We start from the raw sequence: 57,671 nt of genomic DNA on the forward strand, positions 1-57,671 counted from the left end.
CGCTGGCCGGCCAGGTGCCGGCCCAGGGCGCGCAGCAGCAGCAACAGCGCCAGCAGCTGGTGGTCGCGGCCTTCCCGCTGCTGGACCAGGTCATCAAGCAGGCCCTGCCCGCCTGGAGCCAGGCGCATGGCGGCGTGCAGGTCGAGGTGATCAGCCGCCAGTACGACGACCACCACACGGCCATGACCACGGCCCTGTCTTCGGCCAGCGCCAGCCATCTGCCCGATGTGATCGCGCTGGAGACCATGTACATGGGCCGCTTCTCGCTGGGCGCCGGCCTGCAGGACTTGTCCGGCCCGCCCTATCTGGCCGAAGGCCTGCGCGAACGTTTTGTGCCCTTTGCCTTCGAGCAAGCGCGCAACCGTGAAGGCGCGGTGGTGGCAATTCCCGCCGACATCGGCCCGGGCTCGATGTTCTACCGCGCCGATGTGCTGGAGCGCGCCGGCCTGGGCCTGAAGGACCTGAGCGAAAGCTGGGAGGCCTACGTGCAGGCCGGCGTGCAGATCAAGGCCCGCACCGGCGCCTACCTGCTGGCCCATGCGCGCTATCTGAAGGACATCGTGCTGTTCTCCAGCACGCCGGCCGGCCAGAGCATTTACTTCGATGCTCAGGGCCGGCCCAGCATCAGCAGCCCGCTGTTCCAGCGCGCCTTCGAGCTGGCGCAAAAAGTGCGGCGCCTGGGTCTGGACGCCATCGTCGACACCTGGCGCAATGACTGGAGCGAACACCTGCGCCGCGGCAAGCTGGCGACCGAGCTCTCGGGTGCCTGGATGGCCAGCCAGATGGCCAGATCGGTGGCGCCCAACACCCATGGCCTGTGGCGCGCAGCGCAGCTGCCCGGCGGCAGCTTCGGCGGCTGGGGCGGCAGCTACTACGCCATCCCGCGCCGCTCCGACCCTGCCCGCAAAGCCCTGGCCTGGTCGCTGATCCAGCACCTGACCCTGAGCCGCGAGCTGCAGCTCAGCGCCTTCAAGAACCAGGACGCCTTCCCCGCCCTGCTCAGCGCTCAGGACGACCCCTTCTTCGACGAACCGGTCGATTTCCTCGGCGGCCAACGGGCGCGCCAGCTCTGGCGCGAGGCGGCCCGCCGCATCCCCGCCCGCCCCCTGCACCGGCAGAACAAGTTCGCCGAGGAGGTGGTCAATGGCGAGCTCGACAACGTGCTGATCTACGGCAAGTCCATTCCCAAGGCTCTGGCCGATGCACAGGCCTTGCTGGTTCACAGAGCCACACGATGATGATGAACAAGACGAGTCCGTCATTTCGCCTGCCCCGCGCCTGGGTGCCCTATCTGCTGCTCAGCCCCTTCCTGGCGCTGTTCTCGATCTTCGGCCTGTTCCCTCTGCTGTTCTCGCTGTGGATGGCCTTCCAGAGCTGGGAACCCACGGCCGGGCTGGAGGCCATGCGCTTCACCGGCCTGGAGAACTTCATCTTTGTGCTGGGTGATGCCTGGTTCTGGAAAGCCCTGGGCAACACGCTCTGGCTGGCCGTGTTCTCGGGCCTGCCCCAGCATCTGGTGGCCCTGCCGCTGGCCGTCTTCATCAACCGCGCTTTCGGGCGCCACGGCCACAGCGTCGCGGCCGCCTACTTCCTGCCCTACATCACCTCGACGGTGGCCATCGCCATGATGTTCACCTCCCTGCTGTCCACCGACTACGGCCTGATCAACGCCATGCTCAAGTGGGCCTTTGGCATGGAGGCGATCAACTGGCTGTGGCAGCCGCAGACCCTCAAGCCGGCCGTGGCCATGGTGGTGTTCTGGCGCTATCTGGGCTTCAACCTGGTGCTCTACCTGGCCGCCCTGCAGACCATTCCGCGCGAGCTGTATCAAGCCGCCAAGCTGGACGGCGCGGGCTCCTGGTCCTGCTTCCGCTACATCACCCTGCCGGCGCTCAAGCCCATGATGCTGTTTGGAATAACCCTGAGCATCATCGGTGGCATGCAGCTGTTCGAGGAGCCCTTCATCCTCACCAACGGCCGCGGCGGCCCCGACCAGGCCGCCATGACGGTGGCCATCTACGTCTACCGCCTGGCCTTTGACTTCAGCGACTTCGGCGCCGCCAACGCCATCTCCTGGCTGCTATTCGCCCTGCTGGCCACCATGACCTGGCTGACCAACCGCGCTTTCAAGGATCGCAAGCCATGAGCCGCCTGTCGACAAAAACCCTCTCACGTGGGGCCGCCTATCTACTGGTCGGTGGCGGTGCCCTGCTGATGCTGGCGCCCTTCTATTTCATGTTCGTGTTCGCCACTCAATCGAACGCGGCCATCTTCAATGTGCCGCCGCCGCTGTGGTTCGACGGCGAACTGGCCCGCAATCTGCAGACCCTGACCACCCGCCTGCCTTTCTGGCGCAATCTGGGCTGGAGCTTGTATGTGGCGCTGATGTCCACGGTTCTCACCCTGCTGTTCTGCTCCATGGCCGGCTATGCCTTTGCCATGCTGGAGTTCCGCTTCAAGCAGCCGCTGTTCCTGCTCGTCATGGGCACCCTGCTGGTGCCGCCCTTCATGACCATGATTCCCAACTTCATGGTCATGGATGCCCTGGGTTGGCTGGACACCCACCGCGCGCTCTACATCCCCGGCGCGGCCGGCGCCTTCGGCATCTACCTGGTGCGGCAGTTCGCGGCCGCCTCGGTGCCCATGGAGCTGCTCAAGGCCGCGCGCATGGATGGCTGCAGCGAGTTCGGCATCTACTGGCGCATCGCCCTGCCCCTGCTGCGCCCGGCCCTGGGCACCCTGGGCCTGATCACCTTCATCGCCTCCTGGAACAACTTCATGGCCCCGCTGGTGGTGCTGCGCCAGGCCGAGAGCTACACCCTGCCCCTGGCCCTGCGCAGCTTGCAGGCCACCGTCAACACCGAGTGGGGCGCCATCATGGCCGGTTCGGCCATTGCGACCCTGCCCCTGATCGTCCTCTTCGTCATTTCATCCCGCCAACTGATCGCCGGTCTGACCGCTGGCGCCGTCAAATAATGTCCGCTGCAACTCACACCCCCCCTTCTTCGGCTGACTCCTCGGCTGACGTTCCCGCCAGCTTCCCGGCCGACTTCCTGTTCGGCGTGGCCACCAGCAGCTTTCAGATCGAAGGCGCGACCCATGTCGACGGCCGCGGCGAATCGATCTGGGACCGCTTCTGCCGCCAGCCCGGCGCCATCTCCGACGGCAGCAATGGCGACATCGCCTGCGAGCATTTCGATCGCCTGGAGCAGGACCTGGACCTGATCGCCTCGCTGGGCGTCAACTGCTACCGCTTCTCGCTGGCCTGGCCGCGCATCCAGCCCACGGGCCGGGGCGAGTGGAACGCTGCCGGCCTGGGCTTTTACGAGCGCCTGGTCGACGGCCTGCTGGCGCGCGGCATCAAGCCGGTGGCCACGCTCTACCACTGGGACCTGCCGCAAGCCCTGCAAGACCAGCAAGGCGGCTGGGCCGCACGCGACACGGTGCACCGCTTCGTCGACTACGCCCGCCATGTACAGAAGCATCTGGGCGACCGGCTCTACGCCCTGTCCACCCACAACGAACCCTGGTGCACCGCCACCCTGGGCCATGACACCGGCGTGCACGCGCCGGGCCTGCGCGACCGCGCGCTGGCGGCCCAGGTTTCGCACCACCTGCTGCTCAGCCACGGCCTGGCCATGCAAGCCATGCGCGCCGAGGGCGGCTGCAAGAACCTCGGCATCGTGCTGAACATGGGCCCCAGCGTGCCTGCCACTGCCCACCCAGCCGACATCGCCGCCGCCCGCCTGGCCGATGCGAAAAGCCGCCGCTGGTACAGCGACCCGCTGTTCAAGGGCGAGTACCCGGCCGAAGCCCTGGCCGACCTGGGCGCCGCTGCCCCCAAAATCGAGGCCGGCGACATGGCTGCCATGCGCGCGCCCATGGACCACCTGGGCATCAACTACTACACCCGCTACGTGGTCAATGCCGACGGCAAGCCCTGGAGCGCCCGCGAACACGGCCTGCCCGCCTCGGACATGGACTGGGAGGTCTACCCCGAGGGCCTGACCGACATCCTCTGCCGCATGCACGCCGACTACCCCGACATGCCGCCGCTCTACATCACCGAAAACGGCGGCGCTTTCCCCGACCAGACCGTGGTCGACGGCCATGTGCACGACCTGGACCGGCTCGACTACCTGCGCACCCACATCGCCGCCACCGCCGAGGCCCGCCGCCGTGGCGTGCGGGTGGACGGTTATATGGTGTGGAGCCTGATGGACAACTTCGAATGGGGCTTTGGCTACTCCAAGCGCTTCGGCATCGTCCATGTCGACTACGAAACACAGGCGCGCACGCTCAAGGCCAGCGCGCTCTGGTACCAAGACCTGCTGCGCCAGTGGCGCGCCCAGGGCTGAGCGGCGGCCGCGATGAAGCACCCTGTCCTGCACCCCACCCGGCCGCTGATGGCCGCCCTTGCCTCGCTGATGGTCGCCTGCGGCGGCGGCGGCGCGACGGCCGCGCCTTCTCCGACACCTGCTCCGGCCCCGGCCCCGGCCCCGGCTCCATCGCCAGCCCCTGCCCCTGCGCCATCCAATCGCTGGACCCTGGTCTGGTCCGATGAATTCGAAGGCGCAGCCGGCACCCTGCCCGATGCCAAGCACTGGAACTACGACCTCGGCAACAAGGAAGCCAATGGCTGGGGCAATCACGAACTGCAGTACTACACCCAGGCGGCCCGCAATGCGGCACTCGACGGCCAGGGCAACCTGCTGCTGCGAGCCGAGAAGCAAGCCAACGCCGGCCCTTGCTGGAACGACAAGCCTTGCGAGTACAGCTCGGGCCGCCTGCGCAGCGACGGCAAGGTCAGCTTCAGCTACGGCAAGCTGGAAGCGCGCATCAAGATTCCCGGCGGCCCCGGCATCTGGCCGGCCTTCTGGACCCTGGGTGAGGACAAGCTGCCCTGGCCCGCCGCCGGCGAAATCGATGTACTGGAGAACATCGGCAAGGAGCCCAACAACGTCTACGGCACCGTCCATGGTCCCGGTTACTCCGGCGCCCAGGGCATCGGCAAGAAGTACAGCGCCACCCAGCCGATATCCCAGGACTTTCATGTCTTCACCCTGATCAAGCGTCCGCAAGAGCTGATCTGGCTGGTCGACGGGGTCGAATTCCATCGCCTCACACCGGCCGGCCTGCCCGCGGGTGCGCCCTGGGTGTTCGAACGCGCCTTCTTCGTCATCCTCAATCTCGCCGTCGGCGGCGACTGGCCCGGCAACCCCGATGCCAGCACGCCCTTCCCGGCCGAGATGCGGGTCGACTGGGTGCGCATCTACAAAGAGGACTGAGCCATGCAGGTCAGCCGGCATCTCGCCCAAAACGCATCGCTCTGGCCCGACCACCGGAGTGGCGCCACAGCCTTGGGCGCGGCCGGCCCGGGCTCAGCGCCGGAGGCGCCGGCTTGCCATCTCGCCATCGACTGGGCCCGCATTTTCCCCAAGGGCATGGGTGCCCGGCCCGATGCCGACGCCCTGGGCCAAGTCTCGCGCCAGGTGGACGCCTTGCTGGCTCAGGGCCAGCAGCCCTGGGTGACGCTGCACCAGGGCGAGCTGCCCCCGGCGCTGCAGGCGCAGGGCGGCTGGATGAAGCGTTCGACCATCGGTGCCTTTGCTGACTTTGCCCGGCTGATGGGAGAGCAGCTCGGTGACCGGGTGGGGCACTGGATCACCCACGAAAACCCGGCTCTGACGACCGTGCATCCGCAAACCCTGGCGCGCGCATTGCACACCGAGCTGCAAATCGCTCACCACCGGCTGGTCAGCCATGGTGAGGCGCTGCGCGCCCTGCGCAGCGCAGCACCAGGAGCCCGAGTCGGCATCGTGCTGAGCCTGCAAGCCATACGCCCGGCCAGCCATCTCCCGGCCGACCTCGCCGCCGCCCTGCGCCAGGACGGACTGCGCAACCGCTGGTGGCTGGACCCGCTGTTCGGCCGCGGCTACCCCGGCGATGTGCTGCAAGCCCTGGGCGTGGACGCACCCACGGTGCTGCCCGGCGACCTGCGCAGCATGGCCAGCCCCTGCGACTTCCTGGCCGTGCTGCCGCAGCGCCTGGCGCAGCAAGCGTCAAGTGGCCCCGAGCCGGAGGTGGACGAGGCGCGCATCCTGGAGCTGCTGGAACGCGTGCATCGCGACTACGCCCCAGCCGCGCTGTACCGCCTGCAGCCCTTGCGCCCAGCCCCCGCGCGCCCGAGCTCACATCGCATCGCCCGCCTCATTCCCGGCGCCGCCGCACCACGCCCCCACCTTCGCATCGAAAGGGTCTCGTTTTGAGCCGCGTTTGCATCCAAGGCCTCAACATCCGCTTCGGCGGCCATGAAGTCATCCGCCATCTCGACCTGGACGTCCAGTCCGGCGAGTTCCTGGTTCTGCTGGGCCCTTCGGGCTGCGGCAAATCGACCCTGCTGCACAGCATTGCCGGCCTCAACCCCATCAGCGGCGGCCGCATCCTGATCGGCGAGCAGGACATGAGCCAGGCCGAGCCCAGCGCCCGCGGCGTGGGCATGGTGTTTCAGAGTTATGCGCTCTACCCGCATATGAGCGTGCATGACAACCTGGCCTTCCCGCTCAAAATGGCCGGCCTGCCCAAGGCCGAGATCGAAGCCCGGGTGAAGCGCGCCGCCGCCATGCTGCAACTAGAGTCGCTGCTGCAGCGCCGCCCGGCCCAGCTCTCCGGCGGCCAGCGCCAGCGCGTGGCCATCGGCCGCGCCGTGGTGCGCGAGGCCGGTGTGCTGCTGCTGGACGAGCCGCTCTCCAACCTCGACGCCAAGCTCCGCACCGAGCTGCGCCGCGAGCTCAAGCAGCTGCATGCGCGCCTGGGCAACACCATGATTTACGTGACCCACGACCAGGTGGAGGCCATGACCCTGGCCACCCGCATCGTCGTGATGCACGAGGGTGCGATCCAGCAGATCGGAACCCCGGCCGAGGTCTACGAGCGGCCGCGCACCTTGCGCGTGGCCAGCTTCGTCGGCTCGCCCACCATCAACCGCATCGCCGGGCAGCTGAACGCCAGCGGCCAGTTCCAGTCCGGTGTGCTGCAACTGGCCGGCCCGGCCTCGGCGCCCGCCGGCGCGCTGACCCTGGGCGTTCGGCCCGAGGACGTGATGCTGGGCGCGGGCCAGCCTTTCGAAGGCCGGGTCGAGCTGATCGAGCCGCTGGGCGGCCAGCACCTGGTCTGGCTGCGTTGCGGCGATCAAGCCTTGTGCGCCGTGCTGCCCGGTCAGCCCACCTTGCAGACGGGCGAGGCCCTGCATTTCGGCTTCGACGCGCGCCGCCTGCATTGGTTCGACGCCGAGGGCCTGCGGCTGGACTGAGCGCCGGGCCGGGAATCCCCGGTTCCGAGGGAGCTCGACGGGGCTGAAAACAAGCCGACAATGGCGACTTGTTTCGCTTGCGCCGCCAGGCGCACAACGGCCCCGACATGTCCCGCCTCTTGCGTTGCTTGCGCCACGCCGTCCTCCGCGCCCTGCGCTCGGCCCCGCCGGTGCTCGCTGCCCTGGGGCTGCTCCTGCTGGCCGCGCCGCTGCAGGCGCAGAGCATCGTCTTCATCAACCCCGGCCATGCCGACGAGGCCTTCTGGCGCAGCGCCAGCCAGGCCATGGAGGCCGCGGCGGGCAGCCTGGGGCTCAAGCTCGAAGTGCTGTACGCCGGACGCGACCCTGAGCGCACCCTGGCCCTGAGCCAGGAACTGGCCCAGCGCCCCGCCGGCCTGCGCCCGGACTATGTGATCCTCAGCAATGACAAGGGCGTGCTGGTGCCCTGCGCCCAGAACCTGGCGGCAGCGGGCATCAAGAGTTTTGCGGCCTTCTCGGGCCTGCTGCCGCAGGAGCAGGCCCGCTACAGCCCGCGCCGCGGCCTGCCCCTGCTGCTGGGCAGCCTGGAGCCGCGCGCCCAGGATGCCGGCTACCTGAGTGCCAAAGCCCTGCTGGAGCAAGGACTGGCCCGTCGGATGCGGGGTGCGGACGGGCGCTTGCATCTGGTCTCCATCGCCGGGGACCGCTCCACACCCAGCTCCATCCAGCGCAACCTGGGCCTGCGCCAGGCCCTGGCCGAGCATCCGCAGGTGGACCTGGCCGCGCAGACCTTTGCCGATTGGCGCCGTGATCAGGCGCGCGATCGCATGCGCGGCCTGCTGCAACGCGGGCCGACGCCGCAGCTGGTCTGGGCCGGCAGCGATCTGATGGCCTTCGGCGCCATGGACGCGGCTGAAAGCCTGGGCCTCAAGCCCGGCCGTGATCTGCTGTTCGCCGCCATCAACACCTCGGACGAGGCCATGCAGGCCCTGATCGACGGCCGCCTCTCGGCCTTGGTCGGCGGCCATTTCCTGACCGGCGCCTTCGCCCTGGTGATGCTGCACGATCTGCACCAGGGCCGCGATTTCATCGACGAAGGCCTGAGCCTGGAGCGCCCCCTGTTCATGCGCTTCGACCGCGCTGCAGCGCAGCGCTTCCTGGCCCGCCCCGACCTGCGCGAGCTGGATTTCCGCCGCTTCAGCAAGGTGCACAACCCGCGCCTGCGCCGCTACGACTTCAACCCTCAAGTCGTGCTGGACAGCGGCGCCAAGCACTGAAGCAGGCCGGCGGCGACGCCGTCACGCCGTCAATAGCGCCCGGCGGCCCCAGCCACCCGCAGGTAGACATAGGCCGCCCAGGCCACCAGCGCCCGGCTGAGCATGGCACGCAGGCCCTGGCCCTGCAGATGGCGCTGGTCCACCTGACGCGAAACCTGCACGGCCTGCTCGAACTCGGCCGCCAGCGCACGCGAAAAATCAGCGTCCCGGACGATGACATTGGCCTCCAGATTGAGCAGCAGGGACAGCGGGTCGATGTTGGAGCTGCCCACCGTGGCCCAGCTCTCATCGACCACGCAGACCTTGGCATGCAAGAAGGCCGGCGTGTACTCGAAGATCTCGACGCCGTGGCCGAGGAGCTCGGTGTACAGCGCCTGCGCGGCCATGCCGGCCAGCAGATAGTCGACCTTGCCCTGCAGCAGCAATCGCACCCGCACGCCACGCCGGGCAGCGTCGCGCAGGGCGCGGCGGAAGGCATGGCCGGGGTAGAAGTAAGGGGTGATCAGGTCCACCCGTTCGCGCGCGGCCCGGATGGCGTCGATGTAGGCCCGCTCGATGGTGCGGCGTTGGCGCAGGTTGTCGCGCAACACAAAGGCCGCGCAGACCGGCTCCAGCTCGGGCTGCAAAGCAGGTTCGCCTTCGCGCTGGCGCCGGCGCAGCCAGGTCGGCCGCGGCATGCGCAGACCCTGGACCAGGCGCCGCAAGCGCGACAGCGGCTCGGGGCTGCGCACCAGGGCGCGCAGCTCCTCGCCAAAATCGCGGCCCAGCCAGGCCCGGGTCCAGACGGCGCGCGCGGCCTGCTCCATGGGCAGCACGGCGGGGCCATGCAGGGCCACGGCAAAGTCCAGGCGCGGCTGCTCGGTGGCGCCATGGTTCAGGTCCATGCGGTCGCCGATGATGTTGATGCCACCGACAAAGCCCTGCTCGCCATCGACCACGCAGAGCTTCTGATGCAGGCGGCGCAGCTGCCCCGGCTGCAGCCAGCTGTACCAGCGATCGATGGGGCGGAACACGGCCAGGGCCACGCCGCTGCCCTCCAGCTGGGCTTGCAGCCAGGCCAGCGAAGCCTTGCTGCCAAAGCCATCCACGACCACCCGCACCCGCACCCGCCGCGCGGCCGCAGCACGCAGCGCCGCCACCAGGGCCTGGCCAGCCTCGTCGTCATGAAAGATGTAGGTGGCCAGCCAGACCTCGCGCAAGGCACCGGCGATGGCCGCCGTCTGCAGGGGGAACAGCTCGTCGCCCCCGCGCAGCAGCTGCAGCTGATTACCGCCGCTGAACTCGGGGCTGGGCTGGGCGTGCCAAGACAGCAGGGATTCTTGCTCGAGGCCTCCGGCCTCGTCGGCAGCAGGACGGCCGCTCACGCGCCCTCCAGCTCCAGCTCGGCCAGCAGAGGCAGGTGATCGGACATGCGGGCCCAGACCGGGCCTTTGGGCACCTGCATGCTCACGCAGCGCAAGCCGCGGGTGTAGATGCGATCGAGCGAGAAAAACGGCAGGCGCGATGGAAAGGTGGCGTAGCGCGATCGCCCCTGGGGTGCCACCGCACGCTGCAGGCCGTGGGCACGCATGGGTGCATCCAGGCGCTCGCCCCAGTCGTTGAAATCGCCCGCCACCAGCAGCACGGCATTGGCCGGCACATGGTGCTGGATGAACTCGGCCAGGCGCTGCACCTGGCGCACGCGGCCGCTGTGCATCAGGCCCAGATGCGCCACCACGGTGTGCACCTCGCGGCCCTGCCAGCGCACCGGCACATGGAGCAGGCCCCGCTGCTCGAAGCGGTGGTCCGACACATCATGGTGGCCGATGTCGCCGATGGGGAAGCGCGAGAGCAAGGCATTGCCATGCTCGCCATGCTTGGTCACCGCATTGGTGCGGTAGGCCACCTGGTAGCCATCGGGCGCCAGAAACTCGGCTTGGCCCTGATCAGGCCAGCCGAACCAGGTGTGATCGAACTGCTTGGCGTCACGGTGGTGGAAGTGCCGCACCTCTTGCAGAAACACCAGGTCGGCATCGAGCGCCTCGATGCCCAGGCCCAGGTTGTGGATCTCCAGGCGCTTTTGCGGCCCCATGCCGCGCACGCCTTTGTGGATGTTGTAGGTGGCCACGCGCAGGCGCGCCGCCGACGCCGAGGACGCCGCCGGGATATCGTGCTGCACCGACTGGCTGAAGGCATTGCCTTTCATGTCAGCGCGGCCACGAAGTTCGGCAACTGCAGCACCGCCTCGGCGTTGGACGGCGAGAAGCACAGATCGGCCGCCTCCTGCCAGGGCAGCCAGCGGTACTGCAGATGCTCGCGCGGGGCCAGGCGCACGGGCGTGCCGGCCGGCACGGTCAGGCCGAAGACATGCTCGGTGTTGCGGGTGACGCCGGGCGCATAACGGTGACGCCAGACGGGGTAGATCTCGTACTCATTGGCCAGGCCCCAGTCGCGCAGCAGGCCCTGGCTGGCCTCGATGCCGGTTTCTTCCTGCACCTCGCGGCGTGCGGTCTCGGCGATCGGCTCGTCCAGCGCGTCCTTGGAGCCGGTCACGCATTGCCAGAAGCCGGGGCGGTCGGCCCGCTCCAGCATCAGGACCTGGAGCTCGGGGGTGTGGATCACCACCAACACGGATTCAGGGATTTTGTAGGGGCGGTTTTGCATCGCGATGGCGCTCATGCCGGCAAGCATAGCGGAGCAAGAAGTCCTCTTGCAGGCTCACACCGTCTTGGCCTCAGACCGAGCCAGGCTGCGCGCCGCCCGCTGCATGGCCTGGGCCATGCGCTCGCGCAAGGCGGGCGGCTCCAGCACCTCGAACTCGACCTCCAGCACCAGCAGCCAATACACCAGGGCATCGAGTGCATGGGCGCCGCACTGCAGCAGGCAGCGCTGCGCATCGCCGGCCATCGCCTCCAGCCGCGCGGCGGTGGCCGGGATGCGGGCGGCCATCTGGGCCAGGGGCGCGTGCAGCACCACCCTGGCCTGCTCGGCCTGCGGCGACAGCAGCAGGGAGCGGGTGACATAGGCGCGCAGATCCCCACCCTCGGGGCCTGGGCGCGGCTTGAAATGCCCACCGACCTGGGCCGGGCCGGCGATGCGATCGAGGCGAAAAGTGCGCCAATCGCTGCGCACCCGGTCCCACGCCACCAGATACCAGCGACTGCCGGTGTGGACCACGCCCTGTGGCTCGACCGAGCGCCGGCTGGACCCGCCCTTGGCATCCACGTAGTCGAAATCGAGGCCCAGCTGATCGCGGCAAGCACCGGCCAGATCGGCCAGCAGGCTGGCATCGACACTGGGGCCCACGCCCTCCAGGGCCTGAACGGCCGAGCGCAGCGCGTCGGCGCGCCGGCGCAGCCGGGCCGGCATCAGCTGCTCGAGCTTGACCAGGGCCTGCAAGGCAGGCTCTTCGATGCCGCCCACCCGACCGGCAGCGGCTGTCCGCAAGGCGATCGCCACGGCCAGGGCCTCCTCGTCGTCGAGCTGCAGCGGCGGCAAGGTCTGCCCCGAGCGCAGGGCATAGCCGCCGGCCACCCCGCTGCTGGCCGCGACCGGATAGCCCAGCTCACGCAAGCGATCGATGTCCCGCCGCAGGGTGCGCGGGTGCACGGCCAGGCGCTCGGCCAGCTCAGGCCCGGCCCAGTGGCGACGAGCCTGGAGCAGGGACAGCAGACGCAGCAGCCGCGATGAGGCACTCAACATCGGGCCACTGTAGCGGTGATTGAGGGCCGAATCTGTCCGCAATGGTTTCTACAGTCGAGTCCGTCGTCGACAGGGTGTCGACGCCTCACAACAAGGAAGACTGACCATGTCCATCGTTCTGTACGGCTGCCCGATGAGCAGCGCCACCCCCGTCGCCTGTGCCCTGGCCGAGCTCGGCCTGCCGCACGAGCGGGTTCTGATCGACATCCGCAGCGGCGCACAGCGGCACCCGGACTATCTGGCGCTGAACCCGAACGGCAAGGTGCCCACACTGACTGTCGATGGCACGCCCATGTTCGAGGCCCTGGCCATCCAGCTCTGGCTGGGTGAGACCTACGGGGTCGAACGCGGCTTGTGGCCGGCCGCCGGCAGCGCCGAACGCCTGCAGGCCCTATCTTGGTGCACTTGGGCCTATGTGAGCTACGGCTCGGTCTTGAATCGCCTGCACCGCGCCAGCTTCGGCGACCCGGCCTTGATCAGCCCGGTGCACGCCGAGGCCGCCCGCACCGAACTGAATGGGTTGCTGGCCCTGCTCGACCAGCGTCTGGCGCTGCGCCCCTGGATGCTGGGTGCGAGCTACTCGCTGGCCGACTTGCTGGTCGGCTCGGTGATCGGCTACAGCCTGCACCTCGGCGCACCGGTCAGCGAGCACCCCCATGTGCAAGGCTGGCTGGGCCGGGTGCAGGCACGGCCCGCTATGCAGGTGGATGCGGGCTGAAAGCGCACCGGGGCCTCGCTCAGCCCTTGTTGCCGGACTTGGTCGCCACCGGCGGCGGCAGGTCCTTGGCGGCCAGCTCGCGCACCTGCACGACCAGCTTGTTGTGCGCGTCGAGGAAGGCTGCAGCAATCACCTTGCCTTCGTTGCTGTTGGCCCAACCGGCGCCGCCGGCACCGCCCAGCTTGCCCACCACCAGGCCGCCCATGCCGAGGTCGGTGACGCGCACCGAGCCGGTGGCAGCGGCGATCTGTTCGGTGGTTTCGTTGTCGGTCAGCAGCAGGGCGACCTGGGCCTCCTTGAGCTTGACCTGCTCGGCGGCAGCGACAAACTTGTTCAGCACCGGGATCTGCGCCATCAGGCCACCGACCTCGCGGCCGGCGTTCTGCTCGCTGAAGCTCAGGCTGGGGGTCAGGCTGTACTGGGCCTCATAGCCCTTGCCCTTGTGCACCGTGCTGCCCTTCTGGCGCAGGATGCCGGCGTCCTTGAGCTCCTGCTCCTTGATGGTCGCTTTCAGGCCGGCCGCGCGGTCCACCACGCGGAAGCAGCCGCTTTGCTGGGCCAGCAGGCGGATCAGGGGCACGGGCGAGCTGGGCAGGTTGTAGCTGCTGGACACGGTGTAGCCGTTGCTGTTTTCCACCAGGGCCAGCGTGGCCACGGGCGCATCGCACTTCATCAGCTCACGGTGTGCTTGGTGGGCACCGGCGGCGCCGGCCGAGCCGGTGATCTCCGAGCTGCCCTCGCCCAGGGTCGCGCCTTGCTTGCCGCAGGCCGCCAGCATCAGGGCCAGGGCGATGAGTGCGCCCGAGCGGGTCGCGCGCTGTGTGCTCGTGTTCTTCAAAGACAACATCTGCTGACACTCCCTACGTTTGGTAACAGACCAAGAAAAAGGGCAGCCGAAGCTGCCCTGTTGTGATGCCGGTGTGCTGCGCATCAAGCGCCAGCTGCACCCGAAGCCGCTGCGGCATTGCGCAGGCGGATGTGCAGCTCGCGCAGCTGCTTCTCGTCCACATTGCTCGGTGCGCCGGTCAGCAGGCACTGGGCACGCTGGGTCTTGGGGAAGGCGATCACGTCGCGGATGGACTCGGCCTTGGTCATCATGGTGACGATGCGGTCCAGACCGAAGGCCAGGCCGCCGTGCGGCGGAGCGCCGTACTGCAGCGCTTCCAGCAGGAAGCCGAACTTGACCTGCGCATCTTCCTTGCTGATCTTCAGCGCGTCGAAGACCTTGCTCTGCACTTCGGCGCGGTGGATACGGATGGAGCCACCGCCCAGTTCCCAGCCATTCAGCACCATGTCGTAGGCCTTGGCGATGCAGGCACCGGGGTCGGTGACCATCAGGTCTTCATGGCCGTCCTTGGGCGCGGTGAAGGGGTGGTGCACGGCCGCCCAGCGGTCGTTCTCTTCGTCGTGCTCGAACATCGGGAAGTCCACCACCCACAGCGGAGCCCAGCGGTCTTCGAACAGGCCACCCGCCTTGCCGAAATCGCTGTGGCCGACCTTCAGGCGCAGGGCACCGATGGCGTCGTTGACGATCTTGGCCTTGTCGGCGCCGAAGAAGATCAGGTCGCCGTCCTGCGCGCCGGTGCGCGAGAGGATGTCGGCCACGGCCTTGTCGTGCAGGTTCTTGACGATGGGCGACTGCAGGCCTTCGCGGCCCTTGGCCACTTCATTGACCTTGATCCAGGCCAGGCCCTTGGCGCCGTAGATCTTGACGAACTCGGTGTAGGCATCGATCTCGCCGCGGCTGATCGAGGCACCGCCGGGCACGCGCAGGGCGACGACGCGGCCGCCCTTGGTGGTGGCGGGGGTCGAGAAGACCTTGAAGTCCACATCGCCCATCACATCGGTCAGTTCCGTGAACTGCAGCTTGACGCGCAGATCGGGCTTGTCCGAGCCGTAGAGGTGCATGGCATCGGCGTACTTCATCACCGGGTAGGTGCCCAGGTCCACATTCAGCGCCTTCATGAAGACGTGGCGGATCATGCCTTCGAACATGTCACGGATTTCCTGTTCGCTCAGGAAGCTCGTTTCAATATCGATCTGGGTGAATTCGGGCTGGCGATCGGCACGCAGGTCTTCGTCGCGGAAGCACTTGGTGATCTGGTAGTAGCGGTCGTAGCCGGCCACCATCAGCAGCTGCTTGAACAGCTGGGGCGATTGCGGCAGCGCGAAGAACTGGCCGTCGTGCACGCGGCTGGGCACCAGGTAGTCGCGCGCGCCTTCGGGCGTGCTCTTGGTCAGCATCGGCGTTTCGATGTCGATGAAGCCATGCTCGTCCAGGAACTTGCGCGCTTCCATGGCCACGCGGTAGCGCAGCATCAGGTTGTTCTGCATGTAAGGGCGACGCAGGTCCAGCACGCGATGGGTCAGGCGCGTGGTTTCGGACAGGTTCTCGTCGTCCATCTGGAACGGGGGCGTCACGGAGGGGTTCAGCACTTCCAGCTCATGGCAGAGCACTTCGATCTTGCCGCTGGTCAGGTTGTTGTTCTCGGTGCCGGCGGGGCGCAGGCGCACCTTGCCCACGACCTTGAGGCAGAACTCGTTGCGCACCTCTTCGGCCACCTTGAACATGTCGGCGCGATCGGGGTCGCAGACGACTTGCACCAGGCCTTCGCGGTCGCGCAGGTCGATGAAGATGACGCCGCCGTGGTCGCGGCGACGGTGGGCCCAGCCCATCAGGGTGACGGTCTGGTCTTGCAGCTTCTCGCTGACTTGGCCGGCGTAACAGGTTCTCATTGCGGGTTCACTCCAAAATTTCGTCGATTCGGGCGGCGGCACCGGCGGTCGGTGCCGGCACGGCCCACAGGGTTCGGTACAGGTCTTTGATGCGGGGGGAGGCGCTGAGGGGCTGCGTCCAAAGCCCTCAGGGTTGAGCGCATGCCAAGGCGCTCAACCCGGCTGATTTCGAGCCGGGCCTTCGTCCCCGGCGCTCTCGCCTTCCGGCGCCACCACACCCATGGAGATGATGTGCTTGAGCGCGGCATCCACGCTCATCTTGAGCGGCCGCACCTGGCTGCGCGGCATCATCAGGAAAAAGCCCGAGGTCGGGTTGGGCGTGGTCGGCACGTAGAGGCTGACATGCTCGTCCCCCAGGGCCTCGGCCACCTCGCCGCCCGGCTTGCCGGTGACGAAGGCGATGGTCCAGCTGCCCTGATGCGGATATTGCACCAGCACGGCTTCGCGGAAGGCGTTGCCGCTGCTGGAAAACAGCGTGTCGGACACCTGCTTGACCGAGCTGTAGATGCTCTTGACGATGGGGATGTTGGACAGCAGGCGGTCCCACTGGCGCAGCCACCACTGGCCGAAGATATTGGCCACGAACACGCCCGTCAGCAACATGCCGCCGACCAGAATCACCAGGCCCAGACCCGGGATGTGGCGCAGGCCGTCGATGCTCTCGTGCAGCGAGGCCGGTGCCACCGCCTGCAGGGCGGTCAGCATGGAGGCGAACACCCCGTTGATGATGCCCAGCACCCACAACAGCACCCAGATGGTGATGGCCAGAGGCAGCCAGACCAGGAGGCCGGTGACGATGTACTTTTTCACAGGGGTCCTATTCGGGGGCTCGGTGGGCGTGGGCTGGAGGGTGATGTCGGGAAGCGGGTTCAAACGAGAGGCTCAATGGCAGGCACAGGAGCCGCCGCAGGCAGCCGGCGCGGCAGCGGCACTGCTGCCGCCGCTCTCTGCGCCAGAGCTGGTAGAAGCGGCAGAGCTGGCCTCGGGCGTGGACGCCACGGCGCCACCCGTGGCGGCGGCGGCGCTACCGCCACCCTTGAAATCGGTGGCATACCAGCCCGAGCCCTTGAGCTGGAAGCCGGCGGCGGTGACTTGTTTCTGGAAAGCTTCTGCGCCGCAATGCGGGCAGGTGCTCAGCGGTGCATCGGACAGCTTTTGCAGCACGTCTTTGGCGTGACCGCATTCGGCGCAGCGGTAAGCGTAGATCGGCATGGTCTAAACCGTTGATTCAAAACCGTAAATTATAGGGGGCGGGCTTCGGGCCAGCCGCAGGGCCGCTCAGGCCGACTGGTCTGGCTCCAGTCCCGCCAGCTTGTGGTGCGAGGCGTGCACATTCTTGATCGCCTGCGGACCCAACGAACCGATCAACATGCCAAGCACCGCGGCCAGCACACCGGCCAGTTGGGCCGGCATCTGCTCGCCGGCGGGTGTCGCCTCGAACAACAACCAGCTCAGCACCCCCAGGACGATGGCAAAAATCGCACCCTGGGTGGTCGCCCGCTTCCAGTACAGGCCAAACACCAGGGGCACGAACGCGCCCACCAGGGTGACCTTGTAGGCGGCCGTCACCAGCTCGAAGATGGGCGTGCCCTGCAGCATGATGGCGTAGGTGCAGACGCAGACACTGAAGACCAGGGTGGCGATGCGCATGGTGCGCAGTTCCTGCTTGTCCGAAACACGCGGAAAGAACTGGCGCCAGATGTTCTCGACAAAGGTCACCGAAGGCGCCAGCAGGGTGGCCGAAGCGGTGGACTTGAGGGCCGAGAGCAGCGCACCGAAGAACACCACCTGCATCACAAAAGGCATCTTGTCCATGACCAGGGTCGGGATGACTTTCTGCGAGTCTTCCTTGATCAGCTGCTCGGCCTGCTCCGGCATGATGATCAGGGCGCTGACCACGATGAACATGGGCACGAAGGCAAACACGATATAGCTGGCACCACCGATGATGGAGCCGCGCACGGCGGATTTCTCGTCCTTGGCCGACATCACGCGCTGGAACACGTCTTGCTGAGGGATCGAGCCCAACATCATGGTGATGGCGCTGCCGATGAAGAACAGCCAGTCGTGCAGGCTGGGCGGCGGCAGAAAGCGGAACAGGTCCTTGCTGACGGCCAGATCGACCACCTTGCCGGCGCCGCCGGCCATATCGGCCGCGAACCAGGCAATCAGGCTCAGGCCCAGCACCAGGATGATCATCTGGATGAAATCGGTCACCGCCACCGACCACATGCCGCCGAACAAGGTGTAGGCCAGGATGGAGGCGGTGCCCAGGGCCATGCCCATGGCCACGCTGATCGCGCCGCCCGACAGCAGGTTGAACACCAGCCCCAGAGCCGTGACCTGCGCCGCCACCCAGCCCAGATAGGACAGGATAATGATGAAGGAGCACACCACCTCGACCACGCGGCCGTAGCGCTCGCGGTAGTAGTCGCTGATGGTCAGCAAGGTCATCTTGTAGAGCTTGCCGGCAAAGAAGAGGCCCACCAGGATCAGGCAGAAGCCGGCGCCAAAGGGGTCTTCCACCACGCCGCCGAGCCCGCCCTCGACAAACTTGGCCGGAATGCCCAGCACCGTCTCGGCGCCGAACCAGGTGGCAAAGGTCGTGGTGATGACCATGGCCAGCGGCAGGTGGCGCCCAGCGATGGCAAAGTCCGCGGTGTTCTTGACCCGCTTGGCTGCCCACAAGCCAATGGCGATGGTGACCAGGAGATAGGCAAAGACCAGAGTCAGGAGCATGGTGTCAGGCCGTGAAGCGATGGTGGGGTGGACAAAACGCGGCGGATTATCTCTGCAATGAAGTCCCCCGCGACAGCGCGGGTTTCACCCCAGACCCTCTGTTCCTGGGGGATGGCGCGGACTTAGAGAGTTGAGCCTAGGCCTGGCGCCTGGGCCAGCCCGCCGCCGGCATCCAGGGTTCGATTCGCCGGGGCGATGCGCGGCAGCAGCAGTTCGAACTGGGCACCCTGCCCCGGCACGCTGCTGACCGTGATCTCGCCGCCCAGCATGGAGCGCACGATGGTGTAGCACAGATGCAGACCCAGACCGCTACCGCCATTGCCCAGCTTGGTGGTGAAGAAGGGATCGAAAACGCGCGAGAGGTGCTCGGGGGCAATGCCCCGGCCGTTGTCACGGAAGCGCAGGCGCACCCGCTCGGCATCGACCGCCGCCGCCTCGATTTGCATCAGGCCGTTCTGCCGGCCTTCGAAGCCGTGGATGATGGCGTTCAGCACCAGATTGCTGAGCACCTGGCCCAGGGGGCCGGGATAACTGTCCAGGCTCAGGCCCGGCTCGACCTGGATCTGCAGCTGGTGGCCGTCCTTGCGCAGGCGGTTGATCAGGCTGAGCTGCACCTCTTCACACAGCTGCTGCAGCTCGAATTGGCGGCGTCGCTCCGAGGTCTGGTCCACCGCCAGCTGCTTGAAACTGGACACCAGGCTGGCGGCGCTGGCCAGGCCGCGTACCAGCAGGCCGGCGCTGGCCTCGGCCGTGTCGCAGAAGGCTTGCAGCTCGGAGCGGCGGAGTTGCCCGCCGGCCAGCAAGGCCTTGAACTCGCGCGTGCCGTCCTGCAGCGTGCTGGCCGCCAGCAGGCTGTTGCCCAGCGGCGTGTTCAGCTCGTGGGCCACGCCGGCCACCAGCGAGCCCAGCGAGGCCAGCTTCTCCTGCTCGAAGAGCTGAGCCTGGGTGCGACGCAGCTGGGCGTAGGCGTCGGCATTGTCCAGCGCCACGGCGGCGTAGGCAGCCAAGGCCTGGAGCAGATCCAGATCGGTCTGGCGGTAGGCATCGACCTGGTCGCTGAGCACACAGATCAAGCCCTTGACCTGACCCTTGATGCGCAGCGGCACGTAGAGGCCGGAGCGGGCGCGGGTGGGCTCCTCGCCGCTGGCCAGGCGCAGCACCTGTCCAGGCCCGAGCGCGGGGTCGTACTGGCCGCCCAGCCCGTCGGCATCAATCAGACGGTTGTCACGCAGGATCTCGCGCTCCCACTGCGGTTCGCCTTGCACGATGCAGCGCACGGCCGGCTGCTCGGGGTGGTCCAGACTGCGGCGGTAGGGCTGCAGCGGCCGCCCGCGATCGATCACAAAGTCGAAGGCCACCACGGCCTCTTCCCTGCGCAACAAGCCGACGCCAAAGATCAGGGCCGGCATCAGCGATTCGACCTGGCGGTACAGGGCCTGCTGCACCGCGGCCAGATCCAGCGAGGCGGTGAGTTCGCGGCCGATGTCGCTGACCGTGGCAATCTGCTGCCGCTGGGCCCGCACCTGGGCCGTACGCAGCTCGACCTGACGCTCCAGCTCCAGCTGCACCCGGCGCAGCCGGCGCAGGCGCAGCTGCCAGGCCGCGGCCAGACTCAGCACCAGCAGCGCCAGCAAGAGCAGGCGCACGCTCAGGCTGCGCCACCAGGGCGGCTGCACCTCAATGGCCAGTAACTGCCGCGGCTCCCCCCACACCCCATCAGGATTGGCGGCCCGCGCCAGCAGGCGGTAGCGACCGGCATCAAGGTTAGTGTAGGTGGCCAGCCCCTCGCCATCGGGGCCCTGGATCCAGTCCTGATCAAAGCCTTCGAGCTTCCAGGCATAGCGCAGACGGCCGGCATTGAAGAAATGCTGGGCACGCAGATCAAAGCTGACCATGGCCTCTCGGTGGCTCAAGCGCAGCTGCTCGGCCTGAGCCAAGGGGCCGCTGACCCCCAGCGCAGCGAGGCTGCTGGCGGCCTCGTCGGCACGTTGCACAGCCTGGCTCGGGTCCAGCAGGGAACGATTGAAGATGCGCACATCGGCCAGCACCACCGGCGGCGCCACCGGGTTGTCGCGCAGCTCGCTGGGTTTGAAGCGCAGCAGGCCTTCCCCACCATACAGCAGCTGGCCGGCGACTCCCTGGCTGCTGCCACCCTGGGCAAAGTTGCCACGGAAATGACCGCTGCGCGAGGGGTAGTGGCGCAGACTGCGTCGCTCCGGGTCGAGGCGGCTGAGGCCATCGGGGCTGGCGAACCAGAGCGCGTCATCTTCGGCCAGCTCCAGGCTATGGGCCCAGCCCTTGGGCATGCCCGCCAGGCGACGCCAGGACTTGAGCTGCCAGACGCCCGCCTCGCTCTGCAGCAGTTCGTACAGACCCAGCTGGGTTCCGGCCCAGATGCGCCCCTGCCGGTCCTGACGCAGGGCGTAGATGGCCAGCTCCGAAGGCTGAGGCATGTCCAGGCTGGCTCGCACCGGTTGGCTGAAACGCTGCTGCGCCGCATCCCAGAGCTGCAGCCCGCCCTTGCTGCCCAGCCACAAACGTCCGTCACGATCAGACAACAGGCAGTCGATGACCTCGTTGCTGAGGCTGCCGGGCCGGCCGCCGTCGCGGCGGAAGCGGGTCAGGCGGCCATCGTTGCCAAAACGGTAGGCGCCGGCAGCGCTGGCCGCCCACAGCTGACCCTGGGCATCGTGGGCCAGCGCCGCGATGGACATGCCGCCCCCCAGGCGCTCGCCCAAGTCGATGCGTCGGGCCTGGCGGCTTTTCAAGTCAAGCAGAAACAGGCCGTCGTCACCGCCCACCCAAAGCCCACGCTCAGGCTGCAGCAGCAAGGCCTTGAGGTAACGCATCGGCAGTTGCTCCGGCCGGATACGCTCGGCCTCGCCGCTGGAGAGCTGCAGCCGGTTCAGGCCGCCGCCGTAGCTGGCCACCCAGGCATGGTCGGCGCCATCGGCCGCCACCGCCATGACGCTGTCGCTGGACAGGCTGCTGGCATCGCCGACCACCGAGCGGTAGGCGCGAAAGCCGCCGCTGCGCAAATCCGCCAAGGAAATACCCCAGCCCCAGGTGCCCACCCACAGCACGCCGCTGCGGTCCTGAAACAGGGCCGAGATGGCATTGCTGAACACGCTGTCGGGCAAGGCCGGGTGGTGCATATGGGACTCGAACTGCGCGCTGCCGGGTCGCCAATGCCAGAGCCCGGCATTGCCGGTGCCCACCCAGATGCCATCGTCCTGATCGCGGTACAAGGTGTGAACCAGACTGGGCGGCAAGCCCCAGCGCGCGGGCAAGTCCAGCACTTCGCCGCTGCGTGTGTCGATCATCTGCACGCCGGCATTGGTGCCCAGCCAGGCACGCTGCTGGGCGTCGATCACGAGGCTGCGCACGCCGGGCTCGCTGGCACCAAAGCTGCCCAAGGGCCAGCGCTGCTGCAGGCGGCCCTGGGCATCAAGATGCATCAGGTGACGCCCAGCGACCACCCACACGCCCTGGGCACCGTCACTGACCATGGCGGCCATGCCGGCCTTGCGGCCAGGCACCAGAGGCTCCAACGGCGGCAAACCCACCACTTCGAACGCGCGCCGCTGTGGATCGAAATGCAGCAGGTCCAAGCCGGTCAAGACCCAGACGCGCCCGTCCTTCGCCGACTGCAGGCCCAGCACATAGCGCTCGCGCATATGCCGCTCGCCCGGCAGGCCATGCCGGCGCAGGGTTTCGCTGCGCAGGTCCATCTCGTCCAGGCCTCGCTCGGTACCGATCAGCAAGCGCTCGCCAGGCAGCAGCAAAAGACTGCGCACGGCCGGGTGGCTCAAGGAGTGGGCATCAGCCGGCTCGGAGCCAAAGGGCTGGGCGGCCCGGCCGTCAAAACGATACAGGCCGGCGCTGGTGCCCAACCACATCAGGCCGCGCCCATCCTGCTGGGCGCTGTAAAGGATGGCCTGCAGCCCCGCCCGCTCGGCCGCCAGCTGCTCGAAACGCAGGCTCTGCAGGCCGCTGCCCGCCTGCGCCACCGCGCAGCAGGCCCAAGCCCAGACCAGGCACCAGCCACGAAACCGGCCGAGCCCTCGGCCGGCCCTGGCGAACAGGAGCCATGCGGCAAAGAAAGTGTGAGAGCCCAGGCGCAAGCGCATGCGCCCCAGCCTACCCGAATCGCGCGCCTCGCCCCACCGGTCTGTCCCTAGGGCGTCACAACGGAAGCGAGGGGCTCAAAGCCAGTGCCAGCGCAGCAGAATCTGTGTGGCCAGCAGGCCCAGGGTGAAGCCCACCGCACCGTAAAGCAAAGCCTGCAGGAGGCGGTTGGTGCGGCGCTGCTCGCGCAGCAAGGCCTCGAGCGCGCGCGAGTCGGGGCCCGTGGCCTGGCGCTTGAGCGCATCGTGCAGCAGGCGCGGCAGCTCAGGGAAGAGCTGGGCATAGCGAGGCGCCTCTTTTTTGACCTGGTTGATCAGGGCGCGCCAGCCGACCTGCTCGTTCATCCAGCGCTCGAGAAAGGGCTTGGCGGTAGCCCAGAGATCGAGCTCGGGGTCCAGCTGGCGACCCAGGCCCTCGACATTGAGCAAGGTCTTTTGCAGCAGCACCAGCTGGGGCTGGATCTCGACATTAAAGCGGCGCGAGGTCTGGAACAGGCGCATCAAGACCTGACCTAAGGAGATATCCTTGAGCGGCCGGTCGAAATGAGGCTCGCAGACCGCGCGCACTGCACCTTCAAGCTCATCCACCCGGGTCTCCGGCGGCACCCAGCCCGAGGCGATGTGCAACTCGGCCACGCGCTTGTAGTCGCGCTGGAAGAAGGCGATGAAGTTCTGCGCCAAGTACTCTTTGTCGACCTCGGTCAGGGTGCCGATGATGCCAAAGTCCAGGGCCACATAACGGCCGAAGGTGGCGGAATCAAGGCTGACCTGGATATTGCCCGGGTGCATGTCGGCATGGAAAAAGCCATCACGGAACACCTGGGTGAAGAAGATGGTGACACCGTCGCGCGCCAGCTTCGGGATGTCGATGCCGGCCTGCTTGAGACGATCGAGTTGCGAGATCGGCACGCCCTTCATGCGCTCCATCACGATCACCTCGGTGCTGCACATATCCCAGTGCATCTCGGGCACCATGATCAGGTCCAGGCCGGCCATATTGCGGCGCAGCTGGGCGGCGTTGGCGGCTTCCCGCACCAGGTCCAGCTCGTCGTGCAGATAGGTGTCGAACTCGGCCACCACCTCGCGCGGCTTCAGGCGCCGGCCATCGGCCGAGAAGCGCTCGACCCAGCCGGCCAGGGTGCGCAGCAAGGCGATGTCGTCGTCGATGGTGTCCAGCATGCCGGGGCGCAGCACCTTGACCGCCACCTCGCGCCCGTCTTTCAGCGTGGCGAAGTGGACCTGAGCGATCGAGGCGCTGGCCACCGGCTCGGCATCAAAGCTGCCAAACAGCTCCTCGACCGGCTTGCCAAAGGCCTTCTCGACCAGCGCGCGCGACTGGGTGGCCGGGAATGGCGGCACGCGGTCCTGCAGCTTGGACAACTCTTCCACCAGGTCGGGAGGCAGCAGATCGCGTCGGGTAGACAGCACCTGGCCAAACTTGACGAAGATGGGCCCCAGGTGCTCCAGGGCCAAGCGCAGGCGCACACCGCGCGGCTGGTCCCAGCTGCGCCCCAGCGACACCGTGCGGCGCAGCAGCTGGAAACGACGGCGGCGCAAGCCCGACAGGGCCAGATCATCGAGGCCGAAGCGAAGAATCGTCCAGACGATGACGAACAGCCGGGCGAAGTACCTCATGCGCCGGCGCGACCCGCTGCCATACCTCGCACACCCGCTGCAAGACCGGCCAGCGCCGAAGACACTGCGCGGCCGCAACGGGCCAGCTGATGGGCGGCCACCGGGCCGATCACCGCGGCTAGGTCGTCTTCCACATCCCAGCGCAGGTTCTCGATCAGCCAATTCATGGCGCCGGCGAAAGCCGCGTCGCCCTGCACATGGACCTGGGGCTTCTGGCCGGTCAGCGAACCCAGAGCCAGCAAGGCCGGGTTGCCGGCATCGATCTCAATGCGCAAGGCACCGTCGGGCGCCTGCTCAAGGCGTTCAAACAAGCCCGCAGGCGTCACGCCCAGCGCCAAATCGGGCGCCTTGGGCAGCAACGCCGGCCAGTTCTGCAGATGCAACACCAGCGCGCGGCCGGCAAAAGGCTGCAAGCGCCCCGTGGCCAGGGCCTCGCGGCTGATGACATGATTGAGCAACAAGACCATGCGATCCTGTGCAGCCGGTGCAAACATGGCGGTCCATTCTTCTAGCATGGCGCAGATTGTAGGGAGTCGCCGCGTGGCACAGCGGACCTAGGGGGAAGCGGGGGGAATTACCCCTGGAGAACTGAGAGAGAATCCCTGTTCATATTTTCCTCAGATGGAGGGGCGCTCGGGCATGTCGAGAGTCTGCAGGGTCGATTCACGGCTCGTATCAAAAAAAGCAACGCCGCCCGGCACCAAGGAGTTCAGGAACGATGTTCGAGGATAGAAGTTACAAAAGAACGTTTTACAGCGCACCTCAGTCCATCGAATCGTTCATCGCTGCCTTCATGGAGCCCGGCCTGGTGGTCTTGTGCTACCTGGCGGTGAATCACTATTTCGGCGAGCCCATCGTGCGCTCGGACCTGACGTTGTGCTTGCTCGTGTTTGCGCTGACCTTTCCAGGGCGCAATCGTTTCGCCGATACCACCATCAGCGCAGCCATCGATGTCATCGGCTCCTGGCTGGCTCTGCTCTTCATCCTGGGCCTGTGTGGTTATGCGACCAACAGCATGGGCTATTTCGAGGACAAGGTGCTGGTGTGGTGGATCGCGCTGACGCCGGTGTTGCAAATCGTGGCCATCAAGTGCGGCGCCCTGCTGCGCCGCCGCCGTGTCCGCGCGACACGGCGCGGCGCCGTGATCGTGGGCGCGGGGCCGCTGGGCGCCAAAGTGGCGCGCGCCCTGCGCGACGGACCGGACAAGGGCATCGACTTTCTCGGCTATTTCGACGACCGGCAGGATGAGCGCCTGCACCCGGATGCACACGCCAAGCTGCTGGGCATGCTCAGCGAACTGAGTGACTATGTGCGCAAGCACAGCGTTCGCGAGGTCTACATCACCCTGCCCCTGGGCTCGCAGCCACGCATCGTGCACCTGCTGGAGCAGATTCAAGGCACGACCGCCAGCCTGTTTTTCGTGCCCGATGTGTTCGGCATCAGCATCATCCAGGGCCGACTGCAGGACATGAACGGCGTGCCCGTGGTGGGCATTTGCGAAACACCCTTTACCGGCACCAACGAGTTGATCAAACGCCTCAGCGACATCGTGCTGGCTTGCGTGATTCTGGTGCTGATTTCACCGATCTTGCTGGCCGTAGCGATTGGCGTGAAGCTCAGCTCACCCGGACCCATCATCTTCAAGCAGCGCCGCAATGGCCTGGATGGCGAAGAGATCATCGTCTACAAATTCCGCTCCATGCGCACCATGGACAACGGCCCGGTGGTCAAGCAGGCCACCAAGGACGATCCACGCATCACCAAGTTCGGCGCCTTCATCCGCCGAACCTCGCTGGACGAGTTGCCGCAGTTCATCAATGTGTTGCAAGGGCAGATGAGCATCGTTGGCCCGCGCCCGCACGCCGTGGCCCACAACGAGGAATACCGCAAGCTGATCAAGGCCTATATGGTTCGCCACAAGGTCAAGCCCGGCATCACCGGCTGGGCCCAGGTCAACGGCCTGCGTGGCGAAACCGACACGATCGACAAGATGAAAGCACGGGTCGAATACGATCTGGAGTACCTGCGGAATTGGTCCCTGGCCCTGGATCTGCAGATCATCGTGCGCACCGCACGGCTGATGCTGTTTGACCGCCATGCCTACTGAATCCCTGATCGCGGGCGGCCTGCGCGCAAGCGGCACCTGCCTGCCAAGCCCGGCGCCGACGAATGCCGCCCCTGGTTCCCCAAGGAAGCCCATGTCTGTTTCGCTGAACCGCCCCCTGCCGCCCGCTGCGCTGGGGCTCCTGAGCCTGCTGGGATGCTGCCTGGCGAGCCCGGCCCTGGCCGACGCCAACCCCTACTACGTGGGTACGGCGCTCAACCTCAGCCACGTCTCCAACATCTACCGCCAAAACAACAATGCCAACAGTGACCGCGTGGTCAGCGCCTCGCTGCTGGCCGGCATCGACCAGACCTTTGGCCGCCAACGCCTGAATCTGGATGCCTCTTTGCAGGCCAATCGCTACCAGAACAACAGCGAGTTGAACAACCGCGGCTACACCCTCAAGGGCGGGCTGGACTGGTCCACGGCAGAGCGCCTTTCGGGCAGCGTCAAGGTCAACAACAGCCAATCCCTGGCGACCTACAACATTGGCAGTGGCATCGCGCCCATCTTCAAGAAAAACATTGAGAAGAACACAGCCGTGGATGCGGTGCTGCGCGTGGGCCTGGTGACCAAATTCTCGGCAGAAGCCTCTGCTGGCCAACGCAGCCGACGCTTCAGCGCCATCGAGTACAGCCGCTTGGAAGTCGACCAGACCCGTTACTCTTTGGGTCTGACCTACAGCCCCAGCCAGAATTTGCGCCTCGGCGTGGCGGGACGCCACACCCGGGATCGTTTCCCGCGCTTCACACTGATCAACCTGCTCAATGCCGAGTACCAAGCCTCCGAGTTCACACGGAAAGACATCGATCTGACCGGACGGGCCGTGCTCAGCGGTGCAAGCTCCATCGATGGACGAATCAGCCACGGCCGATCGCGCGTGAAGCTGGGGGCGGGCAATGATTTCAATGGCACGACCGGCCAACTGACCTGGACCTGGTTGCCGACCGTGCGCTGGAACATCGCAACCACCCTCAGCCGGGACACAGGCCTGGAAACTTCCTTCTTCCGGGTCGGCGGCAACACCTTGAATGCCGACCAAAACCGCGTCACGACCTCGGCCCAGCTGGCGGTCAGCTATGAGCTCACGTCCAAGATTGTTCTCAACGCCAGCGCCAGCAGCTCGCGCGCGGAACGCGTCGATGACTTTCTGGGTCAGCAGGCCAAAAGCCAGGACCGCGACACGGCCTACAGCCTCGGTGCGCGCTGGCTGTACTCGCGCAGCATTCAGCTCGGCTGCCAGTACACCAAGAATTCGCGCAGCAGCACCATCGTCCAGTATGTCTACGACGCCAACAGCTTCGGCTGCTACGGTCAAATGGTTCTGAACTGATGAGCCGACTGGCATCCCCATTGCAAACACTTCGCAACTCTCTCCATGGCTGAAACCATTCTTCTGACCGGCGCCACAGGCTATATCGCCTCTCACACCTGGCTGGCCTTGCAGGCCGCTGGTTACCAGGTCGTGGGCGTCGACAATTTCAGCAACAGCTCGCCCGAAGTGCTGAAGCGCCTGGCGCAGCTCAGTGGTCAAGCACCGGTGTTCGAACAGGCCGATGTCTGCGACCCAAGCGCCTTGGCACAGGTGTTTGCAAAGCATCAACCTCAAGCGGTCGTCCATTTCGCGGCCTTCAAGGCGGTGGGCGAATCCACCCAGCAACCCCTGGCCTACTACCGCAACAATCTGGGCGGCTTGGTCAACACCTGCGAGCAGATGCAAGCCCATGGCTGCAAACGCATCGTCTTCAGCAGCAGCGCCACGGTTTACGGTGTGCCGGAACGGCTGCCCCTGCGCGAGGACGCAGCCCTGGCGGCCGTCAACCCCTACGGCGCCACCAAGCTCATGGGCGAGACGATCCTGCGTGACCTGGGAGTGGCCGACCCGGCATGGCAAACCGCCTGCCTGCGCTATTTCAACCCGGTGGGCGCACATGAAAGCGGTCTGATCGGTGAAGATCCCCGTGGCACGCCCAACAACCTCATGCCCTATGTCGCCCAAGTGGCCATCGGCCGCCGACCCCGCCTGCAGGTCTTCGGCAATGACTACGACACGCCAGATGGCACCGGCGTGCGCGACTACATCCATGTGCTGGACCTGGCCGAGGGCCATGTGGCGGCGCTGCGCTTCTTGCTGTCGGGCCCAGAGTCGATCACGGTCAACCTGGGCACCGGTCAGGGCTACAGCGTGCTGGACCTGGTCAAAGCGTATGAAGCGGCCAGCGGCCAAGCGGTACCCTATGACATCGTGGCGCGACGCCCTGGCGATGTGGCGGCATGTTATGCCGACCCGACCCTGGCCCAGCAGCGCCTGGGCTGGCAAGCCCGGCACACGCTGGCCCGCATGTGCGAGGACAGCTGGCGGTGGCAGCGCATGAATCCGCAAGGATTCGAACCCTCTTGAGATCCAGACTTGAAGAAAAGACTCATGAACCGAATTCAAGTTCAGCCGGTCATCATGGCCGGCGGCAGTGGCACCCGGCTGTGGCCCCTGTCACGCGCCGGATATCCCAAGCAGTTCCTGGTGCTGTCGGGCAACAGCAGCTTGTTTCAGCAGGCCGCCACACGCCTTGGCCGATTGGGCGCCGAAGACCTGGATGTCTTGGGGCCGATGATTGTCGGCAATGAAGAGCACCGCTTTCTCGTGCTGGATCAATTGCGCGAAACCGGCCTGGAGCCTTCAGCAGTGCTGCTCGAACCCTCCGGACGCAACACAGCGCCGGCCCTGACCCTGGCGGCCTTGGCGGCGCTGCAGAACGGGCAGGACCCGGTGCTGGTGGTCACACCTGCCGACCAGACCGTGACTCAGGCCCAAGCCTTCACTGGAGCGCTGCAAGAAGCGGTGCGCTGCGCGGCCGAGGGCGCCATCGTGATCCTGGGCATCACCCCCGATCGCGCTGAAACAGGCTATGGCTACATCCGTGCTGCACGCGATGAGCAGGGACTGGCCGTGGCTCAGTTTGTGGAAAAACCCGATGCCGCCACAGCCTCGCACTACCTGGCCGAAGGTGGCTACTTCTGGAACAGTGGCATGTTTGTGCTGCGCGCGAGCGTCTGGCTGCAAGCCTTGCGTCGCTTCCGCCTCGACATCGCTGAGGCGACGCAAGCCGCTTGGGACGTACGCCAGACCGATGCGAAATTCGTGCGCCCAGGCAAGGCTGAGTTTGCCGCCGTGCCCAGCGAATCGGTGGACTACGCCGTGATGGAGCGCTGCCCGGGCAGCGACATCCCCTTGCGCATGCTGGCCCTTGATGCCGGATGGAATGATCTGGGTGCCTGGGAGGCGGTCTGGCAGGTCGCGGACAAGGATGCCGATGGCAATGCCTGGCAGGGCGATGCCATCATCAGCGACAGCCGCAACACCTTGGTGCATGCCACCAGCCGCCTGGTCAGCGTGGTCGGCCTGCAGGACATCGTGGTGGTCGAGACCCCCGACGCCGTGCTGGTCAGTGACCGCGCGCGCAGCCAAGAAGTCAAGAAGATCGTTGCCCGGCTGGATGCGGAAAAGCGCGGCGAGCAGACCCTGCACCGCAAAGTCCATCGCCCCTGGGGCTGGTACGACAGCATCGACTCCGGCGCACGTTTCCAGGTCAAGCGCATCATGGTGAAACCCGGCGCCTCGTTGAGCCTGCAGATGCACCACCATCGCGCCGAGCACTGGATCGTGGTGTCTGGGACGGCCGAAATCACCAATGGCGACAAGGTCCTGCTGCTGAGCGAAAACCAAAGCACCTACATCCCACTCGGCCAGACCCACCGCCTGGCCAATCCAGGCCGGGTGCCATTGGAAATCATTGAAGTACAGTCCGGCGCCTATTTGGGCGAGGATGACATCGTCCGCTTTGAAGACACCTACGGCCGCAACTGAGCCGAACCTGCCGCGAGCGAGAGCCCGCTCACATTTTTCCTGAGTTTCCATCATGAGCATCATTGCCGTCGTCGGTCTGGGTTATGTCGGCCTGCCCCTGGTTGTGGAGTTTGGCAAGCACAGCCGCACCATCGGCTTTGATATTGCCAAGGACAAGGTCGCCAAATGCCAGGCCGGCACCGACCCCTCGCGCGAACTCGACGATGCCGAAATGGCCTTGGCCGTGCACGCCGAGTACAGCCACGACCCGGCCTGCCTCGCCGAAGCCGACGTCATCATCGTCGCCGTGCCCACGCCGGTGGACGAGGCTCATATCCCTGACTTCAAGCCCCTGATCGGCTCCAGCACCAGCGTGGGCCGCCACATGAAGAAGGGCGCCATCGTCGTGTACGAGAGCACCGTCTATCCCGGTGCGACCGAAGAGGTCTGCATCCCCGTGCTGGAGCGCGAGTCGGGTCTGAAATGGAAGCAGGACTTCTTTGTCGGTTACAGCCCCGAGCGCATCAACCCGGGCGACAAGGAGCACACGCTGACCAAGATCCTGAAGATCGTCTCCGGCGACACCCCGCAGACCTTGGACACGGTCGCGCAAGTCTACGAGCGCATCATCAAGCCGGGCGTGCACCGTGCCGCCAGCATCAAGGTGGCCGAGGCCGCCAAGGTGATCGAGAACACCCAGCGCGACCTGAACATTGCGCTGATGAACGAACTGGCCATCATCTTCGACAAGATCGGCATCGACACCAGCGAAGTTCTGGAGGCCGCCGGCACGAAGTGGAACTTCCTGAAGTTCAAGCCGGGCCTGGTCGGCGGCCACTGCATTGGCGTGGACCCTTATTACCTGACCCACAAGGCCGACATGCTGGGCTATCACCCTCAAGTCATCCTGGCCGGCCGGCGCATCAACGATGGCATGGGCAAATTCATTGCTGAACAAACCATCAAGCAGATGATCGCGGCCGGCTCCCCCATCAAGGGTGCCAAGGTCAATGTGCTGGGCCTGACCTTCAAGGAAGACTGTGCCGACCTGCGCAACTCCAAAGTCATCGACATCATTCGTGAGCTGCAAAGCTACGGGGTTGAGGTGAGCGTCACCGACCCAGATGCCGATCCTGAGGAAGCGGTTCATGAGTACGGCGTGCGCCCGGTCACTTGGGCCGAGTTGCCACGTGCCGATGCCATCGTCGCGGCCGTGGCACACAAAGGTTACAAACAACTGAAAGTGTCGGACCTGACCAGCAAGCTAAACCCTGGGGGGGTGTTTGTTGATGTCAAGGCCGCATTTGACCAGAAAGCCCTGGCTGAATCGGGTTTACGCGTTTGGCGGCTGTAGTAGCCTGAAGGCCATTCGTGGCTTTTGCAGGTAGGCAGCATGACCATCCTCGTCACCGGCGGCGCCGGTTTCATCGGCAGTAACTTCGTGCTCGATTGGCTGGCCCAGTCCGATGAGACAGTGGTCAATCTCGATGTGCTGAGCTACGCCGGCAATCGCGAGAACCTCGCCTCCTTACAAGGTGACTCCCGACACGTCTTCGTTCACGGCGACATCTGCGACCGCGCCTTGGTGGACCGCCTGCTGGCCGAACACCAGCCCCGAGCGCTCGTGCATTTCGCGGCCGAAAGCCATGTCGACCGGTCGATCAGCGGCCCGGGTGCCTTCATGCGCACCAATATCGAGGGCACCTACACCTTGCTGGAGGCCAGCCGCCAATATTGGTCGGGCCTGAACGAGGAGGCCAAGGCGGCCTTTCGGTTTCACCATGTCTCCACCGACGAGGTCTACGGCAGCCTGGGCCCGCAAGACCCGGCATTCGCGGAGACCAAGACCTACGAGCCGAACAGCCCCTACTCGGCCAGCAAGGCGGCCAGCGACCATTTGGTGCGGGCCTGGCACCACACCTACGGCCTGCCGGTGCTGACCACCAACTGCAGCAACAACTACGGCCCCTATCACTTCCCCGAGAAGCTGATCCCGCTGATGATCGTCAATGCGCTGGCCGGCAAGCCCTTGCCGGTGTACGGCGATGGCCAGCAGATCCGCGATTGGCTCTTTGTCACTGACCATGCCTCCGCCATCCGCGCCGTGATCGCTGGCGGCCGCGTGGGCGAAACCTACAACATCGGCGGCTGGAACGAGATGGCGAACATCGACATCGTCAAAACCGTCTGCGCTTTGCTGGATGAGTTGCGTCCTGACCCCGCCGGCCCCTACAGCCGCCTGATCACCTACGTCAAAGACCGTCCCGGCCATGACCGCCGCTATGCCATCGACGCCCGCAAGGTCGAGCGCGAACTCGGCTGGCGCCCGGCCGAAACCTTTGCCAGCGGCATCCGCAAGACCGTGCACTGGTACCTCGACCACCCAGACTGGGTGGCACGCGTGCAGAGCGGTGCCTACCGCGACTGGGTCTCCCAGCAGTACGGAGCCTGAGGCCGTGCGCATCCTCTTGCTCGGCAAGAATGGCCAGGTCGGATGGGAGTTGCAGCGCGCGCTTAGCCCGCTGGGTGAGCTGATCGCCCTGGATCGCCGCGAGGGCGGCGATCTGGCCGACAGCACGTCCTTGCAGGCCACAGTGCAACGCATCGCGCCCCAGCTGATCGTCAATGCCGCGGCCTACACGGCAGTGGACAAGGCCGAGAGCGAGCCCGAGTTGGCCCACCAGATCAACGCCGCCGCACCAGGGCTGTTGGCCACCGAAGCCGCCCGCCTGGGTGCGCTGCTGGTGCACTACAGCACGGATTACGTCTTCGATGGCACAGGTGATCAGCCCCGCGACGAAGCGGCTGACACGGCACCGCTGAGCGTCTATGGCGCCAGCAAATTGGCCGGCGAACACGCCATCCGCGCCAGTGCTTGCCAGCACCTGATCCTGCGCACCAGCTGGGTCTATGCGGCCCGCGGCGGGAATTTCGCCAAGACCATGCTGAGGCTGGCAAGCGAGCGCGAACAGCTCAAGGTCATTGCCGACCAGATGGGCGCCCCCACGGGCGCCGACCTCTTGGCCGACCTCACGGCCCATATGACCAGAGCCACGCTGACGAGTCCGAGCTTGAGCGGCACTTACCACGCTGTGGCGGCAGGCGAAACCAGCTGGCATGCCTATGCCAGCCATGTCATTGCGACCGCCCGCCGGCAAGGCCACTCGCTGCGAGTGGCGGCCGATCAAGTGCTGCCCATCCCCACCAGCGACTACCCCACACCCGCACGCCGACCCTTGAATTCGCGCCTCTCGACAGCCAAACTCCAGAAGAACTTTGACCTTCGACTGCCGGACTGGACCGCCGGCGTCGACCGCATGCTGGCCGAGATCCTCTAACCCCATACTCGCGCTGCCCGCAGCCCAAGGGCGGGCCGCACATCTGGAGCTACACCATGAGTTCATCCAAGAATCGCAAGGGCATCATTCTGGCCGGTGGCTCGGGCACACGCCTGCACCCCGCCACCATGGCGATGAGCAAGCAGCTGCTGCCCGTGTACGACAAGCCCATGGTGTACTACCCCTTGAGCACGCTGATGCTGGCAGGCATCCGCGACATCCTGCTGATCAGCACGCCACAGGACATCCCTCGCTTCGAGGCCTTGCTCGGTGATGGGCAGCGCTGGGGGCTGAACATCAGCTATTGCGTACAGCCCAGCCCCGACGGCCTGGCTCAGGCTTTCATCTTGGGTCGCCAGTTCCTAGGCGGCGCGCCGAGCGCCTTGGTCCTTGGGGACAACATTTTTTACGGCAACGACTTCCAAAGTCTGCTGCAACATGCGGACAGCACAAAAACTGGAGCGACCGTTTTTGCATACCACGTCAACGACCCGGAACGTTATGGCGTCGTGGAGTTCGACGGCCAGCTGCGCGCATTGTCAATCGAGGAAAAGCCCGCTCACCCGAAAAGCAACTACGCCGTAACGGGTCTCTACTTTTACGACGAGCAAGTGTGCGACATCGCAGCGAGCATCCGTCCAAGTGCCCGTGGGGAACTGGAGATCACGGATGTCAATGCACACTATTTGTCACGAGATCAGTTGCAAGTGGAAATGATGGGACGTGGCTATGCCTGGCTGGACACCGGAACTCATGACAGTTTGCTGGAGGCTGGCCAGTTCATTGCCACTCTCGAGAAGCGGCAAGGACTCAAGGTGTCTTGCCCGGAAGAAATAGCTTTCCGCGCTGGCTGGATCGACGCCGAGCAATTGGCTGTCATGGCAAGAACCATGGCCAAGAATGGCTATGGGCAGTACCTGCAGCGGCTTTTGACAGATCGCCCCTATTGAGCACCCGCATCATGAAAGCCTGTCCGACCCATTTGCCTGATGTGCTGTTGATCGAACCGCGCGTCTTCGGTGATTCGCGTGGCTTCTTTGCCGAAACTTGGAACCAAGACGTCTTCAATCAGACCGTGGGCCAGAACATTCGATTTGTTCAGGACAATCACTCCCGTTCCGCACGAGGCGTTCTCCGCGGCCTGCATTTCCAATTGCCGCCCCATGCCCAGGGCAAGCTGGTGCGCTGCGTGGCGGGCGCGGTGTTTGATGTGGCCGTAGACATCCGCCGGTCCAGCCCCAATTTCGGGCGCTGGGTGGGCGTCGAATTGAGCGCCGACAACCACAAGCAGTTGTGGATTCCACCCGGATTTGCCCACGGCTTCCTGGTGCTCAGCGAGAGTGCTGACTTTCTCTACAAGACCACCGACACCTACGCGCCTCAGGCCGAAGGTGCTGTGCGTTGGGATGACCCTGAGATTGGGATCGCATGGCCAGATGTTGGCGCAGCGCCCCTGCTGGCAGACAAAGACCTGAAAGCTCCACTGCTGGCCGACGCGCCGCGGCTGTTCGACTGACGCGCCATCAAGCCCACCAAGCTCAATCGCTGAACCTGTCCTTCCCTTCGAGTGCGCGGCCCGTACTCAGCGTCATGAGTCAGGGCTTGCTCGAGCGGGGTAGATCCAAGCTTGTCAAAGCGACAGCCCGCGGCCAATCGCAAAGTGCTCGAAGCCCAGTGTCTTCATGAGAGCGGGCTCCCATTGATTGCGGCCATCAAAAACCACGGGCTGCTTCAGTGAGCGCTTGATTCCGTCGAAATCCGGCGTTCGGAACTCTTTCCACTCGGTGATCAAGAGCAGGGCGTCAGCCCCCTCAAGCGCAGCCTCCGCACTGGGGCACAGCTGCAGTCCGCTGTGATCACCCAGCAGGCGTTGAGCCTCCGGCATGGCCACGGGATCGTAGGCCGCCAGGGTGGCGCCGCGCCGCAGCAACTCCTGGACGATGACCAGGGCTGGCGCCTCGCGCATATCGTCGGTATTGGGCTTGAAGGCCAGGCCCCACAGAGCGAAATGGCGGCCCGTCAAGTCGGAGCCAAAGCGTGACACGACCTTGTCCACCAAGAGGAGCTTCTGTCGCTCGTTGGCCTGCTCCACGGCGGTCAGCACGCGCAGCGGGATGCCTTCATCTTCTGCCGCACGAATCAAGGCCTTGACGTCCTTGGGGAAGCAAGATCCCCCATAACCCGCGCCGGCATACAGAAAGCTGTAGCCGATGCGCGGGTCGGAGCCGATGCCGCGGCGCACCAGCTCGATGTCCGCGCCGACTTTCTCTGCCAGCAGCGCCATCTCGTTCATGAAGCTGATGCGGGTGGCCAGCATGGCATTGGCGGCGTACTTGGTGAACTCGGCACTGCGCAGATCCATCACGATCATGCGGTCATGGTTGCGCGTGAAGGGCGAGTACAGCGCCCGCATGAAAAGCGTGGCCTGTTCATCATCCGAGCCGACGATGATGCGGTCCGGTTTCATGAAGTCTTCGACCGCAGCGCCCTCCTTGAGGAACTCCGGGTTGGAGACCACCGAGAAGTTCAGGTTGGAGCCGCGCTTGGCCAACTCTTCCGCCACAGCGGCACGCACACGATCGGCCGTGCCCACGGGCACCGTGCTCTTGTCGACAATGACCTTGTAGTCGGTCATGCGCTGGCCGATGGAGCGCGCGGCCGCCAGCACGTATTGAAGATCGGCCGAACCATCTTCATCGGGCGGCGTGCCGACGCCAATGAACATGATGGTGCCGTGGTTGACCGCTCGATCGATGTCGGTGGTGAACTGCAGCCGGCCCGCAGCCACATTGCGGCGCACGATGTCCAGCAAGCCCGGCTCGTGAATGGGGATCTGGCCCTCGTTGAGGATGCGAATTTTTTCCGGATTCACATCCAGACAAACGACATGGTTGCCCATCTCGGCCAGGCAGGCGCCCGTAACCAGACCCACATAACCCGTGCCAATGGCGGTGACTTTCATTCGGCGGCCTTGTCTTTCCTGATGTTTCGCGAAGTGGCTTGGCGACGCGCTAGCGTAGCGCCTGGTTCCGGTTTTAACCGCGAAATATGAAGGCCTGATGAGCCATTCGGACGAGGATCAAAGCCAAGAAGTAAAAGAAAGCCCGCCGGCGCGAACGCGGGCGGGCTTGGCTTGTGATGCAGCCACTCGGGCTGCGGCCTGGACGGGCCTCAGACCTTGAAGTAGTCGCGGTACCAGGCCACGAACTTGGCAACACCGTCCGGCACCGGCATGGCCGGGCGGAAGTTGGTCCAGGCGGCCAACTCTTCGACATCCGCATGCGTGGCGGGCACATCACCGTCTTGCAGCGGCATGAAATTCTTGATCGCTTCGCGACCCACCGCCTTCTCAATCGCCTCGATGAAGGCCATCAACTGGATCGGCGCGTGGTTGCCGATGTTGAACACGCGGTAGGGCGCGTTGGAGTGGGCCGGGTCGCTCTTGTCGGAGTCGTAGCCTGGCTCCGGCGTGGCCGGGCGGTCCAGCACGCGCACCACGCCTTCGGCGATGTCGTCGATGTAGGTGAAGTCACGGATCATCTTGCCGTGATTGAAGACATTGATCGGCTTGCCTTCGATGATGGCCTTGGTGAACAGGAACAGGGCCATGTCCGGGCGACCCCAGGGGCCGTAGACCGTGAAGAAGCGCAGGCCGGTGGTGGGCAGGCGGAACAGATGGCTGTAGGTGTGGGCCATCAGCTCATTGGCCTTTTTGGTGGCGGCATACAGGCTGACCGGGTGGTCGACACTGTGGTGCTCGGAGAAAGGCATCAAGGTGTTGCCGCCGTACACGCTGGAACTGGAGGCATAGGCCAGATGCTGCACACCGTTGTGGCGGCAGCCTTCCAGGATGTTGGTGAAGCCGACGATATTGCTGTCGATGTAGGCGTGGGGGTTCTCGATCGAGTAGCGCACACCGGCCTGGGCGGCCAGGTGGACCACCCGGTCGAACTTGTGATCCTTGAAGAGCTTCTCGATGCCGGGGCGGTCCGCCACATCCATCTTCACGAACTCGAAACCGGGCTTGCCGGTCAACCGAGCGAGGCGGTTGTGCTTCAGCGTCGGGTCGTAGTAATCGTTCAGATTGTCCAGGCCGACCACCTGGTCGCCTCGCGCCAGGAGGATCTGGCTGACATGCATGCCGATGAAGCCGGCGGCGCCGGTGACGAGTACTTTCACAAAATCTCCTGGTTCATGTGCGGGGCCGCGAGTCTCGGCCAGGGCGCTTGCGCCAACATGAGCCCATATGGCGCCGTCGGCGGTCAGCGCGCATTCTCGCCGACAAGTGCTGTGCTTGATGCCTCGTGAGGGCTGCGCGCCCGGCAAAATCACCAGCAACCACTCAAGTTAGGGAGTTGCGGCGTGCCGAGCCGGGCTGTCGCTTGACGGCAACTTGCCGCCCCTAGAATCTGCCGCACTTGCCCGCGTTCATACCACTCCCTTGAACCTGAAGCGGGCTGACCTCCAACGAGACGCCGCCACATGACCTCCACCGCCCTGCCCTGCATCCACCTGATCGCGGGCGCCCGACCCAATTTCATGAAGATCGCCCCCATCGTGCGGGCCCTGCAGGCCAGCGGCCGCCTGAGCTGGAAGATCATCCACACCGGCCAGCACTACGACCGGGACATGAATGATGTGTTCTTCGAAGAGCTGGGCATTCCGGCGCCTGATGTGCGCCTGGGCTGCGGCGGCGGCAGCCATGCCGACCAGACCGGCAAGATCATGCTGGCTTACGAGCAATTGGTGAATGCAGAAAAGCCGGCCGCCTGCCTGGTCGTCGGCGACGTCAATTCCACCCTGGCCTGCTCCATCGTGGCCAAGAAAGCCGGTGTGCCTGTGGCCCATGTGGAAGCAGGCCTGCGCAGTGGCGACATGAGCATGCCGGAAGAGATCAACCGGCTGGTGACCGATGCCATCAGCGACTGGTACTTTGTCACCGAGCCCAGCGGCACCCAGCACTTGCAGCGCGAAGGCAAGGACATGAGCACGGTCTTCGATGTCGGCCATGTGATGGTGGACAACGTGTTGTTCCAAGCCGAGAAGCTCAAGTCCCAGGACACCTCGGTCCTGGAAAGCGACGCGTACAAGCGCCAGCACAGCCGCTATGGGGTCGTCACCTTGCATCGCCCGAGCAATGTGGACAGTGCTGAAGCCCTGGAGCGCATCGCCACGGTCCTGCGCACCGTCTCGGCCGAAATCCCGCTGGTCTTTCCAGTCCATCCCCGCACCCGCGCCAATATCGAGAAGTTCGGCGTGCAACTGGGCGCCAACGTCACCCTGATGGGCCCGCAGGCCTACATGTCCTTCCTCCACCTCTGGAAGGATGCCGCCCTGGTGCTCACCGACAGCGGCGGCCTGCAGGAAGAGACCACCGCCCTCGGCGTGCCCTGCATCACCATGCGCGAGAACACGGAGCGTCCCGTCACGGTGGACGAAGGCAGCAACGTGCTGGCAGGCACGGACCCGAACGTGATCATCCCCTTGGCACTCGAAACACTGAAGACGGGCGGCAAACGCGGCCGGCGGCCGGCCTTGTGGGACGGAAAGTCCGCAGAGCGGATCGTAAGAATACTCGCAGACAAGCTTGACGTATAACAAGTCAGCTCTATCAGACAGGTGAGCCTGCTCTCCATGCACCTTAACACCCTTGAAATTGGGCACGCCAGGTGCCGGCTCAGCGCGGGGCACTCAAACTCTCAACGACTCCAAGCAAATCAAGAGAGATTGATTTGCAAGCCGAACAAGTACGTTGACGGTGCGCTCAGTTCAAAGAGCACGGGCCAAAGCGACGGAAACCCCATTAACTCAAGTAAAGAAGAGAAGTGCCGATGTATTCCGGACGGGCCGCACCGTCCGCTTGTCAGCCAACTCGCCCGTATGGTGAGCTAGCTGCGGTGAGTGTCGCGCCTCACGCGCCAGTTCCTGGCGACTTCATACGAGGCCCAACACACCATGCAATACAGCGCTCACCCTTCTGGAGTCAAGAGCCCCCAGAGCCGCCATCACATGATCGCTCTCGCAATCACGGCCCAACTGGCCGCATGCGGCGGAGGATCAGGCGCCGACGCACCCGAGAAATCCACTGCACAAATCGCCCCAAGTTCAGCAGCCGCTGCATCGAACGCGAAGGCCGATTCTGTTGCTGAAGCCAGCAGCGCAGCATCCGCATCTGAAGCGAGTGCTTCTGGCACACCAAACACAAATGGAAATGCAACGTCGAGCATTCTGGCTGCACGGACCGAAAGTTCAGTCACAAGTGCTGCGGCACAGCCCGCGATTGCATCTTCGAGTGCAAGCGCCGCAAAAACCGAGCAGAAGGCCAATTCAGGCGCCAATCCCAACCTCACGGCAGCCGTCAAGCCTTCGACACCAGACAACTCGGCAAATAAGCCAAGCAACACCTCTCTGTCCCCAGTCTCCCAGCCATCATCGTTTGCAGTGCCCAACCCCGCAATCAATGACAGCCAGAACTCGGCAAGCTTGGCCAGTACAAAACCTGAATCAACAAATGCTGCCGACGTAGCCAACCTTGCAGCCAACCCAGCGCCAGCCATCACCGGACAAAGAAGCACACCCAGTGCAAAGCCGGTAAATACCAATGACATCTTTGCTCAAGTTGATACGAGAAACACTTTCAAAAGCTATGGATGGCTTTGGTCAGTGGAATGCGCTGGAGTCGCAAAGGGGGCTATCGATGTTCCTGAAACTGGCATTCAAGGATCGGACCTAGGCCCTGGACTAGGGGCCATGCGTTTTGGCAAAGTCCCCGACCCCGATGCACCACAGCGCAAAGTGCTGCAATTCCGAGCAAATAAAGATGATGGACTACAAGCAGGTGCGCCACGATGCGAACTGAGTTTTTCTGCGACCCAACCGGGTCGACTTGAGATCGGCAGAGAATTCTGGTTTGGCTTTGGAATAAGACTGGACAAATGGATCAATACGCCAGAAGAACAAATAGTCGCGCAGATTCATCAATCCGATGGCTCCATTCCTCTGAATCCAATATTTGCGCTGTCCGTGATTGGCGACAGATTCAGCCTGTACTACAGAAACAATGCCAACTCTGTTGTCACCAAGGCGAGCACAACATCGATTGATGGCTGGAGCAGCAAGGGCCTGCCAACAAAGGAATGGACCTACTTTGTCATAAAGGCAACTGTTTCTACCAATCCAAAAGACAGTCCACACCTGTTGGTATGGAAAGACGGGCTGCAGATCGTCAACTACATAGGCTCCTTCGGGTACAACACCCCTTCTGTTGCACCATTTGTAAAATTCGGACACTACCAATGGGGCGGCCCTGGTAACACATGGTCGGCAAATGCATCAACGAAAACCGTATTGATTCGAAATCCGACCTTTGTGCGAGCAAGCAGCAATGCAAACTATCAAGAAAGCGACATTCGAGTGTATGTCATGAACAACTAGCCTAAGATCCTTAGAAAAACGGCCGAGTCGACTCGGCCGTTTTTCATTGGTCCGGAGATACTCGAAACAAGCAATCAATGCCCGACTGAGTGCCGGCACAGCCCCTAGACTGCCCATGGCGTCATATTTCCAAGACAGTCGATCGGATTCACTGAACTCTCCACAAATTGACAAGCTCCTTCCGCTACATTAAGCAGCTTGGCAAGATCACATTGTCCTGACGCACCTATGTCCTCAAACACCCACATGCGAACGGTACTTATCAATATCGCTTGGCACTCCAGCGAGAAAGTCCTCCGCCTGTTCACGGGCCTTCTTGTTGGCCTATGGATTGCACGTTATCTGGGGCCAGAGAAGTACGGCAATTTCAACTACATCTACGCTTGGCTGGGCCTATTCAATGCAATTGCATGGCTAGGTGTCGGTGACACTGTGATGCGAGATTTGGTGAGAGATCGATCAGACGAAAACCGAATCATGGGCAGTGCACTGCTCGTTCGATTTACTGGATCCATTCTCGCCGTCATGCTTGCGCTGGCAGCCGGAAAGTGGATTCAAGGATTTGATGATACACAAATGCTGTTGCTGGCGATTTTGTGCTTTGGAGTGCCATTCGCCGAGATACCAGCAGGCATCACAATTTGGTTCACATCACATACCAATATAAAACCAGTCATTATCGGAAAAAACATCACCATGATCCTTGGTGCCACCATGCGGGCGGGAGTGATACTAAGTGGAGCAGGACTGATTGCCTTGATGTGGACCTTCAGCATTGAGGCCATCATCGGTTGCGCACTATTGATCGCAGCATACCAACTCAAAGGCATGAGGATTTCGACTTGGACCTATGACATCAGACACGCATTTTCAATGGTGGTAGCAGGCTTGCCAATTATCCTAAATGCCTTGATTGTGTCGATCAATGCAAAGCTAGACCAGCTTCTACTAGGACACTTCTCAGACATGGCTGCAGTTGGAATTTATGCTGCAGCACTCAGGTTTTCAGAAATATGGTGGATCATCCCACCTGTTCTGATGCAATCAATCGCCGCTCGCTACATTTACGCCAGCGATCTCGGTGAGAAACTCACCCACAACATGGCAAGAATTGTTGGCGCCATGTTTTTGATCTCTTTGTTACCGTGCGCGTTGGTGCTCATGGCCGGCACCCAGTCCATCGTACCCATCTTGGGCAAGAGCTATGCGGCGGCTGCGCCGATTTTGGTCATTCACATTTGGCTGGCAGTGCTGGTTTTCGTGGACGCCCCGATCAATCAGTATTTGCTCGCCACCAATCGATCACGCATCTTGGTGGTTAAATCGATTGTTCTACTCGTGAGTAATCTGGTTCTGGCTGCCATCCTGATTCCTCGCTTCGGACCGTCAGGCGCTGCACTGGCCGCCCTCATTGCCCAGACCCTGGTTGTCATCGGAATCCCTTTGATTCTGACTAGCCTATCGGACGTCAAGTCGATTTACTGGAGCGCCCTGCGAGCAATCCCAGAGTTGATCCTTGCTGGGGTTTCATGGGCAGGAAAGAAAATAAGCGCGAGAAAAAAACGTTCCTGAAACATCTTCCGGCGTTCAAAAGAGGGCCTCGTATCGACTGACAACTTCCATCCAATCCTGCGCATGAAAAGATGCCGCATGCGCCTCCGCAAACTGCATGCAGGCCGAATCAGTTGCAATTCGATGGAGCACAGCCAACATACCTTCTACCGTCAGTGCGAATCTCTGATTTTCTGGCAACAAATGCTGAAAAGCGGGTATATCACTTGCAAACACCGGAACACCTAAAGACAGGGCCTCCAACGCGATGATGGGATGCCCCTCACTCAGCGAGGGCATCAGTACAAGGTCGGTATTCGCAATCTCTTGATATAAGATTTCTTTCGCCTGGAATCCAAGCACTTCAATTGCTCCGGGAAACTTGAGGGCCAACGCGTACCAGACGCTGTCATGAGAGATTGGCCCGAGTATTCTGAATTTGAACGCTGAAGAAGCAGAGCAGATTGATTCAAGGGCTTGCTGCAGTATTGCACCACCCTTGACCTCTTTATCACCACCACAGAACAATACCAGCAGACCGTTTCTTTCGCTCCGACGGGGATTTCGGTCGGCGCGAAAGCTTGTGAGATAAGCTCGGTCGACACCATTCTCAATCACCAAGCTCCTCGCCTGCGCCTCTGGAATGACTTCAAGCAGCACCTTTTGAATGTGTGGAGAAACGCAGACCAACTGATCGCATTGCTCAAGCAAAGCTCCGAACTGATGGTGCGAATGGACATACCTCGCGGCATCAGGATCCAGGCTTAGCAAGCCATGAATTGAATAAACCAAGCGAAGATGCGCCTGACGCGACTTCAGTTGTACAGCCAAATACAAGTCATACATCAAATGCACACTGAGCGTATGGCAATCGTGCTTCGCCAAAAACTCTTCGATCTGCCCGAGCTTCGCCTGCAGGCGGAGTTTTAGTGGATCAAATAAGCGCTGCGCGTGAAAGATCAATGACGCAGCAATGCGGCTGGTTGGATAGATACGACCGACATCCAAGATCTGTACTGCAGGCACTTGCCTACGAAAGTATGGAGCAATCTCGCTATTCAAAACCAAGATCGCACGAAACTTCTGCGAATCCAGTCGAGAAACAATTTTTTCAACAACATGCTCCGCACCACCGATACCATCAGAGATAACAAGAAAGCAAACAGTTTTCATATCTTCAAAATTTGCCTCAGGCACCCCAAACTAAAATCGCAAAGGCAACACTCCAGACGGCAGCCACGCAACTCACCCGCGACATCTTGAAACCTGAATGCGCAGATAAAAACAAGGGTTTGCAAGGCAAGCAACCGCCTAGCAAACCCAAGTATTTCAGGGCTACACAACCAGATCAACTTATCTCAGATATCCTGCGCACGCAATGCATTTCTCGCGGACGAATGGTCTAATCGAGATAAAAAGCTTCTATTGACCACCTAACTTACGGGCGATGAACCCATAGTTCATCAATCAGCTGTTTGGTCTGCCGGATATTCGCACGACTAGATGCACCAAAAACGATGGACTCCATGTTGGGCAGCTTGCAAACATAGTCGATCGCTTCCTTGGGCGAGATTGCACCTGAAGCAAGCACCGACATGGCAACCGGACGGAATTTGCGTGTAGACAGCGTCTTTTCGTACAACTCGATTCCCCCGCACATGCGGAAACCAATCTTGTTGATGTTGGAGCAGATGATCGGATTCTCAATTCCCAGTTCATCCAGCACATCAAGCAAAGCAGGCGTATTCATGGTGATAAAGCCTGCCTCAGCGCCGTACTTGTTGCGCACATGATCGTGAAAGATGCGGAAGGCCTCCTTCATCCCGATGCCCAGCAACAAATCCGTGATCACGTTTTGCATGAAGATCACCGGCGTTTTCAAGCCGTGGAACATCTTCATTTCTGCATCGATCAGCAGTTGCAAGATCGCCTCGATGTCCTTGTTGGCCAAGGCCATTCCCCCCTTGAGCATGGCGCCGACGGCGCCGTCATCAGGCAAGAACTTGCGCAGCGCGTCGATCATGCCATGCTCGGTCACCGCATTGGCGTACTTGTGCGCGTAGGGCATGCAGGGGTAGAACTGGTAATCCGGATACTTGCTGGCGTTCGCACGGAAGTAGTCGCAGATCTGCTCCACCCGATCGTGGGTCGTGCACATGAAGGTTCGGATGCCTTCTTGGTAGGCTGCGTCCAGCACATCGATGATGGCCTGCAGGTCCTGGAAGCGCATCTGCTGCGCACGGGCTTTCTCTTCGGACATGTGGTTGACACCAAAAAACTGGTTGTCACCAAACAGGACGCGATCCATGGTGTTGTGATTTCCTTGCATAGATGGAGGCTCCGGCTCAGCCGAAGATGCGGGACAGCAGGCCCTTGGGCGCAGCAGCAGCAGAGACCAAAGGCGCGCCCGCGCCAGGATGGGCCGCAGAACCCTCTGCCAAGATCATGGCGACGACGCGGTCCGCATCCAAAGCGGATCGGAAGCTGTTCTGGCCATTGAGTCGCTTCTGCTCGCAGCTCTTGACGAAATAGTCGATCTGCGCCGAATACTCTTCGCCACGCAGGTAATACCAGACCTCTTCCGTCAGATCGGTCGTGTAACGCACGGTCCAACCAGCCTTCAGTTCGGGCAGCGCGGCAGCAGGTTCGCGCAGATAGATCTGACACTCCTGACGGTCAGCAGTGATCCGCCCATTGGTGCCCCAGACGGAAATCTTGGTGCTCATCTTGCGGAAGCTCTCGTCGCTCCAATTCACGCACAGCTGCCCGCTGGCGCCTGAGGCGTAATTGAGCGAGCAATACACCTCGTCCTCCACGTCGCGCGAGAAGACGCCATGCCGCACCACACCGCTCACCGAGCTGGGCGTGCCGGCAACGTAATTCACCAAATCGATGGCATGGCATGCATAGTCATACAAGGCACCGCCGCCCTCATTCTTGGCAGAGCGCCAAGTTCCACCTTTCGCTTTCAGCACCACAGGGCCATAGGCTTCAGCCCGGACATGATGAACTGTGCCCAGCGCACCCGACTGGACAATGCGAGCCGCCTCCTGGAAGGCGCCGACAAAGCGATAGTGGTAACCGACCTGCGTCACCAAGCCCTTGGCATCGGCCAGCGCAACCAAACGCTCACCATCTTGGACATCAAGCACAAAAGGCTTCTCGCAAAACACATGAAGGCCCTTCTCCAGGGCTTTCTGCACCATGGATGCGTGCAACTTGGACGGTGTGGCGATCAACACGGCGTCCAATTGCTCTTCAGCCAGCATGCGATCGAAATCGGCATAGCACTTCAGGCCCGTATGCTTGGACAAGACATCCGTCAAATATGCGGTGCTGTCGCACGCGGCGACCAATTGCACCTGCGGATGTGCCCTGACGATCGCAAGATGAGACAAGCCCATCTTGCCCAAGCCGATCATTCCGATGCGAACCACATTTTTTCCTTCCAGCGTTGAATTGAATCTCTGACACAGGGGCCTGCCCACCATGTCATCTATTGTCGAGTGCCTGCGTGACAAAGCGACGCAGACCGTCCAGCAAAGGCGCTGAGGCCTGAGGCAGAGCTTGTGGCCGCTCCATGACCATGGCCTCGGGAATGCGGAGCGCCAATTCCGACTCATCCTCGATCAGGCAGATCCCCGGCTTTCCGCGCAACCATTTGGCGGTTGCCTCCTGATGGGCACTGGTCACCTCGGCCAAGTGCACGCGCCGTGGCAGCAAGAGCAAAGGTTTACCAAGCTCTGCCGCAGTGATGACCGTGCCCATGCCCACATGGGAAATGATCAGGTCGCACCAACGGAAACGTTCGCGATATTCGGCCGGGGAAAGCATGGCCTGGCTCTCGAGATGGCGGGGGCGCCACTCTGAAACGCCGATCTGGGCAAAACCTTGGACCTCAGCTTGTTGCCCCGCCCAAGCATCGACGGCTTGCACCAAACGGTCGAAGGGCAACATGGAGCCCACCGTCACGAAAATCTTCATATGACACTGCCCCAGTACTGAGGTCCCTCAGGACGGGCCAAATGGGGCCACTGCGTCAACCACAAATCGGCAGTTCGTCCAGCGGTTCGTCCCGACAAGGACACCTCTTCCACATTGGCCACGCTGTCAATCCAAACCGTCTTGGCGCCAACCAGCAACTTGGCCAAACGCAAGGCAAGCAGCCCCGGCATTGAGCCGGTCGTGACAACAACCCTTGGCCGATACTTGAGCATCAGGTAGGTCAAGCCCAAGAGCGTGCGCGGAAGATTCCAACGATGCAGGCGGCTGACGTCCTGCACCCACTCAAATCGAGCTCCAGCAACATCCTCTGCGTAATAGGGCTTCACGCCCACAAACACGGGCTCCATGCCTTCGAAAGCAGGCCTCAAGCGCATCATTTGCGTCCAATGGCCTCCGCCAGAAGCGACCAGCATCACGGGCCGACCCTCATTCTTTTTCACGCTTCACCTCTTTGCCCGTCAATCGAAAACATGCCTGACCTCAAGCGTTCAAAGACCCCATCCATCGTCGATGCCAGCTCGCGAACATGACGACCGTCCACAAGCGCTCCGCCTGACCTGCCTCACCTTGCAGATGCTTGTGCCAAGACTCATCCACTGGAGCCATATCCAGCAAATCGGTCAGCTCCCGCCGCGCATAGGTCAAGGCATGTTCGGCAAACTCACGGAGCTCATCGCGGAGCCAAGCCCCCACCGGGACTGAAAACCCCTGCTTCGGCAGATCAACCAAATCCCGCGGCACAAAACGGAACAGCAGTTCACGCAGCACCGATTTGAGCTGAGCTGGCCCGGCTTTCAAATCCGGATCCAGTCGCCAAGCCAACTCCACCACGCGGTGATCCAGCAAAGGACTACGCGCTTCCAACGACGCAGCCATGCAAGCCCGATCCATCTTCACCAACAGATCACCCGGCAAATAGTGCTGGGTTTCCCAAAACTGCATCCGTTCCGACGGAACCAAATTCAACGACTCCGCCGCATCGAGCAAAGCCTCAGTTCGCTGAACGGAACCCAGCTTTGCCGCCAGCGGCGGATCATGCCAGTACGTCAAGAACATACGGTCACGATCGCCTCCGGAAGGATGGCCCAACGCTCTCGCCAACTTCTGAACCTTCGAGCCCAACAAACGTGGCCGACGCTTCTCTGGCATCCATCCAGCCAAGCTTGTCCATACGGGCTCAGGCACGGCTTGCATACCGCCACGCAATGCACTTCGCATGGGGGCAGGCAACTTGTACAGATGGCGCAAAGCTCCGTGCTCGTTGCGATAGCGCACATAGCCACCGAAAGCCTCATCGCCTCCGTCACCCGTGAGCGACACCGTCACATGCTGTCGCGCGAGCGCTGCCAACACGGTGGTCGGAATCTGCGAAGCATCGGCAAACGGTTCATCGAACACCTCGGGCAATCGCTCCACAGTCGCCAAGGCTTCACGCTGAGTCACGTACAACTCCGTGTGCTGCGTGCCCAGGTGCTTTGCCACCGCACGAGCCACCGGCACCTCATCGTGAGAGCGCTCCTCGAAACCAATGGAAAACGTTCGCGTCGGCTGACTCGCCTGCTCCTGCATCAAGGAGACAACCAAGCCCGAATCAATCCCCCCCGACAAAAAGGCGCCTACAGGCACATCTGCCACCATGCGTTCACGTGTGGCCAGACGCAAGGTATCCAGCAAAACATCCTGCGCCTCGCGAGGATCGGCAATGCGGGCTCCCTGCCCTGCACGGGCCACCTCAGTCAGGCTCCAGTAACGGAGGCTGCGCCTCGCGCCGTCACGGTTGATAGTTAGCAATTCACCGGGCATGACCTTGCTGCACGATTCAAAAATGCACAGGTTGTCGGCCACATAGCCATAACGAAGAAAGCCCTCCAAACCGGCTGCACTGATCTGTGGCCGAAATCCCGGCAGGGCCCAAAATGCCTTCAGCTCCGAGGCGAACGCCAGCCCTCGATGCGTCTGTGCCAAGTACAAAGGCTTCTTTCCCAATCGGTCACGGCAAACATGCAGCTGCTGCTCTTGGGCATCCCACAAAGCAAATGCAAACATGCCAGCGAAACGCTTGACCGCATCCAAAACACCCCATTGCAGGAACGAGTTGAGCATCACTTCGGTGTCACCACTGGATCGGAATCGATGGCCCAATGTCTGCAACTCAGCGCGCAGAGTTTTGAAGTTATAGATCTCACCGTTGAAGACGATCTGGAATCTCTGATTGGACGAGGCCATGGGCTGATGCCCTGAGGGCGACAAATCCACAATCGCCAATCGCCGGTGAGCCAAGGCCAATTGCTGCGCTGCATCCACCCAAACCCCCGCATCGTCAGGTCCTCGATGCTTCTGGCGCCATGCCATCGCCAGCGCCATCTCCTCAAGCTCAGCCCCAGTTTGGTGGTCCTCACGCCACCAGAAACCCGATATCCCGCACATTCACCCTCCCCTTGCTTGTGACGGCCCGGTTCATTCCGCGCTCGACACCTCTGCGCTCACACGACTTGTTTTTCCAAGCCCGCCAGTCCCGCATCTCTGTACAGGGCCCCCAATTCGGCCAAAACGACAGGAATGGCAAATCGGTGCTCCGCCCGATGACGCCCCTTTCGCCCCAGTTCTGCAGCCAACTCTGGCGACCGAAGGACTCGCTCCAAAGCCTCTCGAAGACTCTCCACATCCCTGGCCTTGCACAAGAGACCCGCATCACCCATCGATTCGGCGACCCCCCCCACATCAGAAGCCACCACGGGCACACCCCAAGCCATGGCCTCCAAGATTCCCACAGGCACCCCTTCGTGATACGAAGGAAGAACAAACACATCCGCTGCGGCCAACTCACGAATCTTGGTAGCGCCGTCGATCCAGCCGAGGAACTCCACCCGCCCTTCTATTCCCAGTTGTCTGACCCTCGCCTGCACCGCAGACAAATCGCCATCGCCCGCACACACCAGCAAGGTGTCGGGGAGCGCCGCATTCAAGGCGGTAAAGGCCTCCAGCAGCTCGTAAATCCCCTTCTGGGGCCACAACCGCGCCATGAACAGGATTCGCGCCGGAACCGCAGCGCGGTGAATATGCAACTGGCTCGCATCAGGAATCGCGACGGGGTTGTCGATCGCCGAGTATCTGGCCAAAGGCTGAATCGCACGCAACTGTTCTGCCCAGACCTCACTCAGCACCACCACCCGATCCACCGACACCAAGGTCTCGCGCACCGCCGCTTGCGAAGCAGCTGACAGGGATTTCTCGTACCACTGCACAAAAGAGCCATCGTGAATATGCAAAAAGGTCTTGCATCCAAATCGCCGTGCCAAGCCCAGGTACAGGCGCTTGCGCCAAAAGCTTCCACGCGCCGCGGAATGAGCATGAACTGCGGCCACACGACCTGAGGCCAACCAAAACAACAAGAGAACCAAGGCCTTTGAAGCCATCCACAACTTGTTGAGCGTGCGCTTGTGGTGAAAAGACGCGAGGTACCGCGTGGGCCACTGGCCAGCCAAGCCACCGGCGAAATAGGAGTTCACAACTGCTGACATGCCCCCTAGGGCACGCAGGTCATTGCCCACCATCAAGATGAATTGATTGGATTGACTCATAGGGTCTCAAGCATGGTGCACGACAACAGGTTCAAAAGGGGTACTCGAGCATGTATGCAGGTCAAGTCACCACCAGAGATCGCATCAGGGAAGAACCGCCCCTATCTCGAAACGAGAGGGATGAGCTTTGCATACGTCGCTGCAAGTTGTTCCGCGAGCACCGCATAGCTGCGATGTGCAGCAACGTACCGCTGTCCGGCACGCCCCCTTCGGCGGGCATCCTCCGGAGCATCCAGCAATTCCAATGCTGCGCGAGCCAATTCGTGCGATACAAAAGGCACACAATGGCCGGCATCGCTTTCTCGCATCACTAGTTCTTGATCTGGCAGATCATTCGCCACCACCGGCAAGCCCAATGCGAAATACTCTGCAAGCTTGGTGGGGCTGGAAACGTCATACAAGGGCCCGCGCGGGATGATAGAAATACCCAACTCCGCCCGCTTCATACAACCCAAAGCTTGAGCCGGGCTCAGCCACCCCGTGAAGTGAACACAGTCTGCGACTCCCAACTTGTGCGCTTTCTCCTTCAATTGCACAACATCATGGGCATCCATGGCACCGCCAACCATCAGCAAAAGAACCTGAGGCAGGTTGGCTTTAATGTGCACGAGCGCCTCTAGCATCACCGCAGGTTGCCGAACCCGATCCAATGCGCCGGCATAAACAATGACACGGCGGCCTTGAAGGTGCGCAAGCGTCTCGGCGGACGGTAGCTCGCAGTTAGCAACCTCCTCGAGGTCAACCCCCATAGGCACCGCGGTAAGCCGATTTGGACTGATACCGCGAGCAACAAACAACTCAAGCATCGCCTCACTCTGAACAAAGATATGGTCAGCTCTAGGCAAAAGCCATCGGTACATCAGTAGCGAACTCAATTTGGCACGAAGCTGGTGAATGCCAAAGCCAAAAGGCCGACGTCGCCATTCGATATGGTCCGCAGCTTCTTTTCGAAGTTCAGGCTTCGGGTAAGAAACCCAGTAAAAGAATGGCAGGCTCGCTCGACGCGCGGCAGCCATGCCAATTGCTCCGGCAAAGATTCGGTCTCGGACTTGTACCGCCGCATATGCGCCGCTGCGTGCGAGAGCAAACAAGCGCAAGTCATGCCCCAAAAGTTGAAAAGGCCTCAGCCAGCGGCGAGCACTGCTCTTAGCCAGATGCAAATTCCCTGGAGGCCATGGTGTAGAAGCCACGCCGAACTCGTGCTGTGAAAACAAATCACTGAACACGCCATGGCGCGGCAGGTACTTCCCAAACAGCACGCGCACGTCGGCGCGAAAACTGGGATGGGGTTCCTTGGTGACAAAGAGGATTCTTCGCGGTGTCATTTCGAAGGCATCCTCCGTAGAGCCTTGGGGGCCAAACCAGAACTTGCACTGACGCCGGTGTCGAATTTCATGAACAGCCTTTGCAGGCAATACCTTGGCTAAACGGAAATGGAGCTTGCCCTTTCGGCCGCAGGCGTGCCGGATTCGGCCTCACGCCGCAATTCACCTGAAGCTCAATGAGGTACGCGCATGCACCCGGATTCGCAGTTGCAGCGGAACCACCTCACAGCGCTGCGTAGTGCATCGCGCCTGCCTGTGCGCCAGCACCCCGTGCGCGCTGAGCAGCCATTCGCCCCGCGAGCGCACACACGCCAAGTGTCAAGGCGAACACGGTGCCATGCGAGCCGAAGGAAATGATGCTGTTGTTGTACGGCAAGGCGATGACGCAAACCACCAGCGAAATTTCTGCCAAACGGAACCAATCCGCGAGCTCGGTACCCTCGTAAGCCTTGATACCAAGTTGCAGGCTGCGCCAGGCTGCGACATACATTCCCAGGTACAAGCACAAACCCATCACACCCAGATCCCAAAGAATGGTGGAGATCGTGGTCAAGTCAATGGCCAGGAACGGGTAAGTAAAGTTCAGATGCCCAGGAAAAATCGCGTTAGTCCCAGCATAGGAGGCGCCGAGACCATGGCCGAACATGGTTCCTACGGGGTCATGGAAGCCATGCTTTGCAGCCCAGAAACTGAGCACCGTGGAACGATTCAATCCACCACGACCGTCGTAACCCACGGAGCCGAAGTTGTAAGCGAGAGAGTTGTCCAGGGCCTTCTGAAAATCAGCACCGTTGACCTCGTTCAGGCTGATGTAACGGAACGCCAATGCCAGCGTTGCCAGCAAGATCACCGCGAATATCGCCAGTGCACGGGCGCGCGTGAAGTGGCCACGCATGGCAACCAACAAGGTGAACGGCAGAACAAGTACGACCACCTTGGTCTCACCCAAAGCCAAGGGCGCGCCAAACAGAGCCAAACCGAAAAGCATGCGCCACAAGCCGATGCGTTCAGCCAGCCACAAGCGAATCACGGCGACCACTGCCACCACCATGAACAAGGCCATCACCCCACTCGCGCCACCGCCCGTGGCGCTGCCTTCGAAGATGCCTGCAACCGCATCAAAGGCTGCAGCACTCACCACACCACGATTGGGAACAACGACAAAAAACTGATAAAGACAAAAAGGTAAATGCAGCACTGCCACCCACACCATGGCTCGATAAGTCAGCCTCAGGTCCTTCACCATGAACGGCAACACCGCCATGGCAAAGAACACTCCCCAGGTTTGGAAATACCGCTTGAACCCGGCCATCAATTCAGCCGGATAGCTCGATACAAACGCAGAGCTGATCAGCACATACGCAAGCAGTAGCAAGACCAACCAAGCCAAGGGAGATGGAGGCAGGCTTCGCTCATCTTCCGGGGCAAAGAGCTGTACCGCTGCAAGCGCCAGCAATAGCAAACTGACGGCAGAGAAAGCCCATGTGACCTTGCCCAACGTCGGTGCGAACTGTTGAATCGGCCCATTGATAACAAGGAATCCGACCACCACGGTCCAAAAGCACAAACGCCACTGCGTCAACATCAGGAAGCCAAGCAAAGGCCCAACAACAGCCGCCATGAGGATGGGGCTGCCAGTGGACGTCACGAGCCCAGCCAGCACCGCGATGAAGAGCAGCGCCATCGTCACCCAAACCACACGGGCTGGGGTGCCGACGCGCTTTCCCGGCTTCGGTCGCCCTAGAGACCATAAAGCCGGCAATCGAATCACCCTCACGACTCAAACACCAAACACGCGCCGGCGCCCAGGCTGCGCCATGGACTGAAACAAGGCGTCAACAAAGGCGTTGTGCACCAAGTATTGCGGCTCGACCACTGAATTGATCGAAGACACTCGAACAAGCATGCCATCAGCGATCAAACCTCGTACACCAAAGCCAAGCTGAGCGAGCTTGTTCTCGGTGCTGGTCAATGCCACTTGGTCGCCCACAATCATCCAATATGAAATGGGCTCAACACGGGCATTCATACGGGCCACCAGACGCCGCACCGGCAGTTGGCGTTCAGAAAGCGAAATCGCATCCACTTTGTTGGACAAGATGGTGAAACCCTGACCGGGATAACAGTTCTCGGGACGATGAATTTTGGTGCCGTCCGACTGATCTCCGCCGTAAGCTACCGACAACATGATGCGCTCGCCCTTGTCGTTGATGTAGCTGCGTGACAAGGTCTGGTTGTAGATCACGTTCAACGCGGCTTGGACATCGGGCGACGGCAGGACCACGGGCATGCTGGTATCAACACGCCAACTGCCAAATTGGCGAGGGAACAAAGTCTCCAGATCCATCTTGGGCAATTGATCGGACACATGAACGGTCGGCTCCATACGGTAGGCCCCGTAGGCCGACACCGCCATCATGGCCAAGGCAGACATAGCGAAACGTCGCTGCATATCATGCCGCCTTTCGGAAACGGCCGAACAAGCGACCCGCCAAGCCGATCAACTTGTCCGTTATGAACATCAAAGTCAAGGCGACAAAAAATAGAACCATGCCGGCGAAGTCATGAACAAACCCCTGGCCTGCTGCGTCGCCATAGTGATACGTGACCAAAATCAGGATGATCACGCGCGTGATGTTGGCCACGATTGATATTGGAATGAGCGCCAGAGCCAGTGTGATATTCCGAGGCGCCGACGTGTAGTTCATGATGTTCATGTACACCAAGCCCAAGGCTTCCAACGTGAACATGGAGTTCAATCCAGCACATGCATCCGCGACCAGAAGCTGATATTGCCCCACGGTGATCATCACACCGGAGCGACCCACCGGGTAATCAAATGCAGCAAGAAACGAACTGGCTGCAGCTGAGACCAAGGTCTTCAAAGGAGTGGTGATGGCCGACACGAGAAAGTCAGGCAAGGGCACCATGAAGAGCAAAAAGAACAAGGGGAACCAAATGGCTCTGACTGCACGCCCGCCCTTGTAGAGCAAGGCAATAGCCGCCAGTACAGCGATCTGCGAACTGACTTCGAACATCAAGATCGTTTGAGACCGACCAAATGCATAGAGTAAGACGGCGAAGCCCAACAAGGCGAATCCGGAGATCGGAGCTGCCTGAGCCTCGAGGTCATGCAACTTTGGGAGTGCCTTGTAGATGAACCACCAAGCCAAGGCCAAGATGATGGGGCCGTGTCCCTGCTCGGTAAGATGCCACTGCGTAGTGGCCAAGTCGTAGTACGTCGGTAAGTACAACAACAAGAACCCTGCAAGCACCATGCCCCAGGCCAACCAATCAACGGTAGGCGCGACCCCCTTTGAAGTCTGTGCAGTCGGCACGTGACTTGCCCTCGAATTCGCAGCAGTCATTGGTCTCAATGCCTCAGAACTCGTTCAAGACAACACCAGCCACCTTGATCGGTCCACCGGAGATGACCGCAACAAGGTCCTGCAAACGCTTGACTCGACTGGAGTTCTTTCGAGCAAGCACCAATGCTGCGCCGCATCGAGCAGCAATCACCGCTGCATCCGTACCTTGAGAAGCCGCCGGGGTATCCACCACAACATGGTCGAACTTTGCAACCAACTCACGCATCAGCAAGCCAAATGCAGGACGTTCAACAAGTTCCACCGGATTCGGCGGCGTGTTGCCACAGGGCAGGACGAAAAGCGAAGGAACACCTTCGACCTGCTGGATGATTTTGGATTCGGCACGGCCAGACAAAACACTGGACAGACCAACATTGTTTTCGATATTGAAGACTTGATGCTGCCGCGGGCTACGCATGTCCGCATCAACCAACAGAACTCTTCCACCCAATTGAGCCAGTGTCACTGCCAGATTGGCGGCGAAATACGTCTTGCCATCGGCCTGATCGGCGCTGACGACCGCAATGGCGCGACGTGGCTCGCCTTCATTGCACAGACGCATAATGATCTGGCTGCGCAGCGCACGAAACACCTCAGCCTGTTCGGAAAACGGCTCATTCAATGCGATAAGTTCAGGATTGACCTTTCGCTGTTCCGCCGAAGCATAGGGATAGTGAAACTGCTGGGAGAGCGCAACAAACACATCGTCGATGCTGGCGTAGCCCAAGGCCACGGCCGCCTCGCCAAAACGACTACCGTTCTCGCGCTGATGGACGAGGATCGCCTCCACCTGCTCCGCCGAAAGATTGCGGGTGTCACGGATGATGTCGCCAATTGAACGATCTCGCACCCGAGTGTCGTCAACTTCCGTCGCCGAAGACCTGTCTTTGCTCTCGACCTCAGCCGAAGCGGTGTTCACATACGTTTCCATAGACTGGTCTGATTAGGCGTTGGGGAGTTGCGAGATCACTCGCTGCTGAAACAGTGCGTTTGTTTTTCTGCCTTGCGCATCTTTGAGCGTGGGCTTGGGCACTACACCCAACACTGGCAGACCCAAGCTTGCGGTCAGGTCTTCCGGCACGCGGATTCGCCGATCCGTCATTTCGACCACCATAGCGCCGCCAACAGCAAGGACTACGCCCAAGACCACCGAGAGCAGAGTGTTCAAGAGCACCCGGGGTGAAGAAGCAATCAAAGGCGGTTCTGCTCGGGTAAGGATCGACACATTGCTTTGAGTCAACTGGCTTTCAAGGCTGGTTTGAGTCAGGCGCGCAGAGACCTGGTCATAGGCCCGTTGAGCTGTGTCGAGGTCCCGCGACAACACGGCGCCTTGATCCCGCAGGACTTTGAGCTTCTGAACCTTGATGCGCTGTGCATCCAGTGCACTCTTGATCTCTGCTTCACGCTGACGATTAATGTTGTTCGCCACCGAGACACCACTGGTCACGCGCGAGATTTCAGCATTGAGCTTGGCGCGCAGTTCGGTCACGTTCGCCTTGGCTTCAATCACTTGAGGATTGCGTTCACCCAGCTTAGCGTTGAGTTCCTGCAGTCGAGCCTCCATACGACCGATATCAGCTTTCAACCCACTGATGAGCGGATTGCCAAGCACTTCTTGCATGCGATCAGCCTGTTCGCCACGAGCCTGAGCCTGCCGACTACCCGACTCAGCCGAAAGAGACTGCATCATGACCAACTGGGTCGACAACTCATTCAGTCGGCTACTTTCAATATCCAAACGCTCATCATTGGCCATGATGCCGTTCTCGCGCTGAAAGTCAGATAGACGGGTCTGCGCTTTTTCCAGAGTCTCGCGCGCCTCTTTGACTCGCTGGTCAAAGAACGCCGAGTACTGCTTTGCAGGATCCACCCGCATTTCAATAGATGTATCCAAGAACGCCTGAACGAACTCATTGGCTACACCTGCCGCAAATTTAGGATCTTGGGCGCGGTAGAACACGGTAATGACATTCGACTCACGCGAGGGGCGCACATCCATATTCTTCTGGAACATGTCTGCCAGCCACTGCTCAACGGTACCCTTGCCGCCCGTCTCCTCTTGCCACTGACTGCGAATCTGTGGGTTATCCGCCAGCTTCAGGTTGCGCACGACTCGCATAGCCACACGATCACTCTGGAGGATGTCAATTTGCGTGGCCATCACAGCGGGACTGACCATGCCTTGATACATCACCGCAGAAACTGGGTCAGGCTTGGCATCAATCACCACGGAAGCAGCCGCCGAATACTGCTTCGGCATCAACAAGCTGATGATGAGCGTTGTAAGGACGGTCAGAAGAAACACGGCAGCGACGATCTTCCATCGAGCTACCACCACTGCAAAAAACTGTCTGATGTTCATTCTCAGGCCCTTGGATCAGAACAAGCTCTCTTTGACGTACACAACATCCCCATCCTTCAAACCCTCATCCATCGGGAGCTGGAGAACTTCGACCTTGCCGTCGGGGCCTTTGCGGTGGACGCGGATGCCTTTTTCGGTGCCGCGTTGGGTGATGCCGCCGCCGGTGGCGAGCGATTGCATCAGGGTCATGCCGCGTTCCAGGCGCATGGGGCCGGGGCGTTGCACTTCGCCGTAGATATAGACCATGGGGGCGCGCTCGACCCAGATGACGTCGCCGTTCTGGATCAGCACATCCTGCTCACGGCCGCCCGCAGCGAAGATGCGCGGCAGGTCGATTTCCAGGCGGTAGGGTTGGCCGTTGCGGGTGCCGCTGAGCACCAGCACTTCGGCGCCCGTGACGGCGATGCCACCGGCGTTGGCCAGCAGATCGGTCAGGCGCATGTCGGCGGTTTCGATCGGGTAGCGGCCCGGGCGATTGACCTGGCCCAGCACGCTGGCCTGGTTGCCCTTGACCTGCAACACCACCACGGTGACTTGCGGGTTCTTGACGAAATT

At 62.5% G+C, this 57,671-nt stretch carries 50 protein-coding genes (2 of these 50 cut by a window edge); 21 read left to right on the forward strand and 29 right to left on the reverse strand.

Annotated features, from left to right (window positions below; translation table 11 throughout):
• From AC1Q6P_RS02030 to AC1Q6P_RS02065, 8 genes are all read left to right on the forward strand, one after another.
• On the forward strand, positions 1 to 1,238 hold the 3' portion of the coding sequence (locus AC1Q6P_RS02030; RefSeq protein WP_492662815.1) for an extracellular solute-binding protein. It extends 64 nt beyond the left edge of the window; only the last 1,238 of its 1,302 coding nucleotides appear in the window; its start codon lies beyond the left edge, outside the window; it ends in the stop codon at positions 1,236 to 1,238.
• A complete protein-coding gene (locus AC1Q6P_RS02035) occupies positions 1,235 to 2,146 on the forward strand; it encodes a carbohydrate ABC transporter permease (RefSeq protein WP_492703033.1) in 912 nt (303 codons plus the stop codon). The genes AC1Q6P_RS02030 and AC1Q6P_RS02035 overlap by 4 nt, the downstream gene beginning before the upstream one ends.
• Complete coding sequence (locus tag AC1Q6P_RS02040) at positions 2,143 to 2,976, forward strand: carbohydrate ABC transporter permease (RefSeq protein WP_492662817.1); 834 nt, start codon at positions 2,143 to 2,145, stop codon at positions 2,974 to 2,976. The genes AC1Q6P_RS02035 and AC1Q6P_RS02040 overlap by 4 nt, the downstream gene beginning before the upstream one ends.
• Positions 2,976 to 4,358 (forward strand): GH1 family beta-glucosidase, encoded by a 1,383-nt coding sequence (locus AC1Q6P_RS02045; RefSeq protein ID WP_492662818.1) that lies wholly within the window; start codon positions 2,976 to 2,978, stop codon positions 4,356 to 4,358. The genes AC1Q6P_RS02040 and AC1Q6P_RS02045 overlap by 1 nt, the downstream gene beginning before the upstream one ends.
• Before the next feature lie 12 nt (positions 4,359 to 4,370).
• Entirely contained in the window at positions 4,371 to 5,288 is a 918-nt protein-coding gene (locus AC1Q6P_RS02050; RefSeq protein ID WP_492662819.1) for a glycoside hydrolase family 16 protein, read from the forward strand.
• 3 nt (positions 5,289 to 5,291) lie between these two features.
• On the forward strand, positions 5,292 to 6,269 hold the full coding sequence (locus AC1Q6P_RS02055; protein WP_492662820.1) for a family 1 glycosylhydrolase: 978 nt from the start codon (positions 5,292 to 5,294) through the stop codon (positions 6,267 to 6,269).
• Positions 6,266 to 7,312, forward strand: a complete 1,047-nt coding sequence (locus AC1Q6P_RS02060; protein WP_492662821.1) for an ABC transporter ATP-binding protein — start codon at positions 6,266 to 6,268, stop codon at positions 7,310 to 7,312. The genes AC1Q6P_RS02055 and AC1Q6P_RS02060 overlap by 4 nt, the downstream gene beginning before the upstream one ends.
• A 68-nt stretch (positions 7,313 to 7,380) precedes the next feature.
• Positions 7,381 to 8,568 (forward strand): ABC transporter substrate-binding protein, encoded by a 1,188-nt coding sequence (locus tag AC1Q6P_RS02065; protein ID WP_492662822.1) that lies wholly within the window; start codon positions 7,381 to 7,383, stop codon positions 8,566 to 8,568.
• A gap of 29 nt (positions 8,569 to 8,597) precedes the next feature.
• Here the strand turns inward: AC1Q6P_RS02065 and clsB are convergent, their stop codons facing one another.
• The 4 genes from clsB to AC1Q6P_RS02085 all read right to left on the reverse strand — a co-directional run bounded on the left by clsB (position 8,598) and on the right by AC1Q6P_RS02085 (position 12,249).
• Positions 8,598 to 9,932, reverse strand: a complete 1,335-nt coding sequence (clsB, locus tag AC1Q6P_RS02070) for a cardiolipin synthase ClsB (protein WP_492662823.1) — start codon at positions 9,930 to 9,932, stop codon at positions 8,598 to 8,600.
• On the reverse strand, positions 9,929 to 10,639 hold the full coding sequence (locus tag AC1Q6P_RS02075; protein WP_223696587.1) for an endonuclease/exonuclease/phosphatase family protein: 711 nt from the start codon (positions 10,637 to 10,639) through the stop codon (positions 9,929 to 9,931). The genes clsB and AC1Q6P_RS02075 overlap by 4 nt, the downstream gene beginning before the upstream one ends.
• Positions 10,640 to 10,749: 110 nt before the next feature.
• Positions 10,750 to 11,226, reverse strand: a complete 477-nt coding sequence (gene nudB, locus AC1Q6P_RS02080) for a dihydroneopterin triphosphate diphosphatase (RefSeq protein WP_492662824.1) — start codon at positions 11,224 to 11,226, stop codon at positions 10,750 to 10,752.
• Between the two features lie 39 nt (positions 11,227 to 11,265).
• The gene (locus AC1Q6P_RS02085; protein ID WP_492662825.1) at positions 11,266 to 12,249 is read right to left on the reverse strand and encodes a helix-turn-helix transcriptional regulator; all 984 of its coding nucleotides are present in this window, start codon (positions 12,247 to 12,249) and stop codon (positions 11,266 to 11,268) included.
• A gap of 106 nt (positions 12,250 to 12,355) precedes the next feature.
• Between AC1Q6P_RS02085 and AC1Q6P_RS02090 the strand changes: the two genes are divergently transcribed.
• Entirely contained in the window at positions 12,356 to 12,967 is a 612-nt protein-coding gene (locus tag AC1Q6P_RS02090) for a glutathione S-transferase family protein (RefSeq protein ID WP_492662826.1), read from the forward strand.
• Between the two features lie 19 nt (positions 12,968 to 12,986).
• Here AC1Q6P_RS02090 and AC1Q6P_RS02095 read toward each other — a convergent pair whose 3' ends face one another.
• From AC1Q6P_RS02095 to AC1Q6P_RS02130, 8 genes are all read right to left on the reverse strand, one after another.
• The gene (locus AC1Q6P_RS02095; protein ID WP_492662827.1) at positions 12,987 to 13,814 is read right to left on the reverse strand and encodes a curli production assembly/transport component CsgG; all 828 of its coding nucleotides are present in this window, start codon (positions 13,812 to 13,814) and stop codon (positions 12,987 to 12,989) included.
• An 83-nt stretch (positions 13,815 to 13,897) separates the two neighbouring features.
• Complete coding sequence (gene aspS / locus AC1Q6P_RS02100; RefSeq protein ID WP_102767551.1) at positions 13,898 to 15,703, reverse strand: aspartate--tRNA ligase; 1,806 nt, start codon at positions 15,701 to 15,703, stop codon at positions 13,898 to 13,900.
• 153 nt (positions 15,704 to 15,856) lie between these two features.
• Complete coding sequence (locus tag AC1Q6P_RS02105) at positions 15,857 to 16,513, reverse strand: DUF502 domain-containing protein (RefSeq protein ID WP_102767552.1); 657 nt, start codon at positions 16,511 to 16,513, stop codon at positions 15,857 to 15,859.
• Positions 16,514 to 16,585: 72 nt separating this feature from the next.
• A complete protein-coding gene (locus AC1Q6P_RS02110; RefSeq protein WP_102767553.1) occupies positions 16,586 to 16,915 on the reverse strand; it encodes an FmdB family zinc ribbon protein in 330 nt (109 codons plus the stop codon).
• A gap of 66 nt (positions 16,916 to 16,981) precedes the next feature.
• Positions 16,982 to 18,442: a high affinity choline transporter 1 gene (locus AC1Q6P_RS02115; protein WP_492662828.1), complete on the reverse strand. Its 1,461-nt coding sequence runs from the start codon at positions 18,440 to 18,442 to the stop codon at positions 16,982 to 16,984.
• A gap of 122 nt (positions 18,443 to 18,564) precedes the next feature.
• The gene (locus tag AC1Q6P_RS02120; RefSeq protein WP_492703036.1) at positions 18,565 to 22,572 is read right to left on the reverse strand and encodes a two-component regulator propeller domain-containing protein; all 4,008 of its coding nucleotides are present in this window, start codon (positions 22,570 to 22,572) and stop codon (positions 18,565 to 18,567) included.
• A 75-nt stretch (positions 22,573 to 22,647) separates the two neighbouring features.
• Positions 22,648 to 24,204, reverse strand: a complete 1,557-nt coding sequence (ubiB, locus tag AC1Q6P_RS02125) for a ubiquinone biosynthesis regulatory protein kinase UbiB (RefSeq protein WP_492662830.1) — start codon at positions 24,202 to 24,204, stop codon at positions 22,648 to 22,650.
• Complete coding sequence (locus tag AC1Q6P_RS02130) at positions 24,201 to 24,719, reverse strand: hypothetical protein (RefSeq protein ID WP_102767557.1); 519 nt, start codon at positions 24,717 to 24,719, stop codon at positions 24,201 to 24,203. The genes ubiB and AC1Q6P_RS02130 overlap by 4 nt, the downstream gene beginning before the upstream one ends.
• 203 nt (positions 24,720 to 24,922) lie before the next feature.
• Between AC1Q6P_RS02130 and AC1Q6P_RS02135 the strand changes: the two genes are divergently transcribed.
• From AC1Q6P_RS02135 to rfbC, 9 genes are all read left to right on the forward strand, one after another.
• Positions 24,923 to 26,311, forward strand: a complete 1,389-nt coding sequence (locus AC1Q6P_RS02135) for an undecaprenyl-phosphate glucose phosphotransferase (RefSeq protein WP_102767558.1) — start codon at positions 24,923 to 24,925, stop codon at positions 26,309 to 26,311.
• Between the two features lie 91 nt (positions 26,312 to 26,402).
• A complete protein-coding gene (locus AC1Q6P_RS02140; RefSeq protein ID WP_492662831.1) occupies positions 26,403 to 27,641 on the forward strand; it encodes a porin family protein in 1,239 nt (412 codons plus the stop codon).
• A 45-nt stretch (positions 27,642 to 27,686) separates the two neighbouring features.
• The gene (galE, locus tag AC1Q6P_RS02145; RefSeq protein ID WP_492662832.1) at positions 27,687 to 28,709 is read left to right on the forward strand and encodes a UDP-glucose 4-epimerase GalE; all 1,023 of its coding nucleotides are present in this window, start codon (positions 27,687 to 27,689) and stop codon (positions 28,707 to 28,709) included.
• Between the two features lie 24 nt (positions 28,710 to 28,733).
• Positions 28,734 to 30,173: a mannose-1-phosphate guanylyltransferase/mannose-6-phosphate isomerase gene (locus tag AC1Q6P_RS02150; protein WP_492662833.1), complete on the forward strand. Its 1,440-nt coding sequence runs from the start codon at positions 28,734 to 28,736 to the stop codon at positions 30,171 to 30,173.
• Positions 30,174 to 30,225: 52 nt separating this feature from the next.
• Positions 30,226 to 31,506 carry a nucleotide sugar dehydrogenase gene (locus AC1Q6P_RS02155; RefSeq protein WP_492662834.1) on the forward strand — a complete coding sequence of 427 codons (1,281 nt, stop codon included), beginning with the start codon at positions 30,226 to 30,228 and terminating at the stop codon, positions 31,504 to 31,506.
• Between the two features lie 39 nt (positions 31,507 to 31,545).
• Positions 31,546 to 32,604 carry a dTDP-glucose 4,6-dehydratase gene (gene rfbB / locus AC1Q6P_RS02160; RefSeq protein ID WP_492662835.1) on the forward strand — a complete coding sequence of 353 codons (1,059 nt, stop codon included), beginning with the start codon at positions 31,546 to 31,548 and terminating at the stop codon, positions 32,602 to 32,604.
• A 4-nt stretch (positions 32,605 to 32,608) separates the two neighbouring features.
• Positions 32,609 to 33,490 carry a dTDP-4-dehydrorhamnose reductase gene (rfbD, locus tag AC1Q6P_RS02165; RefSeq protein ID WP_492662836.1) on the forward strand — a complete coding sequence of 294 codons (882 nt, stop codon included), beginning with the start codon at positions 32,609 to 32,611 and terminating at the stop codon, positions 33,488 to 33,490.
• 56 nt (positions 33,491 to 33,546) lie between these two features.
• On the forward strand, positions 33,547 to 34,440 hold the full coding sequence (rfbA, locus tag AC1Q6P_RS02170) for a glucose-1-phosphate thymidylyltransferase RfbA (protein WP_492662837.1): 894 nt from the start codon (positions 33,547 to 33,549) through the stop codon (positions 34,438 to 34,440).
• 11 nt (positions 34,441 to 34,451) lie between these two features.
• On the forward strand, positions 34,452 to 35,006 hold the full coding sequence (gene rfbC, locus AC1Q6P_RS02175; RefSeq protein WP_102769562.1) for a dTDP-4-dehydrorhamnose 3,5-epimerase: 555 nt from the start codon (positions 34,452 to 34,454) through the stop codon (positions 35,004 to 35,006).
• A gap of 114 nt (positions 35,007 to 35,120) precedes the next feature.
• Here the strand turns inward: rfbC and AC1Q6P_RS02180 are convergent, their stop codons facing one another.
• The gene (locus tag AC1Q6P_RS02180; RefSeq protein ID WP_492662838.1) at positions 35,121 to 36,452 is read right to left on the reverse strand and encodes a UDP-glucose dehydrogenase family protein; all 1,332 of its coding nucleotides are present in this window, start codon (positions 36,450 to 36,452) and stop codon (positions 35,121 to 35,123) included.
• A 209-nt stretch (positions 36,453 to 36,661) separates the two neighbouring features.
• Complete coding sequence (locus tag AC1Q6P_RS02185) at positions 36,662 to 37,669, reverse strand: NAD-dependent epimerase (RefSeq protein ID WP_102767566.1); 1,008 nt, start codon at positions 37,667 to 37,669, stop codon at positions 36,662 to 36,664.
• Positions 37,670 to 37,972: 303 nt separating this feature from the next.
• On the opposite strand from AC1Q6P_RS02185, the gene wecB reads away from it, so the two are divergent.
• Positions 37,973 to 39,088 carry a non-hydrolyzing UDP-N-acetylglucosamine 2-epimerase gene (gene wecB, locus AC1Q6P_RS02190; RefSeq protein WP_492662839.1) on the forward strand — a complete coding sequence of 372 codons (1,116 nt, stop codon included), beginning with the start codon at positions 37,973 to 37,975 and terminating at the stop codon, positions 39,086 to 39,088.
• A 407-nt stretch (positions 39,089 to 39,495) separates the two neighbouring features.
• Here wecB and AC1Q6P_RS02195 read toward each other — a convergent pair whose 3' ends face one another.
• Positions 39,496 to 40,098 (reverse strand): hypothetical protein, encoded by a 603-nt coding sequence (locus AC1Q6P_RS02195; protein WP_492662840.1) that lies wholly within the window; start codon positions 40,096 to 40,098, stop codon positions 39,496 to 39,498.
• Positions 40,099 to 40,240: 142 nt separating this feature from the next.
• On the opposite strand from AC1Q6P_RS02195, the gene AC1Q6P_RS02200 reads away from it, so the two are divergent.
• Together AC1Q6P_RS02200 and AC1Q6P_RS02205 are read left to right on the forward strand one after the other, a co-directional pair.
• The gene (locus AC1Q6P_RS02200) at positions 40,241 to 40,924 is read left to right on the forward strand and encodes a heparin lyase I family protein (RefSeq protein WP_492662841.1); all 684 of its coding nucleotides are present in this window, start codon (positions 40,241 to 40,243) and stop codon (positions 40,922 to 40,924) included.
• Between the two features lie 228 nt (positions 40,925 to 41,152).
• Positions 41,153 to 42,496, forward strand: a complete 1,344-nt coding sequence (locus AC1Q6P_RS02205; protein ID WP_492662842.1) for a flippase — start codon at positions 41,153 to 41,155, stop codon at positions 42,494 to 42,496.
• 15 nt (positions 42,497 to 42,511) lie between these two features.
• Here the strand turns inward: AC1Q6P_RS02205 and AC1Q6P_RS02210 are convergent, their stop codons facing one another.
• The 14 genes from AC1Q6P_RS02210 to epsE all read right to left on the reverse strand — a co-directional run.
• Positions 42,512 to 43,648: a glycosyltransferase family 4 protein gene (locus AC1Q6P_RS02210; protein WP_492662843.1), complete on the reverse strand. Its 1,137-nt coding sequence runs from the start codon at positions 43,646 to 43,648 to the stop codon at positions 42,512 to 42,514.
• Positions 43,649 to 43,913: 265 nt separating this feature from the next.
• Entirely contained in the window at positions 43,914 to 44,783 is an 870-nt protein-coding gene (locus AC1Q6P_RS02215) for a hypothetical protein (RefSeq protein ID WP_492662844.1), read from the reverse strand.
• Positions 44,784 to 44,820: 37 nt separating this feature from the next.
• The gene (locus AC1Q6P_RS02220) at positions 44,821 to 45,912 is read right to left on the reverse strand and encodes a Gfo/Idh/MocA family protein (protein WP_492662845.1); all 1,092 of its coding nucleotides are present in this window, start codon (positions 45,910 to 45,912) and stop codon (positions 44,821 to 44,823) included.
• A gap of 55 nt (positions 45,913 to 45,967) precedes the next feature.
• A complete protein-coding gene (locus AC1Q6P_RS02225; RefSeq protein WP_492662846.1) occupies positions 45,968 to 46,459 on the reverse strand; it encodes a glycosyltransferase in 492 nt (163 codons plus the stop codon).
• Complete coding sequence (locus AC1Q6P_RS02230; RefSeq protein ID WP_492662847.1) at positions 46,456 to 46,920, reverse strand: hypothetical protein; 465 nt, start codon at positions 46,918 to 46,920, stop codon at positions 46,456 to 46,458. Before AC1Q6P_RS02230 ends, AC1Q6P_RS02225 begins: the two co-directional genes overlap by 4 nt.
• A gap of 40 nt (positions 46,921 to 46,960) precedes the next feature.
• Positions 46,961 to 48,907: an asparagine synthase (glutamine-hydrolyzing) gene (gene asnB / locus AC1Q6P_RS02235; protein ID WP_492662848.1), complete on the reverse strand. Its 1,947-nt coding sequence runs from the start codon at positions 48,905 to 48,907 to the stop codon at positions 46,961 to 46,963.
• A 56-nt stretch (positions 48,908 to 48,963) separates the two neighbouring features.
• On the reverse strand, positions 48,964 to 50,061 hold the full coding sequence (locus AC1Q6P_RS02240) for a glycosyltransferase family 4 protein (protein WP_492662849.1): 1,098 nt from the start codon (positions 50,059 to 50,061) through the stop codon (positions 48,964 to 48,966).
• 101 nt (positions 50,062 to 50,162) lie between these two features.
• Positions 50,163 to 51,386 (reverse strand): glycosyltransferase, encoded by a 1,224-nt coding sequence (locus AC1Q6P_RS02245; protein WP_492662850.1) that lies wholly within the window; start codon positions 51,384 to 51,386, stop codon positions 50,163 to 50,165.
• 223 nt (positions 51,387 to 51,609) lie between these two features.
• Positions 51,610 to 53,070 carry a hypothetical protein gene (locus AC1Q6P_RS02250; protein ID WP_492662851.1) on the reverse strand — a complete coding sequence of 487 codons (1,461 nt, stop codon included), beginning with the start codon at positions 53,068 to 53,070 and terminating at the stop codon, positions 51,610 to 51,612.
• A gap of 96 nt (positions 53,071 to 53,166) precedes the next feature.
• Positions 53,167 to 53,820: an exosortase-associated protein EpsI, B-type gene (gene epsI / locus AC1Q6P_RS02255; protein WP_492703039.1), complete on the reverse strand. Its 654-nt coding sequence runs from the start codon at positions 53,818 to 53,820 to the stop codon at positions 53,167 to 53,169.
• A gap of 19 nt (positions 53,821 to 53,839) precedes the next feature.
• The gene (gene xrtB / locus AC1Q6P_RS02260; RefSeq protein ID WP_492662853.1) at positions 53,840 to 54,724 is read right to left on the reverse strand and encodes an exosortase B; all 885 of its coding nucleotides are present in this window, start codon (positions 54,722 to 54,724) and stop codon (positions 53,840 to 53,842) included.
• Positions 54,725 to 54,767: 43 nt separating this feature from the next.
• A complete protein-coding gene (locus AC1Q6P_RS02265) occupies positions 54,768 to 55,673 on the reverse strand; it encodes a polysaccharide biosynthesis tyrosine autokinase (RefSeq protein WP_492662854.1) in 906 nt (301 codons plus the stop codon).
• Positions 55,674 to 55,697: 24 nt separating this feature from the next.
• Positions 55,698 to 57,116, reverse strand: a complete 1,419-nt coding sequence (gene epsF / locus AC1Q6P_RS02270; RefSeq protein WP_492662855.1) for a chain length determinant protein EpsF — start codon at positions 57,114 to 57,116, stop codon at positions 55,698 to 55,700.
• A 15-nt stretch (positions 57,117 to 57,131) separates the two neighbouring features.
• Positions 57,132 to 57,671 carry the 3' portion of a polysaccharide export protein EpsE gene (epsE, locus tag AC1Q6P_RS02275; RefSeq protein WP_492662856.1) on the reverse strand. It continues 330 nt past the right edge of the window, so 540 of the gene's 870 nt are visible here — the last part of the coding sequence; the start codon falls outside the window, past its right edge; the stop codon is at positions 57,132 to 57,134.

The sequence above is a fragment of the Roseateles sp. GW835-FHT13E02 genome, assembly GCF_058794035.1.

Bases quoted from the DNA above. Each gene is read 5' to 3' on its own strand.
- AC1Q6P_RS02035 (WP_492703033.1), top strand. From the start codon at position 1,235: ATGATGATGAACAAGACGAGTCCGTCATTTCGCCTGCCCCGCGCCTGG.
- AC1Q6P_RS02040 (WP_492662817.1), top strand. From the start codon at position 2,143: ATGAGCCGCCTGTCGACAAAAACCCTCTCACGTGGGGCCGCCTATCTA.
- AC1Q6P_RS02045 (WP_492662818.1), top strand. From the start codon at position 2,976: ATGTCCGCTGCAACTCACACCCCCCCTTCTTCGGCTGACTCCTCGGCT.
- AC1Q6P_RS02050 (WP_492662819.1), top strand. From the start codon at position 4,371: ATGAAGCACCCTGTCCTGCACCCCACCCGGCCGCTGATGGCCGCCCTT.
- AC1Q6P_RS02055 (WP_492662820.1), top strand. From the start codon at position 5,292: ATGCAGGTCAGCCGGCATCTCGCCCAAAACGCATCGCTCTGGCCCGAC.
- AC1Q6P_RS02075 (WP_223696587.1), bottom strand. From the start codon at position 10,639: ATGGGGCCGCAAAAGCGCCTGGAGATCCACAACCTGGGCCTGGGCATC.
- nudB (WP_492662824.1), bottom strand. From the start codon at position 11,226: ATGAGCGCCATCGCGATGCAAAACCGCCCCTACAAAATCCCTGAATCC.
- AC1Q6P_RS02085 (WP_492662825.1), bottom strand. From the start codon at position 12,249: ATGTTGAGTGCCTCATCGCGGCTGCTGCGTCTGCTGTCCCTGCTCCAG.
- AC1Q6P_RS02090 (WP_492662826.1), top strand. From the start codon at position 12,356: ATGTCCATCGTTCTGTACGGCTGCCCGATGAGCAGCGCCACCCCCGTC.
- AC1Q6P_RS02095 (WP_492662827.1), bottom strand. From the start codon at position 13,814: ATGTTGTCTTTGAAGAACACGAGCACACAGCGCGCGACCCGCTCGGGC.
- aspS (WP_102767551.1), bottom strand. From the start codon at position 15,703: ATGAGAACCTGTTACGCCGGCCAAGTCAGCGAGAAGCTGCAAGACCAG.
- AC1Q6P_RS02110 (WP_102767553.1), bottom strand. From the start codon at position 16,915: ATGCCGATCTACGCTTACCGCTGCGCCGAATGCGGTCACGCCAAAGAC.
- AC1Q6P_RS02115 (WP_492662828.1), bottom strand. From the start codon at position 18,442: ATGCTCCTGACTCTGGTCTTTGCCTATCTCCTGGTCACCATCGCCATT.
- AC1Q6P_RS02120 (WP_492703036.1), bottom strand. From the start codon at position 22,572: ATGCGCTTGCGCCTGGGCTCTCACACTTTCTTTGCCGCATGGCTCCTG.
- ubiB (WP_492662830.1), bottom strand. From the start codon at position 24,204: ATGAGGTACTTCGCCCGGCTGTTCGTCATCGTCTGGACGATTCTTCGC.
- AC1Q6P_RS02130 (WP_102767557.1), bottom strand. From the start codon at position 24,719: ATGCTAGAAGAATGGACCGCCATGTTTGCACCGGCTGCACAGGATCGC.
- AC1Q6P_RS02135 (WP_102767558.1), top strand. From the start codon at position 24,923: ATGTTCGAGGATAGAAGTTACAAAAGAACGTTTTACAGCGCACCTCAG.
- AC1Q6P_RS02140 (WP_492662831.1), top strand. From the start codon at position 26,403: ATGTCTGTTTCGCTGAACCGCCCCCTGCCGCCCGCTGCGCTGGGGCTC.
- galE (WP_492662832.1), top strand. From the start codon at position 27,687: ATGGCTGAAACCATTCTTCTGACCGGCGCCACAGGCTATATCGCCTCT.
- AC1Q6P_RS02150 (WP_492662833.1), top strand. From the start codon at position 28,734: ATGAACCGAATTCAAGTTCAGCCGGTCATCATGGCCGGCGGCAGTGGC.
- AC1Q6P_RS02155 (WP_492662834.1), top strand. From the start codon at position 30,226: ATGAGCATCATTGCCGTCGTCGGTCTGGGTTATGTCGGCCTGCCCCTG.
- rfbB (WP_492662835.1), top strand. From the start codon at position 31,546: ATGACCATCCTCGTCACCGGCGGCGCCGGTTTCATCGGCAGTAACTTC.
- rfbA (WP_492662837.1), top strand. From the start codon at position 33,547: ATGAGTTCATCCAAGAATCGCAAGGGCATCATTCTGGCCGGTGGCTCG.
- rfbC (WP_102769562.1), top strand. From the start codon at position 34,452: ATGAAAGCCTGTCCGACCCATTTGCCTGATGTGCTGTTGATCGAACCG.
- AC1Q6P_RS02180 (WP_492662838.1), bottom strand. From the start codon at position 36,452: ATGAAAGTCACCGCCATTGGCACGGGTTATGTGGGTCTGGTTACGGGC.
- wecB (WP_492662839.1), top strand. From the start codon at position 37,973: ATGACCTCCACCGCCCTGCCCTGCATCCACCTGATCGCGGGCGCCCGA.
- AC1Q6P_RS02195 (WP_492662840.1), bottom strand. From the start codon at position 40,098: ATGTCATTGGTATTTACCGGCTTTGCACTGGGTGTGCTTCTTTGTCCG.
- AC1Q6P_RS02200 (WP_492662841.1), top strand. From the start codon at position 40,241: ATGCGTTTTGGCAAAGTCCCCGACCCCGATGCACCACAGCGCAAAGTG.
- AC1Q6P_RS02205 (WP_492662842.1), top strand. From the start codon at position 41,153: ATGTCCTCAAACACCCACATGCGAACGGTACTTATCAATATCGCTTGG.
- AC1Q6P_RS02210 (WP_492662843.1), bottom strand. From the start codon at position 43,648: ATGAAAACTGTTTGCTTTCTTGTTATCTCTGATGGTATCGGTGGTGCG.
- AC1Q6P_RS02215 (WP_492662844.1), bottom strand. From the start codon at position 44,783: ATGGATCGCGTCCTGTTTGGTGACAACCAGTTTTTTGGTGTCAACCAC.
- AC1Q6P_RS02225 (WP_492662846.1), bottom strand. From the start codon at position 46,459: ATGAAGATTTTCGTGACGGTGGGCTCCATGTTGCCCTTCGACCGTTTG.
- asnB (WP_492662848.1), bottom strand. From the start codon at position 48,907: ATGTGCGGGATATCGGGTTTCTGGTGGCGTGAGGACCACCAAACTGGG.
- AC1Q6P_RS02240 (WP_492662849.1), bottom strand. From the start codon at position 50,061: ATGAGTCAATCCAATCAATTCATCTTGATGGTGGGCAATGACCTGCGT.
- AC1Q6P_RS02245 (WP_492662850.1), bottom strand. From the start codon at position 51,386: ATGACACCGCGAAGAATCCTCTTTGTCACCAAGGAACCCCATCCCAGT.
- AC1Q6P_RS02250 (WP_492662851.1), bottom strand. From the start codon at position 53,070: ATGGCGCTGCTCTTCATCGCGGTGCTGGCTGGGCTCGTGACGTCCACT.
- epsI (WP_492703039.1), bottom strand. From the start codon at position 53,820: ATGTCTGCCTTGGCCATGATGGCGGTGTCGGCCTACGGGGCCTACCGT.
- epsF (WP_492662855.1), bottom strand. From the start codon at position 57,116: ATGAACATCAGACAGTTTTTTGCAGTGGTGGTAGCTCGATGGAAGATC.